General features: G+C 59.7%; 60 protein-coding genes and 5 tRNA genes (1 of these 65 running past the window's edge). 62 read left to right on the top strand and 3 right to left on the bottom strand.

What is annotated here, in order from left to right; genetic code table 11:
* Positions 1–363 precede the first annotated feature (363 nt).
* From birA to bfr, 50 genes are all read left to right on the top strand, one after another.
* The gene (birA, locus tag CAG22_RS18040) at positions 364–1323 is read left to right on the top strand and encodes a bifunctional biotin--[acetyl-CoA-carboxylase] ligase/biotin operon repressor BirA (protein ID WP_085592057.1); all 960 of its coding nucleotides are present in this window, start codon (positions 364–366) and stop codon (positions 1321–1323) included.
* The gene (locus CAG22_RS18045; RefSeq protein ID WP_085705888.1) at positions 1313–2062 is read left to right on the top strand and encodes a pantothenate kinase; all 750 of its coding nucleotides are present in this window, start codon (positions 1313–1315) and stop codon (positions 2060–2062) included. The genes birA and CAG22_RS18045 overlap by 11 nt, the downstream gene beginning before the upstream one ends.
* A 7-nt stretch (positions 2063–2069) precedes the next feature.
* Positions 2070–2495 carry a hypothetical protein gene (locus CAG22_RS18050; protein ID WP_025337487.1) on the top strand — a complete coding sequence of 142 codons (426 nt, stop codon included), beginning with the start codon at positions 2070–2072 and terminating at the stop codon, positions 2493–2495.
* Between the two features lie 152 nt (positions 2496–2647).
* A tRNA-Tyr gene (locus tag CAG22_RS18055) sits at positions 2648–2731 on the top strand.
* Positions 2732–2755: 24 nt separating this feature from the next.
* Positions 2756–2829 (top strand) — tRNA-Gly (locus CAG22_RS18060).
* A gap of 29 nt (positions 2830–2858) precedes the next feature.
* Positions 2859–2934, top strand: a tRNA-Thr gene (locus CAG22_RS18065).
* 78 nt (positions 2935–3012) lie between these two features.
* The gene (gene tuf, locus CAG22_RS18070) at positions 3013–4206 is read left to right on the top strand and encodes an elongation factor Tu (protein WP_013970626.1); all 1194 of its coding nucleotides are present in this window, start codon (positions 3013–3015) and stop codon (positions 4204–4206) included.
* A gap of 54 nt (positions 4207–4260) precedes the next feature.
* Positions 4261–4336: transfer RNA gene (locus CAG22_RS18075), tRNA-Trp, on the top strand.
* Positions 4337–4380: 44 nt separating this feature from the next.
* Complete coding sequence (secE, locus tag CAG22_RS18080) at positions 4381–4749, top strand: preprotein translocase subunit SecE (protein ID WP_003257081.1); 369 nt, start codon at positions 4381–4383, stop codon at positions 4747–4749.
* A 9-nt stretch (positions 4750–4758) separates the two neighbouring features.
* Positions 4759–5292 (top strand): transcription termination/antitermination protein NusG, encoded by a 534-nt coding sequence (nusG, locus tag CAG22_RS18085; RefSeq protein ID WP_003255501.1) that lies wholly within the window; start codon positions 4759–4761, stop codon positions 5290–5292.
* A gap of 119 nt (positions 5293–5411) precedes the next feature.
* Positions 5412–5843 carry a 50S ribosomal protein L11 gene (gene rplK, locus CAG22_RS18090; protein ID WP_003255500.1) on the top strand — a complete coding sequence of 144 codons (432 nt, stop codon included), beginning with the start codon at positions 5412–5414 and terminating at the stop codon, positions 5841–5843.
* Positions 5843–6538, top strand: a complete 696-nt coding sequence (rplA, locus tag CAG22_RS18095) for a 50S ribosomal protein L1 (RefSeq protein ID WP_013970629.1) — start codon at positions 5843–5845, stop codon at positions 6536–6538. Before rplK ends, rplA begins: the two co-directional genes overlap by 1 nt.
* Positions 6539–6735: 197 nt before the next feature.
* Complete coding sequence (rplJ, locus tag CAG22_RS18100; protein ID WP_003257082.1) at positions 6736–7236, top strand: 50S ribosomal protein L10; 501 nt, start codon at positions 6736–6738, stop codon at positions 7234–7236.
* A 78-nt stretch (positions 7237–7314) separates the two neighbouring features.
* The gene (rplL, locus tag CAG22_RS18105; RefSeq protein WP_013970630.1) at positions 7315–7686 is read left to right on the top strand and encodes a 50S ribosomal protein L7/L12; all 372 of its coding nucleotides are present in this window, start codon (positions 7315–7317) and stop codon (positions 7684–7686) included.
* Positions 7687–7906: 220 nt separating this feature from the next.
* Entirely contained in the window at positions 7907–11980 is a 4074-nt protein-coding gene (rpoB, locus tag CAG22_RS18110) for a DNA-directed RNA polymerase subunit beta (RefSeq protein ID WP_013970631.1), read from the top strand.
* Between the two features lie 64 nt (positions 11981–12044).
* Positions 12045–16244 (top strand): DNA-directed RNA polymerase subunit beta', encoded by a 4200-nt coding sequence (rpoC, locus tag CAG22_RS18115; protein ID WP_075044428.1) that lies wholly within the window; start codon positions 12045–12047, stop codon positions 16242–16244.
* 211 nt (positions 16245–16455) lie between these two features.
* Positions 16456–16827, top strand: a complete 372-nt coding sequence (gene rpsL, locus CAG22_RS18120) for a 30S ribosomal protein S12 (protein WP_003255492.1) — start codon at positions 16456–16458, stop codon at positions 16825–16827.
* Positions 16828–16933: 106 nt separating this feature from the next.
* Positions 16934–17404, top strand: a complete 471-nt coding sequence (gene rpsG, locus CAG22_RS18125) for a 30S ribosomal protein S7 (RefSeq protein WP_003246741.1) — start codon at positions 16934–16936, stop codon at positions 17402–17404.
* Positions 17405–17434: 30 nt separating this feature from the next.
* Entirely contained in the window at positions 17435–19582 is a 2148-nt protein-coding gene (gene fusA / locus CAG22_RS18130; protein ID WP_025337489.1) for an elongation factor G, read from the top strand.
* A gap of 27 nt (positions 19583–19609) precedes the next feature.
* On the top strand, positions 19610–20803 hold the full coding sequence (tuf, locus tag CAG22_RS18135) for an elongation factor Tu (RefSeq protein WP_013970626.1): 1194 nt from the start codon (positions 19610–19612) through the stop codon (positions 20801–20803).
* Between the two features lie 141 nt (positions 20804–20944).
* Positions 20945–21256 carry a 30S ribosomal protein S10 gene (gene rpsJ, locus CAG22_RS18140; protein ID WP_003186070.1) on the top strand — a complete coding sequence of 104 codons (312 nt, stop codon included), beginning with the start codon at positions 20945–20947 and terminating at the stop codon, positions 21254–21256.
* An 80-nt stretch (positions 21257–21336) separates the two neighbouring features.
* The gene (gene rplC, locus CAG22_RS18145; protein ID WP_003257089.1) at positions 21337–21972 is read left to right on the top strand and encodes a 50S ribosomal protein L3; all 636 of its coding nucleotides are present in this window, start codon (positions 21337–21339) and stop codon (positions 21970–21972) included.
* Positions 21973–21984: 12 nt separating this feature from the next.
* Positions 21985–22587, top strand: coding sequence for a 50S ribosomal protein L4 (gene rplD / locus CAG22_RS18150; protein ID WP_008089819.1), 603 nt, complete (start codon positions 21985–21987; stop codon positions 22585–22587).
* Positions 22584–22883, top strand: a complete 300-nt coding sequence (rplW, locus tag CAG22_RS18155) for a 50S ribosomal protein L23 (RefSeq protein ID WP_003255484.1) — start codon at positions 22584–22586, stop codon at positions 22881–22883. The genes rplD and rplW overlap by 4 nt, the downstream gene beginning before the upstream one ends.
* Positions 22884–22897: 14 nt before the next feature.
* Positions 22898–23722: a 50S ribosomal protein L2 gene (gene rplB, locus CAG22_RS18160; protein ID WP_015268750.1), complete on the top strand. Its 825-nt coding sequence runs from the start codon at positions 22898–22900 to the stop codon at positions 23720–23722.
* Between the two features lie 16 nt (positions 23723–23738).
* The gene (gene rpsS, locus CAG22_RS18165; RefSeq protein ID WP_003255482.1) at positions 23739–24014 is read left to right on the top strand and encodes a 30S ribosomal protein S19; all 276 of its coding nucleotides are present in this window, start codon (positions 23739–23741) and stop codon (positions 24012–24014) included.
* 11 nt (positions 24015–24025) lie between these two features.
* Entirely contained in the window at positions 24026–24358 is a 333-nt protein-coding gene (gene rplV / locus CAG22_RS18170) for a 50S ribosomal protein L22 (protein ID WP_003103908.1), read from the top strand.
* Positions 24359–24371: 13 nt separating this feature from the next.
* On the top strand, positions 24372–25058 hold the full coding sequence (gene rpsC / locus CAG22_RS18175) for a 30S ribosomal protein S3 (protein ID WP_003255481.1): 687 nt from the start codon (positions 24372–24374) through the stop codon (positions 25056–25058).
* 12 nt (positions 25059–25070) lie between these two features.
* Positions 25071–25484, top strand: a complete 414-nt coding sequence (rplP, locus tag CAG22_RS18180; RefSeq protein ID WP_003255479.1) for a 50S ribosomal protein L16 — start codon at positions 25071–25073, stop codon at positions 25482–25484.
* A complete protein-coding gene (gene rpmC, locus CAG22_RS18185) occupies positions 25484–25675 on the top strand; it encodes a 50S ribosomal protein L29 (RefSeq protein ID WP_002555481.1) in 192 nt (63 codons plus the stop codon). The genes rplP and rpmC overlap by 1 nt, the downstream gene beginning before the upstream one ends.
* A 2-nt stretch (positions 25676–25677) precedes the next feature.
* The gene (gene rpsQ / locus CAG22_RS18190) at positions 25678–25944 is read left to right on the top strand and encodes a 30S ribosomal protein S17 (RefSeq protein WP_003255478.1); all 267 of its coding nucleotides are present in this window, start codon (positions 25678–25680) and stop codon (positions 25942–25944) included.
* Between the two features lie 23 nt (positions 25945–25967).
* Positions 25968–26336, top strand: coding sequence for a 50S ribosomal protein L14 (gene rplN, locus CAG22_RS18195; RefSeq protein ID WP_002555479.1), 369 nt, complete (start codon positions 25968–25970; stop codon positions 26334–26336).
* Between the two features lie 11 nt (positions 26337–26347).
* Complete coding sequence (rplX, locus tag CAG22_RS18200; protein ID WP_016715319.1) at positions 26348–26662, top strand: 50S ribosomal protein L24; 315 nt, start codon at positions 26348–26350, stop codon at positions 26660–26662.
* A gap of 20 nt (positions 26663–26682) precedes the next feature.
* Positions 26683–27222, top strand: coding sequence for a 50S ribosomal protein L5 (gene rplE, locus CAG22_RS18205; RefSeq protein ID WP_003257095.1), 540 nt, complete (start codon positions 26683–26685; stop codon positions 27220–27222).
* 13 nt (positions 27223–27235) lie between these two features.
* A complete protein-coding gene (gene rpsN / locus CAG22_RS18210) occupies positions 27236–27541 on the top strand; it encodes a 30S ribosomal protein S14 (protein WP_013970638.1) in 306 nt (101 codons plus the stop codon).
* Between the two features lie 209 nt (positions 27542–27750).
* Positions 27751–28143: a 30S ribosomal protein S8 gene (gene rpsH / locus CAG22_RS18215; RefSeq protein ID WP_009681971.1), complete on the top strand. Its 393-nt coding sequence runs from the start codon at positions 27751–27753 to the stop codon at positions 28141–28143.
* Between the two features lie 12 nt (positions 28144–28155).
* A complete protein-coding gene (rplF, locus tag CAG22_RS18220; RefSeq protein ID WP_009681972.1) occupies positions 28156–28689 on the top strand; it encodes a 50S ribosomal protein L6 in 534 nt (177 codons plus the stop codon).
* Positions 28690–28699: 10 nt separating this feature from the next.
* Positions 28700–29050 (top strand): 50S ribosomal protein L18, encoded by a 351-nt coding sequence (gene rplR, locus CAG22_RS18225; protein WP_009397496.1) that lies wholly within the window; start codon positions 28700–28702, stop codon positions 29048–29050.
* Between the two features lie 3 nt (positions 29051–29053).
* Complete coding sequence (gene rpsE / locus CAG22_RS18230; protein WP_003255465.1) at positions 29054–29554, top strand: 30S ribosomal protein S5; 501 nt, start codon at positions 29054–29056, stop codon at positions 29552–29554.
* Positions 29555–29556: 2 nt separating this feature from the next.
* Entirely contained in the window at positions 29557–29733 is a 177-nt protein-coding gene (rpmD, locus tag CAG22_RS18235) for a 50S ribosomal protein L30 (RefSeq protein WP_003255463.1), read from the top strand.
* Positions 29734–29736: 3 nt separating this feature from the next.
* Positions 29737–30171 carry a 50S ribosomal protein L15 gene (rplO, locus tag CAG22_RS18240; RefSeq protein WP_003257107.1) on the top strand — a complete coding sequence of 145 codons (435 nt, stop codon included), beginning with the start codon at positions 29737–29739 and terminating at the stop codon, positions 30169–30171.
* Positions 30172–31503, top strand: a complete 1332-nt coding sequence (secY, locus tag CAG22_RS18245) for a preprotein translocase subunit SecY (RefSeq protein ID WP_003257108.1) — start codon at positions 30172–30174, stop codon at positions 31501–31503.
* 28 nt (positions 31504–31531) lie between these two features.
* Positions 31532–31648 carry a 50S ribosomal protein L36 gene (gene rpmJ / locus CAG22_RS18250; protein WP_002555468.1) on the top strand — a complete coding sequence of 39 codons (117 nt, stop codon included), beginning with the start codon at positions 31532–31534 and terminating at the stop codon, positions 31646–31648.
* Between the two features lie 131 nt (positions 31649–31779).
* Positions 31780–32136 (top strand): 30S ribosomal protein S13, encoded by a 357-nt coding sequence (gene rpsM, locus CAG22_RS18255; RefSeq protein ID WP_003257112.1) that lies wholly within the window; start codon positions 31780–31782, stop codon positions 32134–32136.
* 18 nt (positions 32137–32154) lie between these two features.
* Positions 32155–32544 carry a 30S ribosomal protein S11 gene (rpsK, locus tag CAG22_RS18260; RefSeq protein ID WP_003255454.1) on the top strand — a complete coding sequence of 130 codons (390 nt, stop codon included), beginning with the start codon at positions 32155–32157 and terminating at the stop codon, positions 32542–32544.
* 15 nt (positions 32545–32559) lie between these two features.
* Entirely contained in the window at positions 32560–33180 is a 621-nt protein-coding gene (gene rpsD, locus CAG22_RS18265; protein ID WP_003257114.1) for a 30S ribosomal protein S4, read from the top strand.
* A gap of 22 nt (positions 33181–33202) precedes the next feature.
* Positions 33203–34204, top strand: coding sequence for a DNA-directed RNA polymerase subunit alpha (rpoA, locus tag CAG22_RS18270; protein ID WP_003255452.1), 1002 nt, complete (start codon positions 33203–33205; stop codon positions 34202–34204).
* 42 nt (positions 34205–34246) lie between these two features.
* On the top strand, positions 34247–34633 hold the full coding sequence (rplQ, locus tag CAG22_RS18275; protein ID WP_003255451.1) for a 50S ribosomal protein L17: 387 nt from the start codon (positions 34247–34249) through the stop codon (positions 34631–34633).
* A 172-nt stretch (positions 34634–34805) separates the two neighbouring features.
* Positions 34806–36245: a catalase gene (locus CAG22_RS18280; RefSeq protein ID WP_085693136.1), complete on the top strand. Its 1440-nt coding sequence runs from the start codon at positions 34806–34808 to the stop codon at positions 36243–36245.
* A 163-nt stretch (positions 36246–36408) separates the two neighbouring features.
* Positions 36409–36873 carry a bacterioferritin gene (bfr, locus tag CAG22_RS18285; protein ID WP_003257116.1) on the top strand — a complete coding sequence of 155 codons (465 nt, stop codon included), beginning with the start codon at positions 36409–36411 and terminating at the stop codon, positions 36871–36873.
* Between the two features lie 134 nt (positions 36874–37007).
* On the opposite strand, the gene uvrA is transcribed toward bfr, so the two are convergent.
* Complete coding sequence (gene uvrA / locus CAG22_RS18290) at positions 37008–39842, bottom strand: excinuclease ABC subunit UvrA (protein ID WP_075044431.1); 2835 nt, start codon at positions 39840–39842, stop codon at positions 37008–37010.
* Between the two features lie 129 nt (positions 39843–39971).
* Between uvrA and CAG22_RS18295 the strand changes: the two genes are divergently transcribed.
* The 3 genes from CAG22_RS18295 (at position 39972) to CAG22_RS18305 (ending at position 42687) form a co-directional block, all read left to right on the top strand.
* Positions 39972–41366, top strand: coding sequence for an MFS transporter (locus tag CAG22_RS18295; RefSeq protein WP_025337493.1), 1395 nt, complete (start codon positions 39972–39974; stop codon positions 41364–41366).
* Positions 41367–41375: 9 nt separating this feature from the next.
* The gene (locus tag CAG22_RS18300; protein ID WP_021783897.1) at positions 41376–41918 is read left to right on the top strand and encodes a single-stranded DNA-binding protein; all 543 of its coding nucleotides are present in this window, start codon (positions 41376–41378) and stop codon (positions 41916–41918) included.
* 310 nt (positions 41919–42228) lie between these two features.
* On the top strand, positions 42229–42687 hold the full coding sequence (locus CAG22_RS18305; protein ID WP_170929319.1) for a hypothetical protein: 459 nt from the start codon (positions 42229–42231) through the stop codon (positions 42685–42687).
* A 232-nt stretch (positions 42688–42919) separates the two neighbouring features.
* On the opposite strand, the gene CAG22_RS18310 is transcribed toward CAG22_RS18305, so the two are convergent.
* Positions 42920–44302, bottom strand: coding sequence for a PLP-dependent aminotransferase family protein (locus CAG22_RS18310; protein WP_085705889.1), 1383 nt, complete (start codon positions 44300–44302; stop codon positions 42920–42922).
* 199 nt (positions 44303–44501) lie between these two features.
* Here CAG22_RS18310 and CAG22_RS18315 point away from each other — a divergent pair, with 199 nt between their 5' ends.
* The 9 genes from CAG22_RS18315 to CAG22_RS18360 all read left to right on the top strand — a co-directional run bounded on the left by CAG22_RS18315 (position 44502) and on the right by CAG22_RS18360 (position 55540).
* The gene (locus tag CAG22_RS18315) at positions 44502–45287 is read left to right on the top strand and encodes a TSUP family transporter (RefSeq protein WP_085705890.1); all 786 of its coding nucleotides are present in this window, start codon (positions 44502–44504) and stop codon (positions 45285–45287) included.
* Between the two features lie 21 nt (positions 45288–45308).
* Positions 45309–46070 (top strand): SDR family NAD(P)-dependent oxidoreductase, encoded by a 762-nt coding sequence (locus CAG22_RS18320; RefSeq protein ID WP_085592037.1) that lies wholly within the window; start codon positions 45309–45311, stop codon positions 46068–46070.
* 265 nt (positions 46071–46335) lie between these two features.
* Complete coding sequence (gene fdnG, locus CAG22_RS18330) at positions 46336–49404, top strand: formate dehydrogenase-N subunit alpha (RefSeq protein ID WP_139833484.1); 3069 nt, start codon at positions 46336–46338, stop codon at positions 49402–49404.
* Entirely contained in the window at positions 49404–50354 is a 951-nt protein-coding gene (gene fdxH / locus CAG22_RS18335) for a formate dehydrogenase subunit beta (protein WP_085592035.1), read from the top strand. The genes fdnG and fdxH overlap by 1 nt, the downstream gene beginning before the upstream one ends.
* Positions 50351–51007, top strand: coding sequence for a formate dehydrogenase subunit gamma (locus CAG22_RS18340; RefSeq protein WP_075044437.1), 657 nt, complete (start codon positions 50351–50353; stop codon positions 51005–51007). The genes fdxH and CAG22_RS18340 overlap by 4 nt, the downstream gene beginning before the upstream one ends.
* 4 nt (positions 51008–51011) lie before the next feature.
* Entirely contained in the window at positions 51012–51932 is a 921-nt protein-coding gene (fdhE, locus tag CAG22_RS18345; protein ID WP_085705892.1) for a formate dehydrogenase accessory protein FdhE, read from the top strand.
* Between the two features lie 159 nt (positions 51933–52091).
* Positions 52092–53519, top strand: a complete 1428-nt coding sequence (gene selA / locus CAG22_RS18350; protein ID WP_085705893.1) for an L-seryl-tRNA(Sec) selenium transferase — start codon at positions 52092–52094, stop codon at positions 53517–53519.
* Entirely contained in the window at positions 53516–55438 is a 1923-nt protein-coding gene (gene selB / locus CAG22_RS18355; RefSeq protein ID WP_085705894.1) for a selenocysteine-specific translation elongation factor, read from the top strand. Before selA ends, selB begins: the two co-directional genes overlap by 4 nt.
* A gap of 6 nt (positions 55439–55444) precedes the next feature.
* Positions 55445–55540: transfer RNA gene (locus tag CAG22_RS18360), tRNA-Sec, on the top strand.
* A gap of 126 nt (positions 55541–55666) precedes the next feature.
* On the opposite strand, the gene CAG22_RS18365 is transcribed toward CAG22_RS18360, so the two are convergent.
* Positions 55667–56267, bottom strand: the 3' portion of a protein-coding gene (locus tag CAG22_RS18365; protein WP_085705895.1) for an asparaginase. The gene runs 389 nt beyond the window's last position; the window shows 601 of its 990 coding nt (coding positions 390–990); its start codon lies off the right edge, out of view; its stop codon occupies positions 55667–55669.

Raw genomic sequence — 56267 nt, forward strand, 5'->3', positions numbered from 1 at the left:
AACTCAGCAGTGAAACGATGCATCGCCGATGGTAGTGTGGGGTTTCCCCATGTGAGAGTAGGTCATCGTCAAGATTCATTTCGCAAAACCCCTATCTGCGCATGCAGGTAGGGGTTTTGTCTTTCTGGCCTAAACCCCAGACCTGCACAACCCTCCTCTGTGGGAGCGGGTTCACCCGCGAACACCGGCATAGCCGGTGCCATCCACCGCGTCGCCCGCTTCGCGGCTAAAGCCGCTCCCGCAGGTATGGCGCGGGTCCAGGGTATGCTGTGGAAGTGGCCTTCACCCCGCCGGCAGCCCTTTTCCTATGCAAGCCAACAGCCCATAGCTATCATGCCTGCCTTATTCCAAGTCGAGACTGGCATGCTGAAGTTGTTGAATCTCCTCAAGGATGGTCGGTTCCATTCCGGAGAAGCTCTGGGGTCGGCCCTCGGGGTAAGTCGCAGCGCCGTTTGGAAGCAGCTGCAGCACCTGGAGAGCGAACTGAACCTCACCATTCACAAGGTTCGTGGGCGCGGCTATCAGTTGGCGGCGCCACTGGCTTTGCTCGATGCGCAAGCGATTGCCGGGTTTGCTGAAGGCGAGCAGTGGCCCGTTTTCATCCACGAAACCATCGACTCGACAAATGCCGAAGGCCTGCGGCTCGCCGGGGAAGGGCAGACCGCTCCATTTCTGGTCCTGGCCGAGCGCCAGAGCGCCGGCCGTGGTCGTCGCGGTCGGCAGTGGGTCAGCCCGTTTGCCGAAAACCTCTATTACAGCCTGGTACTCCGTGTGGATGGCGGCATGCGCCAGCTCGAGGGCTTGAGCCTGGTGGTGGGGTTGGCGGTAATGCGTACCCTGCAGGCGTTTGGGGTTAAGGATGTGGGGCTCAAATGGCCCAACGATGTCCTCGTTCGCGGGCAGAAGATCACCGGTATCCTCCTGGAGTTGGTGGGTGACCCGGCAGATGTCTGTCATGTGGTGCTGGGTATCGGCATCAATGTGAACATGCAGGTCAACGATCAGGTCGACCAGGTGTGGACCTCGATGCGCCGCGAAGTAGGGGCGGCAGTCGACCGTAACCGGCTGGTAGCGTTGCTCAGTCAGCAATTGCAGCACGAATTGGCACGGCATCGTCGCTACGGGTTTGCCGCATTCCAGGAAGAATGGGAGCAGGCGCACCTCTGGCAGGGGCGCAATGTTTCTCTGGTTGCCGGTAGCACGCGTATTGATGGCGTGGTTCTTGGCGTCGACGGGCAGGGCGGCTTGCGCCTTGAGGTGGGCGGGGTGGAAAAGAGCTTCAGTGGTGGTGAGCTCAGTTTGAGGTTGCGTGATGATTCTTGAGCTCGATTGCGGTAACAGCTTCATCAAGTGGCGGGTAATCCACGTCGCTGATGCAGCGATTGAAAGCGGCGGTATCGTCGACTCCGATCAGGCGCTGGTGGCCGAAGTGGCTGCGCTGGCTTCGGTACGTCTGACCGGCTGCCGCATTGTAAGTGTGCGCAGTGAGGAAGAAACCGATGCGCTTTGCGCGCTGATTGCCCAGGCATTTGCCGTGCAAGCGCGCGTGGCGCACCCCGCCCAGGAAATGGCGGGTGTGCGCAATGGCTATGACGACTACCAGCGCCTGGGCATGGACCGTTGGTTGGCGGCGCTGGGAGCATTTCACCTGGCCAAGGGCGCTTGCCTGGTCATTGACCTGGGCACCGCTGCCAAAGCGGATTTCGTTGCGGCGGACGGTGAGCACCTGGGTGGCTACATCTGCCCGGGTATGCCATTGATGCGTAGCCAGTTGCGTACTCACACCCGGCGTATCCGTTATGACGATGCCTCGGCCGAGCGTGCATTGGCCAGCCTGGCGCCAGGTCGCTCGACGGTCGAGGCGGTCGAGCGCGGTTGCGTGTTGATGCTCCAGGGTTTTGCGCGTACCCAGCTCGAGCAGGCGCGTGTGTTGTGGGGGGACGATTTCACGGTGTTCCTCACAGGTGGCGATGCGCCGCTGGTTAGGGAGGCCGTGCCCCAGGCGCGTGTCGTGCCTGACCTGGTTTTCGTAGGCCTGGCTATGGCCTGCCCATTGGATTGAGGTGCCTATGCGTTGGTTGTTTCTGCTGTTACTGGTGCTCAACGTCTTCTATTACGTGTGGCACCAGCAGGAAGCCCCGCTGAAGGTCAAGGAAGTCGCGCCCCTGTCGCTGTACAAGGGGAATCAGCAAGAAATCCGCCTGTTGCGCGAAACGGGGGTGTCGGCGCCACCCAAGCGCCGGGATGAGTGCCTGGTGGTCGGTGGCGTGATGGGGCAGGGCCAGCTCGATGCACTGCGTCAGCGCCTGTTGAGCCTGGATATTGCCACGCTGCCGGTGGTGGGGCAGCTGCCAGGGGCGGATGGTCGTTGGCTCAAGGTTGCCCCGGAAAGCGAGCGTTTGCTGGACCAAACCGTGCTCGCGACTCTTTCCAACGATTTCAAAGACTTAAAACACAAAATTATTTTCTGCCAGGGTATTGCAACTGGCGAATAGCTTGATAGAATGGCGCCCGCTTCACAGGGAACACCACTCAGGTGGCAGAACTGGAAGCGGTGTCAAAGCAGCTAAGTTTCAGATTTGATTGAAAAAATTTGAAAAAACGCTTGACACTAGGACGGCAGACAAATAGAATGCCGGCCACATCTGGAGGGATTCCCGAGCGGTCAAAGGGGACGGACTGTAAATCCGTTGCGAGAGCTTCGAAGGTTCGAATCCTTCTCCCTCCACCAGTTTTAGCGAGAGCCGCAAGCTCCGCGGGTATAGTTTAGTGGTAGAACCTCAGCCTTCCAAGCTGATGATGCGGGTTCGATTCCCGCTACCCGCTCCAAGTTTGCTGGATTTTGCACAAAGTGTTTCGCTCTTGTAGCTCAGTTGGTAGAGCACACCCTTGGTAAGGGTGAGGTCAGCGGTTCAAGTCCGCTCAAGAGCTCCATATAAACAAGGCAGATATGAAAATATCTGCCTTTGTTTTATCAGCGCAAGACTATTTCTTCTGCGGAGGATTGTATCGATGGCTAAGGAAAAGTTTGATCGTTCCCTTCCCCACGTTAACGTCGGCACTATCGGCCACGTTGACCACGGTAAGACCACTCTGACCGCAGCTCTGACTCGCGTCTGCTCCGAAGTTTTCGGTTCGGCAGTCGTTGAGTTCGACAAGATCGACTCGGCTCCGGAAGAAAAAGCGCGCGGTATCACCATCAACACCGCTCACGTCGAGTACAACTCGAACATTCGTCACTACGCTCACGTTGACTGCCCAGGTCACGCTGACTACGTGAAGAACATGATCACCGGTGCTGCCCAGATGGACGGCGCGATCCTGGTTTGCTCGGCCGCCGATGGTCCGATGCCACAAACCCGTGAGCACATCCTGCTGTCCCGTCAGGTAGGCGTTCCTTACATCGTGGTCTTCCTGAACAAGGCTGACCTGGTAGACGACGCTGAGCTGCTGGAACTGGTCGAGATGGAAGTTCGCGACCTGCTGTCCACCTACGACTTCCCAGGCGACGACACCCCGATCATCATCGGTTCGGCTCGTATGGCCCTGGAAGGCAAAGACGACAACGAAATGGGTACTACCGCTGTCAAGAAGCTGGTAGAAACTCTGGATGCCTACATCCCTGAGCCAGTTCGTGCCGTTGATCAGCCGTTCCTGATGCCGATCGAAGACGTATTCTCGATCTCGGGTCGTGGTACCGTTGTTACCGGTCGTATCGAGCGTGGTATCGTCCGCGTTCAGGATCCGCTGGAAATCGTTGGTCTGCGTGATACCACCACCACCACCTGCACCGGTGTTGAGATGTTCCGCAAGCTGCTGGACGAAGGTCGTGCTGGCGAGAACTGCGGCGTTCTGCTGCGTGGTACCAAGCGTGACGACGTTGAGCGTGGCCAGGTTCTGGTCAAGCCAGGTTCGGTCAAGCCGCACACCAAGTTCACCGCAGAAGTCTATGTTCTGTCGAAGGAAGAAGGCGGTCGTCACACTCCGTTCTTCAAAGGCTACCGTCCTCAGTTCTACTTCCGTACCACTGACGTGACCGGTAACTGCGAACTGCCGGAAGGCGTTGAAATGGTAATGCCAGGTGACAACATTCAGATGACTGTCACCCTGATCAAGACCATCGCAATGGAAGACGGTCTGCGCTTCGCTATCCGTGAAGGCGGTCGTACCGTCGGCGCCGGCGTCGTAGCAAAAATTATTGAATAAGTAGTTGATTTACTTGATCAGGCCGGTATAATGGCCGGCCTGATACAGCGTTACAGGTCAGTAGCTCAATTGGCAGAGCGACGGTCTCCAAAACCGTAGGTTGGGGGTTCGATTCCCTCCTGACCTGCCATTTCACCTCGGTGTGATGGCTTTCTTCTCACAGGATCCTCCTCGATGACTCCCAAAACTGAAGCCCAAGAATCGCGTTTTGATCTGTTCAAGTGGCTGGCTGTAGTGGCTTTGGTGGTTGTCGGCGTAGTGGGTAACCAGTATTACTCCGCCTCCCCGATCCTGTATCGCGTCCTTGCACTTCTCGTCCTGGCTGCTGTCGCGGGCTTTGTAGCTCTGCAGACTGCGAAGGGCAAGTCGTTCTTTGCGCTGGCGAAGGAAGCTCGTACCGAGATTCGTAAAGTCGTGTGGCCGACCCGCCAGGAAACCACCCAGACCACGCTGATTGTCGTGGCTGTCGTGCTGGTTATGGCACTGCTGCTGTGGGGTCTTGATTCCCTGCTCGGCTGGGCGGTCTCCTTGATCGTTGGCTAAAGGTGTCCCGTGGCTAAGCGTTGGTATGTTGTGCATGCTTACTCGGGTTACGAGAAGCATGTAATGCGCTCCCTGATCGAGCGCGTCAAGCTGGCTGGCATGGAAGACGGTTTCGGCGAGATCCTGGTCCCGACCGAAGAAGTCGTCGAAATGCGCAACGGCCAGAAGCGCAAGAGTGAGCGTAAATTCTTCCCTGGCTATGTACTGGTCCAGATGGAGATGAACGAAGGGACTTGGCACTTGGTCAAGGACACCCCTCGTGTGATGGGCTTTATTGGTGGCACCGCAGACAAGCCTGCGCCGATCACCGATAAAGAAGCAGAGGCTATCCTGCGTCGCGTTGCCGACGGTAGCGACAAGCCGAAGCCGAAGACGCTGTTCGAGCCGGGTGAAGTGGTTCGAGTCATTGACGGTCCGTTCGCTGACTTCAATGGTAGTGTCGAAGAGGTTAACTACGAAAAGAGTCGCCTGCAGGTAGCGGTGCTCATTTTCGGTCGCTCTACTCCGGTGGAGCTCGAGTTCAGCCAGGTCGAAAAGGTCTAGGCGGACGAAGCATCCCATACCCCGCAGCCCTGTGTGCTGCGGGGTTTTGTCGTCACTGGGATAAAACGCAAGTCATCCGGGGAGCCAACAGGCGTTCGTACCCGATTTTGGAGTAGCTCATGGCTAAGAAGATTCAGGCTTACATCAAGCTGCAAGTTAAGGCCGGCCAGGCCAACCCAAGCCCACCCGTTGGTCCAGCACTGGGTCAACACGGTGTGAACATCATGGAATTCTGCAAGGCCTTCAACGCCCGTACCCAGGGTCAAGAAGCCGGCCTGCCGACTCCTGTGATCATCACTGTCTACAGCGACCGTAGCTTCACCTTCGAGACCAAGAGCACCCCTGCCTCGGTTCTGCTGAAGAAAGCTGCTGGCCTGACCAGTGGTTCGGCTCGCCCGAACACCGTTAAAGTCGGTACCGTTACCCGTGCTCAGCTGGAAGACATCGCCAAAGCTAAACAGGCTGATCTGACTGCCGCTGACCTGGACGCTGCTGTACGCACCATCGCTGGCTCTGCCCGCAGCATGGGCCTGAACGTGGAGGGTGTGTAATGGCTAAGCTGACCAAACGCCAAAAGGCAATCGCCGAGAAAATCGAAGCAGGCAAGGCCTACAACTTCGAAGAAGCGGCCACTCTGCTGGCTTCGCTGCCGGCTGCCAAGTTCGTAGAATCCTACGACATCGCCGTTAACCTCGGTGTTGACCCGCGTAAATCCGACCAGGTCGTACGCAGCGCTACCGTGCTGCCGCACGGCACTGGCAAGACCGTTCGCGTTGCTGTCTTCACCCAGGGTCCAGCTGCTGAAGCCGCTCTGGCTGCCGGCGCTGACCGCGTAGGCATGGACGATCTGGCTGCCGAAATGAAAGGCGGCGACCTGAACTATGACGTCGTTATCGCATCGCCTGATGCCATGCGCGTTGTAGGTCAGCTGGGTCAGGTTCTGGGTCCTCGCGGCCTGATGCCTAACCCGAAAGTTGGTACCGTGACCCCAGACGTAGCCGGCGCCGTCAAGAACGCCAAGGCTGGTCAGGTTCGCTACCGTACCGACAAGAACGGTATCATCCACACCTCCGTTGGCAAGGTCGGCTTCGAAGCCGGCAAGCTGAAGGAAAACGTTGAAGCCCTGATCGCTGATCTGAAGCGTATCAAGCCAGCTTCCTCGAAAGGTATCTACGTCAAGCGCGTTACCCTGAGCACCACCATGGGCCCAGGTCTGGTCATCGATCAGAGCTCGCTGAACGTGTAAGAACATGGTGGCGCGACCTGTCGCGCCACCAGCAAAAATTGGGGTCCCTGCCTGGCGGGGGCTATCCAAGACCGTAGGCGGCGCAAGCCTTAAAACACCAGCCCACGCAGATGGTGCTCCCGATTCGTTACCGAATCAGACACCAAAACGACATCCGGCTCCGGCCAGATGAAACGGTAAAAACCAGGAGTAAACCCGTGGCAATTAAACTCGAAGACAAGAAGGCCATCGTCGCTGAAGTCAACGAGGCTGCCAAAGTCGCTCTGTCCGCTGTCGTGGCTGATGCCCGTGGTGTGACTGTAGGCGCAATGACCGGACTCCGTAAAGAGGCCCGCGAAGCTGGCGTTTACGTACGTGTCGTACGTAACACCCTGCTGAAGCGCGCTGTTGAAGGCACCGAATTCTCGATCCTCAACGACGCGTTCAAAGGCCCGACCCTGATTGCTTTCTCCAACGAACACCCGGGCGCTGCTGCTCGTCTGTTCAAAGAGTTCGCCAAGGGTCAGGACAAGTTCGAGATCAAGGCAGCTGCGTTTGACGGCAAGTTCCTTGCCGCTAACCAGATCGACGTGCTGGCAACCCTGCCAACTCGCGACGAGGCTATCGCACAGCTGATGAGCGTAATCCAAGGTGCAACCAGCAAGCTGGCTCGTACCCTGGCAGCTCTGCGCGACCAGAAAGAAGCTGCTGCTGCCTAAGGCACGCGCAACTCTTTCAAAATCATACGTTTAATTTGATGGCTGCGTAGGCTGTCACCCCAATACAGGATTGAAGTCATGTCTCTGACTAACGAGCAAATCATCGAAGCAATCGGCCAGAAAACTGTTCTGGAAATTGTTGAACTGATCAAAGCGATGGAAGAAACCTTCGGCGTTACCGCTGCTGCCGCTGTTGCCGCTGGCCCAGCCGCTGGCGCTGCTGCCGCTGTTGAAGAACAGACCGAGTTCAACGTCGTTCTGACCGAAGCTGGCGACAAGAAAGTAAACGTGATCAAGGCCGTTCGTGAACTGACCGGTCTGGGCCTGAAAGAAGCCAAAGAGAAAGTCGACGGCGCTCCTCAGGTTATCGCTGAAGGCGTTTCGAAAGAAGCCGCTGAAGACGCGAAGAAGAAGCTGGAAGAAGCTGGCGCTAAAGTCGAGCTGAAGTAATCTCGACCTTGCGACTCCAGTCCGAGCGTTGAGCGAAGGGCTGATGGCTGGTGGCTTATGCCACCGGCCTTTTTCCGTTATTGGTGGCCGGTCAGGCCGGCCCCGATAACAAGCTGCAAGACACCCATGTGGGTGGCGCAAACCAAGGGGTTTGCACGATTTTCTGGCTGCTCCCGCCGGGAGAAGCCAAACAAGCAGGTGACCAAGCTGGGGAACGCTGATGGCTTACTCATACACTGAGAAAAAACGTATCCGCAAGGACTTTAGCAAGTTGCCGGACGTCATGGATGTGCCTTACCTCCTGGCCATCCAGCTGGATTCGTATCGCGAATTCCTGCAAGCGGGAGCATCCAAGGATCAGTTCCGCGACGTCGGCCTGCACGCGGCCTTCAAATCGGTATTCCCGATCATCAGCTACTCCGGCAATGCTGCCCTGGAGTACGTAGGCTATCGCCTGGGCGAACCCGCCTTCGATGTGAAGGAATGTGTCCTGCGTGGCGTGACCTTCGCGGTCCCACTGCGGGTCAAGGTGCGCCTGATCATCTTCGACAAGGAATCGTCGAACAAAGCGATCAAGGACATCAAAGAGCAAGAAGTCTACATGGGTGAAATCCCCCTGATGACTGAGAACGGTACCTTCGTTATCAACGGTACCGAGCGTGTGATCGTTTCCCAGCTGCACCGTTCGCCTGGTGTGTTCTTCGACCACGACCGTGGCAAGACTCACAGCTCCGGCAAGCTGCTGTACTCCGCTCGCATCATCCCTTACCGCGGCTCCTGGCTGGACTTCGAGTTCGACCCGAAGGACTGCGTGTTCGTACGTATCGACCGTCGCCGCAAACTGCCGGCCTCGGTGCTGCTGCGTGCCCTGGGTTACAGCACTGAAGAAGTGCTGAACACCTTCTACACCACCAACGTGTTCCACATTTCCGGCGAGAAACTCAGCCTGGAACTGGTACCGCAGCGTCTGCGTGGTGAGGTTGCAGTCATGGATATCCATGACGAAACCGGCAAAGTCATCGTCGAGCAGGGCCGCCGTATTACCGCGCGCCACATCAACCAGCTCGAGAAGGCCGGCGTCAAGCAGCTGGACGTTCCTATGGAATACGTCCTGGGCCGCACTACCGCCAAGGCCATCGTGCATCCGGCTACCGGCGAGATCCTGGCCGAATGCAACACCGAGATGACCACCGAACTGCTGATCAAGGTCGCCAAGGCACAGGTTGTCCGTATCGAGACCCTGTACACCAACGACATCGATTGCGGTCCGTTCATCTCCGATACCCTGAAGATCGACACCACCAGCAACCAGCTGGAAGCCCTGGTCGAGATCTACCGCATGATGCGTCCTGGCGAGCCGCCAACCAAGGATGCTGCCGAGACCCTGTTCAACAACCTGTTCTTCAGCGCCGAGCGTTACGACCTGTCCGCCGTTGGCCGCATGAAGTTCAACCGTCGTATCGGTCGTACCGAGATCGAAGGTTCGGGCGTGCTGAGCAAGGAAGATATCGTCGAGGTTCTGAAGACCCTGGTCGACATCCGTAACGGCAAAGGCATCGTCGACGACATCGACCACCTGGGTAACCGTCGCGTACGTTGCGTCGGCGAGATGGCCGAGAACCAGTTCCGCGTTGGCCTGGTGCGTGTCGAGCGCGCGGTCAAGGAACGCCTGTCGATGGCGGAAAGCGAAGGCCTGATGCCGCAAGACCTGATCAACGCCAAGCCGGTTGCGGCGGCGGTGAAAGAGTTCTTCGGTTCCAGCCAGCTGTCCCAGTTCATGGACCAGAACAACCCACTCTCCGAGATTACCCACAAGCGCCGCGTCTCCGCACTCGGCCCAGGTGGTCTGACCCGTGAGCGTGCCGGCTTCGAAGTCCGTGACGTACACCCGACCCACTACGGCCGTGTGTGCCCGATCGAGACCCCTGAAGGTCCGAACATCGGTCTGATCAACTCCCTGGCTGCCTATGCCCGCACCAACCAGTACGGTTTCCTGGAAAGCCCGTACCGTGTGGTGAAGGAAGGTGTGGTCAGCGACGACATCGTGTTCCTGTCGGCCATTGAAGAAGCGGATCACGTCATCGCCCAGGCTTCGGCCGCGATGAACGAGAAGAAGCAACTGATCGATGAGCTGGTAGCTGTTCGTCACCTGAACGAATTCACCGTCAAGGCGCCGGAAGACGTCACCCTGATGGACGTTTCACCGAAGCAGGTTGTTTCCGTCGCTGCGTCGCTGATTCCGTTCCTCGAGCACGACGACGCCAACCGTGCATTGATGGGTTCGAACATGCAGCGTCAGGCTGTACCGACCCTGCGCGCCGACAAGCCGCTGGTAGGTACCGGCATGGAGCGCAACGTTGCCCGTGACTCCGGTGTCTGCGTGGTTGCTCGCCGCGGTGGCGTGATCGACTCGGTCGACGCCAGCCGTATCGTTGTTCGCGTTGCTGACGACGAAGTTGAAACCGGCGAAGCAGGTGTGGATATCTACAACCTGACCAAGTACACCCGTTCGAACCAGAACACCTGCATCAACCAGCGTCCGCTGGTGAGCAAGGGTGACAAGGTTCAGCGTGGCGACATCATGGCCGACGGCCCGTCCACCGACATGGGTGAACTGGCACTGGGTCAGAACATGCGCATCGCGTTCATGGCGTGGAACGGCTTCAACTTCGAAGACTCCATCTGCCTGTCCGAGCGTGTGGTTCAGGAAGACCGCTTCACCACCATCCACATCCAGGAACTGACCTGTGTGGCGCGTGACACCAAGCTTGGCCCAGAGGAAATCACTGCGGACATCCCGAACGTGGGTGAAGCTGCACTGAACAAGCTGGACGAAGCCGGTATCGTCTACGTGGGTGCCGAAGTCGGCGCTGGCGACATCCTGGTCGGCAAGGTAACGCCAAAAGGCGAAACCCAGCTGACTCCGGAAGAAAAACTGCTGCGCGCAATCTTCGGTGAGAAGGCCAGCGACGTTAAGGACACCTCCCTGCGCGTGCCAACCGGCACCAAGGGTACCGTCATCGACGTACAGGTCTTCACCCGTGATGGCGTCGAGCGCGACAGCCGCGCCCTGGCCATCGAGAAGATGCAGCTGGACGAGATCCGCAAGGACCTCAACGAAGAGTTCCGCATCGTCGAAGGTGCAACCTTCGAGCGTCTGCGTTCTGCCCTGAACGGCCAGGTGGTCGACGGTGGCGCGGGCCTGAAGAAAGGCACCGTGATCACTGACGAAGTACTGGACGGTCTGGAGCACGGCCAGTGGTTCAAACTGCGCATGGCCGAAGATGCACTGAACGAGCAGCTGGAAAAGGCTCAGCAGTACATCGTCGATCGTCGCCGTCTGCTGGACGACAAGTTCGAAGACAAGAAGCGCAAGCTGCAGCAGGGTGATGACCTGGCACCGGGCGTACTAAAGATCGTCAAGGTTTACCTGGCAATCCGCCGTCGCATCCAGCCGGGTGACAAGATGGCCGGTCGTCACGGTAACAAGGGTGTCGTCTCGGTAATCATGCCGGTCGAAGACATGCCGCACGACGCCAACGGTACTCCGGTCGATGTCGTACTGAACCCGCTGGGTGTACCTTCGCGTATGAACGTCGGTCAGATCCTCGAAACCCACCTGGGCCTGGCGGCCAAAGGTCTGGGCGAGAAGATCGACCGCATGATCGAAGAGCAGCGCAAGGCCGCTGAACTGCGCGTGTTCCTGACCGAGGTCTACAACGAGATCGGCGGTCGTCAGGAAAACCTGGACGAGTTCACCGACGAAGAGATCCTGGCCCTGGCCCACAACCTGAAGAAGGGCGTGCCAATGGCTACCCCGGTCTTCGACGGTGCCAAGGAGCGCGAGATCAAGGCCATGCTGAAGCTGGCCGACCTGCCAGAGAGCGGCCAGATGGTGCTGTTCGATGGCCGTACCGGCAACAAGTTCGAGCGTCCTGTGACCGTTGGTTACATGTACATGCTCAAGCTGAACCACTTGGTGGACGACAAGATGCACGCGCGTTCCACTGGTTCCTACAGCCTGGTTACCCAGCAGCCGTTGGGTGGTAAGGCGCAGTTCGGTGGTCAGCGTTTCGGGGAGATGGAAGTGTGGGCGCTGGAAGCATACGGCGCGGCATACACCCTGCAAGAAATGCTCACAGTGAAGTCGGACGACGTGAACGGCCGTACCAAGATGTACAAGAACATCGTGGATGGCGATCACCGTATGGAGCCGGGCATGCCCGAGTCCTTCAACGTGTTGATCAAAGAGATCCGTTCGCTCGGTATCGATATCGATCTGGAAACCGAATAACACGTGACGCGAAGGGGAGTGGGGCAGGTAATGCCCGCTCCCTGCTCCGCCAGGAGGAAAGGCCTTGAAAGACCTACTGAATTTGCTGAAAAACCAGGGTCAAGTCGAAGAGTTCGACGCCATCCGCATCGGTCTGGCGTCGCCTGAAATGATCCGTTCGTGGTCGTTCGGTGAAGTTAAGAAGCCGGAAACCATCAACTACCGTACGTTCAAGCCTGAGCGTGACGGCCTGTTCTGCGCCAAGATCTTTGGCCCAGTCAAGGACTACGAGTGCCTGTGCGGCAAGTACAAGCGCCTCAAGCACCGCGGCGTGATCTGCGAGAAGTGTGGCGTTGAAGTTGCCCTGGCAAAAGTTCGTCGTGAGCGCATGGCGCACATCGAACTGGCCTCGCCGGTTGCCCACATCTGGTTCCTGAAGTCGCTGCCGTCCCGTATCGGCCTGCTGATGGACATGACCCTGCGTGACATCGAGCGCGTGCTCTACTTCGAGAGCTACGTCGTTATCGACCCGGGCATGACCACCCTGGAAAAAGGCCAGCTGCTGAACGACGAGCAGTACTTCGAAGCGCTGGAAGAGTTCGGTGATGACTTCGACGCCCGCATGGGTGCCGAGGCTGTCCGCGAGCTGCTGCACGCTATCGACCTGGAGCACGAGATTGGTCGCCTGCGCGAAGAGATTCCGCAGACCAACTCGGAAACCAAGATCAAGAAGCTGTCCAAGCGCCTGAAGCTGATGGAAGCGTTCCAGGGTTCGGGCAACCTGCCTGAGTGGATGGTCCTGACCGTCCTGCCAGTGCTGCCGCCGGACCTGCGTCCGCTGGTACCGCTGGATGGCGGCCGCTTCGCGACCTCCGACCTGAACGACCTGTATCGTCGGGTGATCAACCGTAACAACCGTCTGAAGCGCCTGCTGGATCTGTCGGCGCCGGACATCATCGTGCGCAACGAAAAGCGCATGCTGCAGGAAGCGGTCGACGCCCTGCTGGACAACGGCCGTCGCGGTCGCGCCATCACTGGCTCGAACAAGCGTCCGCTGAAGTCCCTGGCCGACATGATCAAAGGTAAGCAAGGTCGCTTCCGTCAGAACCTGCTCGGTAAGCGTGTGGACTACTCTGGCCGTTCGGTAATTACCGTAGGCCCGACCCTGCGTCTGCACCAGTGCGGTCTGCCGAAGAAGATGGCCCTCGAGCTGTTCAAGCCGTTCATTTTCGGCAAGCTGGAAATGCGTGGTCTGGCGACCACCATCAAGGCTGCCAAGAAGATGGTCGAGCGCGAGCTGCCAGAGGTGTGGGACGTGCTCGCGGAGGTGATCCGCGAACACCCCGTGCTGCTCAACCGTGCACCGACCCTGCACCGTCTGGGTATCCAGGCATTTGAACCGGTTCTGATCGAAGGTAAGGCTATCCAGCTGCACCCGCTGGTCTGTGCCGCGTACAACGCCGACTTCGACGGTGACCAGATGGCCGTTCACGTGCCGCTGACCCTGGAAGCCCAGCTCGAAGCGCGCGCGCTGATGATGTCGACCAACAACATCCTGTCGCCAGCCAACGGTGAGCCAATCATCGTTCCGTCGCAGGACGTGGTACTGGGTCTGTACTACATGACCCGTGAGGCCATCAACGCCAAGGGCGAAGGTCGCGTGTTCGCCGACCTGCAGGAAGTCGACCGCGTATTCCGCGCCGGCGAGGCTGCCCTGCACGCGAAAATCAAGGTTCGTATCAACGAAACCGTGAAAGAGCGTGACGGTTCCGTGGTCAAGAACACCCGCATCGTCGACACCACCGTCGGCCGTGCGCTGCTGTTCCAGGTTGTACCGGCAGGCCTGCCGTACGACGTGGTCAACCAGCCGATGAAGAAGAAGGCGATCTCCAAGCTGATCAACCAGTGCTACCGCGTGGTTGGTCTGAAAGAGACCGTAATCTTCGCTGACCAGCTGATGTACACCGGTTTCGCGTACTCGACCATTTCCGGCGTTTCGATCGGTGTTAACGACTTCGTTATCCCGGACGAGAAAGCTCGCATCATCGGTACCGCTACCGACGAAGTGAAGGAAATCGAGAGCCAGTACGCCTCCGGCCTGGTAACCCAGGGCGAGAAGTACAACAAGGTCATCGACTTGTGGTCGAAGGCGAACGACGAAGTGTCCAAGGCGATGATGGCCAACCTCTCGAAAGAGAAGGTCATTGACCGCGAAGGCAAGGAAGTCGAGCAAGAGTCCTTCAACTCGATGTACATGATGGCTGACTCCGGTGCGCGGGGTTCCGCAGCCCAGATCCGTCAGCTGGCCGGTATGCGTGGCCTGATGGCCAAGCCGGACGGCTCCATCATCGAGACGCCGATCACTGCGAACTTCCGTGAAGGTCTGAGCGTTCTGCAGTACTTCATTTCGACCCACGGTGCTCGTAAGGGTCTGGCGGATACCGCACTGAAGACTGCGAACTCCGGTTACCTGACTCGTCGTCTGGTAGACGTTGCCCAGGATCTGGTGGTTACCGAGATCGACTGCGGTACCGACCAGGGTCTGCTGATGACTCCGCACATCGAAGGCGGCGACGTTGTAGAGCCGCTGGGTGAGCGTGTACTGGGTCGTGTTATCGCCCGTGACGTGTTCAAGCCAGGCACCGAGGACGTCATCGTTCCGGCCGGTACCCTGGTCGACGAGAAGTGGGTCGAGTTCATCGAGCTGAACAGCATCGACGAAGTGATCGTGCGTTCGCCGATCAACTGCGAAACCCGCTACGGCATTTGCGCCAAGTGCTACGGCCGTGACCTGGCTCGCGGTCACCAGGTGAACATCGGTGAAGCTGTCGGCGTTATCGCCGCCCAGTCGATCGGTGAGCCGGGTACCCAGCTGACCATGCGTACGTTCCACATCGGTGGTGCTGCAAGCCGTACTTCGGCTGCCGACAGCGTCCAGGTGAAGAACGGCGGTATGGTGCGTCTGCACAACCTCAAGCAGGTTGAGCGTGCCGATGGCAACCTGGTTGCCGTATCGCGTTCGGGTGAGTTGGCCATCGCCGACGAATTTGGCCGTGAGCGTGAGCGTTACAAGCTGCCTTACGGTGCGGTGATTTCGGTCAAGGAAGGTGACAAGGTCGAAGCTGGCGCCATCGTCGCCAAGTGGGACCCGCACACCCACCCGATCGTTACCGAGCTGAAAGGTACCGTGACCTTCGTGGGCATGGAAGAAAACATCACCATCAAGCGTCAGACCGATGAGCTGACCGGCTTGACCAACATTGAAGTACTGGACGTCAAGGATCGCCCTGCCGCAGGCAAGGAAATCCGTCCGGCAATCAAGATGGTCGACGCCGCTGGCAAGGACCTGTACCTGCCAGGTACCGACGTACCTGCCCAGTACTTCCTGCCGGCTAACGCCCTCGTCGGCGTGGCTGACGGTGCTCAGATCGGTGTTGGTGACGTTATCGCGCGTATCCCGCAAGAAACGTCGAAGACCCGTGACATCACCGGTGGTCTGCCGCGTGTTGCCGACCTGTTCGAAGCGCGCCGTCCGAAAGAGGCCTCGATTCTGGCTGAAGTCAGCGGCACCATCGCGTTCGGCAAGGAGACCAAAGGCAAGCGTCGTCTGGTCATCACCCCGACCGACGGTAGCGATCCGTACGAAGAGCTGATTCCGAAGTGGCGCCACCTGAACGTCTTCGAAGGCGAACAGGTAAACCGCGGCGAAGTTATCTCCGACGGCCCGAGCGATCCGCACGACATCCTGCGTCTGCTGGGTGTGAGCGCGCTGGCGAAGTACATCGTCAACGAGATCCAGGACGTTTATCGTCTGCAAGGCGTTAAGATCAACGACAAGCACATCGAGACCATCCTGCGTCAGATGCTGCGCAAGGTCGAGATCTCCGAGTCGGGCGATTCCAGCTTCATCAAGGGCGACCAGATGGAACTGACCCAGGTACTGGTAGAGAACGAGCGTCTCGCCGCCGAGGACAAGTTCATCTCCAAGTTCACCCGCGTGCTGCTGGGTATCACCAAGGCCTCGCTGTCGACCGAGTCGTTCATCTCCGCGGCTTCCTTCCAGGAAACCACCCGCGTACTGACCGAAGCGGCGGTAACCGGCAAGCGCGACTACCTGCGCGGCCTGAAAGAGAACGTGGTCGTGGGTCGTCTGATCCCGGCCGGTACTGGTCTGGCCTACCACAGCGAGCGTAAGCGTCGCCGTGATGCCGACAAGCCGCTGCGTGTGAGCGCCAGTGAGGTGGAAGCCGCACTGACCGAAGCGCTGAACTCCAGCGGTAATTAAGTACAGGGCAGGGCCCCGGCAAGCCCCGAGCGATCAGCGGCGACATGAAATGTTGCCGATGATCGGGCGGGGAGGGCCGGGGCCTCGTCTTGACTGGGTGCAAGATCCTCTTTAGACTTTTGTACCCTTAAATTTGGTGAGGCTCCGTCTCGCCAATTTTTGGCTTTCTTGCAAGACAATAGAGTCGCAAGACAATCAGTGGAGCTAGTAGATGGCAACTATCAACCAGCTGGTACGTCAGCCGCGTAAGCGTTCGGTCGAGAAGTCCGACGTTCCTGCGCTGCAGAACTGCCCGCAGCGTCGTGGCGTGTGCACCCGCGTGTACACCACCACGCCGAAAAAACCTAACTCGGCACTGCGTAAAGTATGCCGTGTGCGTCTGACCAACGGTTTCGAGGTTTCCTCGTACATCGGTGGTGAAGGCCACAACCTGCAAGAGCACAGCGTCGTCCTGATCCGTGGCGGCCGTGTAAAAGACTTGCCAGGTGTTCGTTACCACACCGTTCGCGGCTCTCTGGATACTTCGGGCGTTAAAGGCCGTAACCAGGGTCGTTCGAAGTACGGTACCAAGCGTCCGAAGTAATCGGTCGTTTGCAGACATCCATTTTTTTGAGTCGATAAGAGTAAGGTCGGGCGTAGGTCGAATGACCTGGTCCCGGGCTAACCTGAAGACCGTTTGAGGGCTTATCATGCCAAGACGTCGTGTAGCAGCAAAACGTGAGATCCTTGACGATCCGAAGTACGGATCCCAGATCCTCGCCAAGTTCATGAACCACGTGATGGAAAGCGGCAAGAAGGCCGTAGCCGAGCGCATCGTTTACGGTGCCCTGGATACCGTCAAAGCACGCAAGAACAGCGACCCCCTGGAAATCTTCGAGAAAGCTCTCGACGCCATCGCTCCGCTGGTCGAAGTTAAGTCCCGCCGTGTCGGCGGTGCCACTTACCAGGTTCCGGTTGAAGTTCGTCCATCCCGTCGTAACGCTCTGGCAATGCGCTGGCTCGTAGACTACGCCCGCAAGCGCGGCGAGAAGTCGATGGCTCTGCGCCTGGCCGGCGAGCTGCTGGATGCTGCTGAAGGCAAGGGTGCTGCAGTCAAGAAGCGTGAAGACGTGCACCGTATGGCTGAGGCCAACAAAGCGTTCTCGCACTACCGCTTCTAATTCAAGCATCAATCATTTTGCGAGGGCTTTATGGCTCGTACTACAGCAATTAACCGCTACCGTAACATCGGTATCTGCGCCCACGTTGACGCGGGCAAGACTACCACTACCGAGCGGATCCTGTTCTACACAGGTCTGAGCCACAAGATGGGCGAGGTGCACGACGGCGCCGCGACCACCGACTGGATGGTGCAGGAGCAGGAGCGCGGTATCACCATTACCTCCGCTGCCGTTACCACCTTCTGGAAAGGTTCCCGTGGTCAGTACGACAACTACCGCGTAAACGTCATCGATACCCCCGGCCACGTTGACTTCACCATTGAAGTAGAGCGTTCGCTGCGTGTACTCGACGGCGCGGTCGTTGTGTTCTGCGGTACCTCCGGCGTTGAGCCGCAGTCCGAAACCGTATGGCGTCAGGCCAACAAGTACGGCGTTCCACGTGTTGTATACGTGAACAAGATGGACCGTGCTGGTGCCAACTTCCTGCGCGTTGTCGGCCAGATCAAGAACCGCCTGGGTCACACCCCGGTTCCGGTCCAGCTGGCTATCGGTGCAGAAGACGACTTCCAGGGTCAGGTCGACCTGATCAAGATGAAAGCCATCTACTGGAACGAAGACGACAAGGGCACCACCTACCGCGAGGAAGAAATTCCTGCGGATATGGTCGAGCTGGCTAACGAGTGGCGCAACAACATGGTTGAAGCCGCCGCCGAAGCCAACGAAGAGCTGATGAACAAGTACCTTGAAGAAGGTGAGCTGACCGTCGAGGAAATCAAGGCAGGCCTGCGCGCGCGCACCCTGGCCAGCGAGATCGTTCCGGCTGTCTGCGGTTCGTCGTTCAAGAACAAGGGCGTTCCCCTGGTTCTCGACGCTGTGATCGACTTCCTGCCTGCTCCGACCGAAATCCCGGCGATCAAGGGTATCCACCCTGACCTGATCGACGTGCCGAAGGACGAAGTCAAGCCAGAGCAGTTCGACGAGCGTCACGCTGACGACAACGAGCCGTTCTCGGCTCTGGCGTTCAAGATTGCCACCGACCCGTTCGTTGGTACTCTGACCTTCGTTCGCGTTTACTCGGGCTTCCTGACCTCCGGTGACTCCGTCATCAACTCGGTCAAGGGCAAGAAAGAGCGCGTTGGTCGTATGGTGCAGATGCACGCCAACCAGCGTGAAGAGATCAAAGAAGTACGTGCGGGCGACATCGCCGCTCTGATCGGCATGAAGGACGTCACCACTGGTGACACCCTGTGCAACGCCGACAAGCCGATCATCCTCGAGCGTATGGACTTCCCAGAGCCTGTGATTTCGCTCTCCGTAGAGCCGAAAACCAAGGCTGACCAGGAGAAGATGGGTATCGCACTGGGCAAGCTGGCTCAGGAAGACCCGTCGTTCCGCGTCAAGACCGACGAAGAAACTGGTCAGACCATCATCTCCGGTATGGGTGAGCTGCACCTGGACATCCTCGTTGACCGCATGAAGCGCGAGTTCAACGTCGAAGCCAACATCGGCAAGCCGCAGGTTTCGTACCGCGAGAAGATCACCAAGTCCAACGTCGAGATCGAAGGCAAATTCGTTCGTCAGTCGGGCGGTCGTGGTCAGTTCGGTCACTGCTGGATCCGTTTCTCGGAGCCGGATCAGGACGACAAGGGCAACATCACCGAAGGTCTGGTGTTTGCCAACGAAGTCGTTGGTGGTGTGATTCCTAAGGAATACATCCCTGCGATCCAGAAGGGTATCGAAGAGCAGATGAAGAACGGCGTTGTTGCCGGCTATCCTCTGATCGGCCTGAAGGCCGCGGTATTCGACGGTTCGTACCACGACGTCGACTCCAACGAAATGGCGTTCAAGATCGCTGCTTCGATGGCAACCAAGCAGCTGGCCCAGAAGGGCGGTGGCGTGGTTCTCGAGCCGATCATGAAGGTCGAAGTTGTAACCCCGGAAGACTACCTGGGTGACGTGATGGGTGACCTGAACCGTCGTCGTGGTCTGGTCCAGGGTATGGATGAGTCGGTCTCTGGCCGTGTCGTCCGCGCTGAAGTTCCGCTCGGAGAAATGTTCGGTTACGCAACCGACGTTCGTTCCATGTCTCAGGGTCGCGCAAGCTACTCCATGGAATTCTCCAAATACGCCGAAGCTCCGTCGAACATCGTCGAAGCACTCGTTAAAAAACAAGGCTAATCCCCTTTAGGCAAGAGGTTCACTGTCGTGGCTAAAGAAAAATTTGATCGTTCCCTTCCCCACGTTAACGTCGGCACCATCGGCCACGTTGACCACGGTAAGACCACTCTGACCGCAGCTCTGACTCGCGTCTGCTCCGAAGTTTTCGGTTCGGCAGTCGTTGAGTTCGACAAGATCGACTCGGCTCCGGAAGAAAAAGCGCGCGGTATCACCATCAACACCGCTCACGTCGAGTACAACTCGAACATTCGTCACTACGCTCACGTTGACTGCCCAGGTCACGCTGACTACGTGAAGAACATGATCACCGGTGCTGCCCAGATGGACGGCGCGATCCTGGTTTGCTCGGCCGCCGATGGTCCGATGCCACAAACCCGTGAGCACATCCTGCTGTCCCGTCAGGTAGGCGTTCCTTACATCGTGGTCTTCCTGAACAAGGCTGACCTGGTAGACGACGCTGAGCTGCTGGAACTGGTCGAGATGGAAGTTCGCGACCTGCTGTCCACCTACGACTTCCCAGGCGACGACACCCCGATCATCATCGGTTCGGCTCGTATGGCCCTGGAAGGCAAAGACGACAACGAAATGGGTACTACCGCTGTCAAGAAGCTGGTAGAAACTCTGGATGCCTACATCCCTGAGCCAGTTCGTGCCGTTGATCAGCCGTTCCTGATGCCGATCGAAGACGTATTCTCGATCTCGGGTCGTGGTACCGTTGTTACCGGTCGTATCGAGCGTGGTATCGTCCGCGTTCAGGATCCGCTGGAAATCGTTGGTCTGCGTGACACCACCACCACCACCTGCACCGGTGTTGAGATGTTCCGCAAGCTGCTGGACGAAGGTCGTGCTGGCGAGAACTGCGGCGTTCTGCTGCGTGGTACCAAGCGTGACGACGTTGAGCGTGGCCAGGTTCTGGTCAAGCCAGGTTCGGTCAAGCCGCACACCAAGTTCACCGCAGAAGTCTATGTTCTGTCGAAGGAAGAAGGCGGTCGTCACACTCCGTTCTTCAAAGGCTACCGTCCTCAGTTCTACTTCCGTACCACTGACGTGACCGGTAACTGCGAACTGCCGGAAGGCGTTGAAATGGTAATGCCAGGTGACAACATTCAGATGACTGTCACCCTGATCAAGACCATCGCAATGGAAGACGGTCTGCGCTTCGCTATCCGTGAAGGCGGTCGTACCGTCGGCGCCGGCGTCGTAGCCAAAATCATCGAGTAATCACTCGACCGATTGAAAAAACCCCCGCTCAGCGGGGGTTTTTTTTATTGGGTTGACACTAAATTGGGGCGTCTATAGAATCACGCCTCCTTTTAGCGGGCGTAGTGCGTCCGTTGGGAACAGCCTGGAGTCTGAAATCCAATGCAAAATCAGCAAATCCGTATCAGGTTGAAGGCTTTCGACCATCGCCTGATCGACCAATCCACCCAGGAAATCGTGGAAACCGCGAAACGTACTGGTGCACAAGTGCGTGGTCCAATTCCACTGCCTACCCGCAAAGAGCGTTTCACCGTTCTGGTCTCCCCGCACGTCAACAAAGACGCGCGTGACCAGTACGAGATTCGCACTCATAAGCGTGTTCTGGACATCGTCCAGCCAACGGATAAAACCGTTGACGCGCTGATGAAGCTTGATCTGGCGGCAGGTGTGGAAGTACAGATCAGCCTCGGCTAAGACTTCGGTCTGGTCGTGTAACGCTCTGAAATGGGCGGCCATAGCGGGTGAAAGCCCCGTACACTCATGAGGTTTACAACATGACTATTGGTGTAATCGGTCGCAAGTGCGGTATGACCCGCATTTTCACCGAAGAAGGTGTCTCCATTCCGGTCACGGTCATCGAGATCGAGCCGAATCGTGTCACCCAGTTCAAAACTGAAGAAACCGATGGCTACCGTGCAGTGCAAGTCACTGTCGGCGAGCGTCGTGCTTCGCGTGTGACTGCCGCTCAGGCAGGTCACTTCGCCAAGGCCAACGTTGCCGCTGGTCGCGGTGTCTGGGAGTTCCGTCTTGAAGAAGGCGATTTCCAGGCTGGCGATCTGATCAAAGCTGAACTCTTCACTGCAGGCCAGCTGGTAGACGTTACTGGTCAGTCCAAAGGTAAAGGCTTCGCCGGTACCATCAAGCGCTGGAACTTCCGTGGCCAGGACAACACCCACGGTAACTCCGTGTCGCACCGTGTCCCAGGTTCCATCGGCCAGTGCCAGACTCCTGGTCGTGTGTTCAAGGGCAAGAAAATGTCCGGTCACATGGGCGCCGAGCGCGTGACTGTTCAGTCCCTGGAAGTAGTTCGCGTAGACGCTGAGCGCAACCTGCTGCTGGTCAAGGGTGCCGTTCCAGGCGCTACTGGCGGCGACGTGGTTGTACGTCCAGCTGTCAAGGCTCGCGGTTAAGGGGAAACTGACATGCAACTCAATGTAAATGACGCTCAGGCGATCGAAGTTTCCGAACTGACTTTCGGTGGCGAATTCAACGAGACGCTGGTACACCAAGCAGTCGTGGCCTACATGGCCGGCGGCCGTCAGGGCACCAAGCAGCAGAAGACCCGTTCCGACGTGGCTGGTGGCGGTAAGCGCCCATGGCGTCAGAAGGGTACTGGCCGTGCTCGTGCTGGTACCACTCGTGGTCCGATCTGGCGTGGCGGTGGTGTAACCTTCGCAGCTCGCCCTCAAGATCACTCGCAGAAGCTCAACAAGAAGATGTATCGCGCAGCCCTGCGCTCCATCCTCGCTGAGCTGGTGCGTAGCGACCGTCTGGTCGTGGTTCAGGACTTCGCTGTTGAAGCACCGAAAACCAAAGATCTGCTGAACAAGCTGAACGGCATGGGTCTGAACGACGTACTGATCGTTTCCGACGCTGTTGATCAGAACCTGTACCTGGCTGCTCGCAACCTGCCGCACGTCGACGTACGTGACGTACAAGGTTCCGACCCGGTCAGTCTGATCGCATACGAGAAAGTGTTGATCACTGTCTCGGCCGTGAAGAAATTCGAGGAGCTGCTGGGATGAACCAGGAACGCGTATTCAAAGTCCTCCTTGGCCCGCACGTTTCCGAGAAGGCTACCGTTCTGGCTGAGAAAAAAGGCCAGTTCGTATTCAAGGTTGCTACCGATGCAACCAAGCTGGAAATCAAGAAAGCTGTCGAAGGCCTGTTCAACGTAAAAGTTGAAAACGTGTCGACTGTTAACGTTCTGGGTAAAACCAAGCGTACCGCACGTGGTCTGGGCAAGCGTAATGACTGGAAGAAGGCGATCGTCTCCCTTCAGCCAGGCCAAGATCTCGATTTCAGCAGCAGTGCTGAGTAAGGAAGGGGTGCATCATGGCAATCGTTAAATGCAAACCGACTTCCCCTGGCCGCCGTTTCGTGGTCAAGGTGGTCAACCAGGAGCTGCACAAAGGCGCTCCTCACGCACCGCTGATCGAGAAGAAATCGAAGTCTGGTGGTCGTAACAACAATGGCCGCATCACCACTCGTCACGTTGGTGGTGGTCATAAGCAGCATTACCGTCTGGTCGACTTCCGTCGCAACGACAAAGATGGCATCCCAGCCACTGTCGAGCGTATCGAATACGACCCGAACCGTACTGCTCACATCGCCCTGCTGTGCTACGCAGACGGTGAGCGTCGCTACATCATCGCCCCTAAAGGCGTGAGCGCTGGCGACCAGCTGATCGCAGGTGCCCTGGCCCCAATCAAGGCCGGTAACTCCCTGCAGCTGCGCAATATCCCAGTAGGTAGCACCATTCACGGCATCGAACTGAAGCCGGGTAAAGGTGCTCAGATCGCTCGTTCCGCTGGTGCTTCGGCTCAGCTGATCGCTCGTGAAGGCGTCTACGTGACTCTGCGTCTGCGTTCCGGTGAGATGCGTAAAGTACTGGCTGAGTGCCGTGCGACCCTGGGCGAAGTCTCGAACTCCGAGCACAGCCTGCGTTCGCTGGGTAAAGCTGGTGCCAAACGCTGGCGCGGCGTTCGCCCAACCGTTCGTGGTGTTGCCATGAACCCGGTTGACCACCCACATGGTGGTGGTGAAGGTCGTACCTCCGGTGGTCGTCATCCGGTATCGCCATGGGGCTTCCCAACCAAGGGTGCGAAGACCCGTGGTAATAAGCGTACCGACAACATGATCGTCCGTCGTCGCAAGTAACTAGAGGGATACGACAGTGCCACGTTCTCTGAAAAAAGGTCCTTTTATCGATCTTCACCTGCTGAAGAAGGTCGAAGTGGCGGTGGAGAAGAACGATCGCAAGCCAGTTAAAACCTGGTCGCGCCGTTCGATGATCCTGCCACAAATGGTCGGTCTGACCATCGCGGTACACAACGGTCGTCAACATGTCCCAGTTCTGGTGAACGAAGACATGGTCGGCCACAAACTGGGCGAGTTCGCCGGTACCCGCACCTATCGCGGGCACGTGGCTGACAAGAAAGCCAAGCGTTAAGGGGTAAGGAAATGGAAGTAGCCGCTAAGTTGTCGGGCGCTCGCATCTCCGCCCAGAAAGCCCGCTTGGTCGCCGACCAGATCCGCGGGAAGAAGGTGGGCGAAGCGCTCAACCTGTTGGCCTTCAGCAGCAAAAAAGCCGCTGAAATCATGAAGAAAGTCCTCGAGTCGGCCGTTGCCAACGCCGAACACAACGAAGGCGCAGACGTTGATGACCTGAAGGTCTCCACCGTCTTCGTCAACGAAGGGCGTTCGCTGAAGCGCATCATGCCACGTGCCAAAGGCCGTGCTGATCGCATCGTCAAGCGGTCTTGCCATATCACTGTCAAGGTTGCGGACAAGTAACGGAGTCGATCAGATGGGTCAGAAAGTACATCCCACTGGCATTCGCCTGGGAATCGTCAAGGAGCACACCTCCGTCTGGTACGCAGACGGTGCTACTTACGCAGATTACCTGTTGAAGGATCTGAAAACGCGTGAGTACCTCCAGGACAAACTAAAAAGCGCGTCCGTAAGCCGTATCGATATTCATCGTCCGGCTCAAACTGCACGCATCACCATCCACACCGCTCGTCCCGGTATCGTTATCGGTAAGAAAGGTGAAGATGTCGAGAAGCTGCGTCAGGACCTGACCAAGCAGATGGGTGTGCCTGTGCACATCAACATCGAAGAGATCCGCAAGCCGGAACTCGACGCTATGCTGGTTGCGCAGAGCGTAGCTCAGCAGCTGGAACGCCGCGTAATGTTCCGTCGCGCCATGAAGCGCGCCGTACAGAACGCCATGCGTATTGGTGCCAAGGGCATCAAGATCCAGGTGAGCGGTCGTCTCGGCGGTGCTGAGATTGCTCGTACCGAGTGGTATCGCGAAGGTCGTGTGCCTCTGCACACCCTGCGTGCCGATATCGACTACAACACCTACGAAGCTCACACCACTTACGGTGTGATCGGTGTGAAGGTTTGGATCTTCAAAGGCGAAGTTATTGGTGGTCGCCAAGAAGAACTGAAACCACAAGCACCAGCGCCTCGTAAAAAAGCTGCTAAGTAAGGGGTACGCCAAATGTTGCAACCAAAGCGTACAAAATTCCGCAAGCAGATGACTGGCCACAACCGTGGTCTGGCACTGCGCGGTAGCAAAGTCAGCTTCGGCGAATTCGCCCTGAAAGCTGTTGCTCGCGGTCGCCTCACCGCTCGCCAGATCGAGTCCGCACGTCGTGCGCTGACCCGTCACGTAAAACGTGGCGGTAAGATCTGGATCCGTGTGTTCCCGGACAAGCCGATCTCCAAGAAGCCTCTCGAGGTTCGTATGGGTAAAGGTAAGGGTTCCGTGGAATACTGGGTTGCCCAGATTCAGCCAGGCAAAGTCCTGTATGAAATCGAGGGTGTTTCTGAAGAGCTGGCGCGCGAAGCTTTCGCCCTGGCTGCTGCAAAGCTGCCTCTCGCCACCTCCTTTGTTAAGCGGACGGTGATGTGATGAAAGCGAATGAACTTCGTGAAAAATCGGCACAGCAACTGAATGAGCAACTGCTCGGCTTGCTGCGCGACCAGTTCAATCTGCGTATGCAGAAAGCAACTGGCCAGTTGGGGCAGTCGCACCTGCTCTCGCAAGTTAAGCGTGACATCGCTCGCGTGAAAACTGTGCTCAACCAGCAGGCAGGTAAGTGATCATGGCTGAAGCTGAAAAAACCGTCCGTACGCTGACTGGCCGTGTCGTCAGCGACAAAATGGACAAGACCATCACCGTTCTGATCGAGCGTCGCGTAAAGCACCCGATCTACGGTAAATACGTTAAGCGTTCGACTAAGCTGCACGCGCACGACGAAGCCAACCAGTGCAAGATCGGCGACAAGGTTTCCATCCGTGAAACCCGTCCGCTGGCCAAGACCAAGTCCTGGGCACTGGTTGAAGTCCTCGAACGCGCTGTTGAAGTCTAAGGGCTAGGGGTCGGAGAAATTTTATGATTCAGACTCAATCCATGCTCGATGTGGCCGATAACAGCGGCGCTCGTCGCGTCATGTGCATCAAGGTGCTCGGCGGTTCGCACCGCCGTTACGCCGGCATCGGTGACATCATCAAGGTAACCGTCAAGGAAGCAATTCCGCGCGGTAAGGTCAAGAAAGGCCAAGTGATGACCGCTGTTGTAGTGCGCACCCGTCACGGTGTTCGTCGCGCTGACGGTTCCATCATTCGTTTCGACGGCAACGCTGCTGTTCTGCTGAACAACAAGCAAGAGCCGATCGGCACTCGCATCTTCGGGCCAGTGACCCGTGAACTTCGTACTGAGAAGTTCATGAAGATCGTCTCGCTCGCCCCTGAAGTGCTGTAAGGAGATCCGACATGCAAAAGATTCGTCGTGACGACGAGATCATCGTGATCGCCGGCAAAGACAAAGGTAAGCGCGGTAAGGTGCTGAAGGTTCTGGCTGATGACCGTCTGGTCGTTGGTGGTGTGAACCTGGTCAAGCGTCATACCAAGCCTAACCCGATGGCGGGCGTACAGGGCGGTATCGTCGAAAAAGAAGCGCCTCTGCACGCTTCCAACGTTGCCATCTTCAACGGCGAAACCAACAAGGCTGACCGCGTTGGTTTCAAAGTAGAAGACGGTAAAAAAATTCGTGTCTTCAAGTCGACCCAAAAAGCGGTTGATGCTTGAACACTGCTAGGTAGAAGACCATGGCACGACTGAAAGAGATTTACCGGAACGAAATCGCTCCTAAGCTTAAGGAAGAACTTAAGCTGTCGAACGTGATGGAAGTTCCGCGCGTTACCAAGATCACCCTGAACATGGGTCTGGGCGAAGCGATCGGCGACAAGAAAGTCATCGAGCACGCTGTTGCCGACCTGGAAAAGATCACCGGTCAAAAGCCGGTCGTGACTTTCGCTCGTAAATCCATCGCGGGCTTCAAAGTCCGTGAAGGCTGGCCGATCGGTGTCAAGGTGACCCTGCGTCGCGACAAGATGTACGAATTCCTGGACCGCCTGCTGGCGATCTCCCTGCCTCGGGTTCGCGACTTCCGCGGCCTGAATGCCAAGTCCTTCGATGGCCGTGGTAACTACAGCATGGGCGTGAAAGAGCAGATCATCTTCCCGGAAATCGACTACGACAAGATCGATGCTCTGCGCGGTTTGGACATCACCCTGACCACCACTGCTCGTTCGGACGACGAAGGCCGCGCTCTGCTGCGTGCTTTCAAGTTCCCGTTCCGCAACTGATTGGAGTAGGAAAATGGCCAAGAAGAGCATGAAAAACCGCGAGCTGAAGCGTCAGCTCACGGTAGCCAAGTACGCCAAAAAGCGTGCCGAGCTGAAAGCGACCATCGTCAACCTGAACGCCTCTCCTGAAGAGCGTTTCGCTGCCGTTGTCGCCCTGCAGAAGCAGCCACGTGATGCCTCCGCTTCGCGTCTGCGCAACCGTTGCCGCCTGACCGGTCGTCCTCACGGTGTATACCGTAAGTTCGGCCTGGGCCGTAACATGCTGCGTCAAGCTGCAATGCGCGGTGACGTACCAGGTCTGGTCAAGGCCTCCTGGTAATCGCTGCAGGCTGGATCCCGGCGGAAGGGGAGCAATCTTCCGACCGCCGGTGACCTCGCCAACAAACAAGCCCCTATATGGGGCTTGTTTCGTTTCTACCTTGTGTCTAGAATGACCGGCTCACCTGAGCCTGGGTTTTTTGCCCTGTCCGCTCGGGTGGTTGTGATAGCCGCAAGGCTAATAATTCTTGTATCAGGAGCATCTAGCCCATGAGTATGCAGGACCCGTTAGCGGACATGCTAACTCGCATCCGTAATGCCCAGATGGCTGAAAAGTCCGTCGTAAGCATGCCTTCCTCCACCCTGAAGGTCGCGGTTGCCAAAGTTCTGAAAGACGAAGGTTACATCGCCGGCTACCAGGTAACTGGTGAGGCCAAGCCTTCCCTGTCGATCGAACTGAAGTACTTCGAAGGCCGTCCGGTCATCGAGGAACTGAAGCGCTCCAGCCGTCCAGGCCTGCGCCAGTACAAGTCCGTCGCAGAGCTGCCGAAAGTACGTGGCGGTCTGGGCGTGTCTATCGTCTCCACCAACAAAGGTGTGATGACTGATCGCGCTGCACGCGCTGCCGGTGTCGGCGGCGAAGTTCTGTGCACAGTGTTCTAAGGGGAGATAGGCATGTCTCGCGTCGCTAAGAACCCCGTTAAGCTGCCAGCAGGCGTCGAAGTCAAATTCGCCGGCCAGCAGCTTTCGGTGAAGGGTGCCAAAGGCACTCTCGAACTGAACGTTCACTCGTCTGTTGAAGTTACCGAAGAGTCTGGCGAGCTGCGTTTCGTCGCTCGCAACGGTGACCAGCAAGCTCGCGCCATGGCCGGTACCACCCGCGCTCTGGTGAACAACATGGTCCAGGGCGTAAGCCAAGGCTTCGAGCGCAAGCTCCAGCTGGTCGGTGTTGGTTACAAGGCACAGGCCAAGGGCACCGTCCTGAACCTGGCCCTGGGCTTCTCGCACCCAGTGGACTACGAACTGCCAGCCGGTATCACCGCTGAAACCCCAAGCCAGACCGACATCCTGATCAAGGGTATCGACAAGCAGCTGGTGGGTCAGGTGGCCGCTGAAATCCGCGACTTCCGTCCGCCAGAGCCTTACAAAGGCAAGGGTGTGCGTTACGCGGACGAAGTAGTCCGTCGTAAAGAAGCCAAGAAGAAGTAGGGCCTAGCAAATGACCGACAAAAAAGTTACTCGACTGCGTCGCGCTCGCAAAGCACGTCTCAAGATGCACGAACTCGAAGTCGTGCGCCTGTGCGTGTTCCGCTCCTCGCAGCACATCTACGCCCAGGTCATTTCGGCCGACGGCAGCAAGGTTCTGGCAAGCGCCTCGACCTTGGACAAAGAACTGCGTGATGGCGCCACTGGCAACATCGACGCGGCCACTAAGGTTGGCAAGCTGGTAGCTGAGCGTGCGAAAGCCGCCGGTGTATCTCAAGTTGCCTTTGACCGTTCCGGCTTCAAGTACCATGGCCGCGTCAAAGCGCTGGCTGATGCTGCTCGTGAAGGCGGGCTGGAGTTCTAAGTTATGGCAAATAACGATCAAAAGCGCGACGAAGGCTACATCGAGAAGCTGGTTCAAGTTAACCGCGTTGCCAAAACCGTAAAAGGCGGCCGTATCTTCACCTTCACCGCGCTGACCGTGGTAGGTGATGGTAAAGGTCGTGTTGGCTTCGGCCGTGGCAAGTCGCGCGAAGTACCTGCCGCGATCCAGAAAGCCATGGAAGCTGCTCGCCGCAACATGATCCAGGTTGACCTGAAGGGCACCACCCTGCAGTACGCCACCAAGGCTGCCCACGGCGCCTCGAAGGTTTACATGCAGCCTGCCTCGGAAGGTACCGGTATCATCGCCGGTGGCGCAATGCGTGCTGTCCTGGAAGTTGCTGGTGTTCAGAACGTTCTGGCCAAGTGCTACGGTTCGACCAACCCAGTGAACGTGGTTTACGCCACCTTCAAGGGTCTGAAAGCCATGCAATCTCCTGAATCCATTGCTGCCAAGCGCGGCAAGAGCGTCGAGGAGATCTTCTGATCATGGCAACCGTAAAAGTAACGCTGATCAAGAGCGTCTCGGGCCGTCTGCCTAACCACAAGCTGTGCGTTAAGGGCCTGGGTCTGCGTCGCATCGGTCACACTGTAGAAGTCCAGGATACTCCCGAAAACCGCGGGATGATCAACAAGGCTTACTACATGCTGAAGGTCGAGGGTTAATCGATGAAACTCAATGATCTGAGTCCAGCGCCGGGTTCCCGTCGCGAGAAGCATCGTCCAGGTCGTGGTATCGGTAGCGGTCTGGGTAAGACCGGCGGCCGTGGCCACAAAGGTCAGACTTCCCGTTCGGGTGGTTCGATCGCTCCTGGCTTCGAAGGCGGTCAACAGCCGCTGCACCGTCGTCTGCCGAAGTTCGGCTTCGTTTCCCTGAAAGCCATGGACCGCGCCGAAGTGCGTCTGTCCGAGCTGGCCAAGGTGGAAGGCGACGTGATCTCCGTGCAATCCCTGAAGGATGCCAACGTGATCGGCCAGAACGTACAGCGCGTGAAAATCATGCTGTCTGGCGAAGTCACTCGCGCAGTCACCATCAAGGGTATCGCAGCCACCAAGGGTGCGCGTGCGGCTATCGAAGCAGCTGGCGGCAAGTTCGAGGAATAAATGGCTAAGCAAGGTGCTCTCTCTTCGCTCGGTAAGGGCGGGATGTCGGAACTCTGGGCTCGTCTGCGCTTTCTGTTCATGGCGATCATCGTCTATCGGATAGGTGCGCATATCCCGGTTCCTGGCATCAATCCAGACCGTCTGGCGGATCTGTTTCGGCAGAATGAGGGGACCATTCTTAGCTTGTTCAACATGTTTTCCGGTGGCGCGCTCGAGCGCATGAGCATCTTTGCACTGGGGATCATGCCGTACATCTCGGCATCGATCATCATGCAACTGATGACGGCGGTCAGCCCGCAACTGGAGCAGTTGAAGAAGGAAGGTGAAGCTGGCCGTCGCAAGATCAGCCAGTACACCCGCTACGGCACCGTTATCCTGGCACTGGTTCAAGCCATTGGCATGTCCATTGGCCTGGCCAACCAGGGCGTGGCGTTTTCTGTAGGCCTGGGCTTCCATGTCGTCGCCGTCTCCACCTTCGTGGCGGGCGCGATGTTCATGATGTGGCTGGGCGAGCAGATCACCGAGCGCGGTGTGGGCAACGGTATCTCGATGTTGATCTTCGCGGGTATCGTTGCCGGTCTTCCGAGAGCAATCGGGCAGTCTTTCGAGTCTGCACGCACAGGCGATATCAACATTTTCGCCCTGGTCGCTATCGGTTTGCTGGCAGTAGCGATTATCGGCTTCGTGGTGTTCATTGAGCGTGGTCAGCGTCGTATCGCCGTTCACTACGCCAAGCGTCAGCAGGGCCGCAAGGTCTTCGCTGCGCAGACCAGCCACTTGCCGCTGAAGGTGAACATGGCGGGGGTTATCCCGGCCATTTTCGCGAGCAGCATTCTGCTGTTCCCGGCTTCGCTGGGTGCCTGGTTCGGTCAGTCCGAAGGTATGGGCTGGCTGCAGGACATCTCGCAGTCGATCGCTCCTGGTCAGCCGTTGAACATTCTGCTGTTTAGTGCAGGGATCATTTTCTTCTGCTTCTTCTACACAGCGCTGATGTTCAACCCGAAAGACGTAGCGGAAAACCTGAAGAAGTCCGGTGCCTTTATTCCGGGTATCCGTCCTGGTGAGCAGTCGGCACGCTACATTGATGGCGTTCTGACCCGTCTGACCATGTTCGGTGCTCTTTACATGATGGCCGTCTGCCTTCTGCCCCAGTTCCTGGTGGTGGCAGCAAATGTGCCGTTCTACCTTGGCGGGACCTCGTTGCTGATTGTGGTAGTGGTTGTGATGGACTTCATGTCCCAAGTACAATCGCACCTCGTTTCGCACCAGTACGAATCCCTGATGAAGAAAGCCAACCTGAAAGGCTACGGTGGCAGCGGTCTGCTGCGCTGATACGCCCCTAAGGTTCGAGGAGTCGGTAATGAAAGTTCGTGCATCGGTGAAAAAGCTGTGCCGTAACTGCAAGATCATCCGTCGCGAAGGCGTCGTACGAGTGATCTGCAGCGCGGAACCGCGTCACAAACAGCGCCAAGGCTGAGTGTGATCTGCGCTTCAAACCCAGCAGCTAGTGTGCTGCTGGGTTGATTATTCGTTTCTACAGCGATATTATCTCGCGCCCTATTTCTTGGCTTCCGGGGCGTAGGTAGCTGTCAATTGGAGTCCCACTGAATGGCCCGTATTGCAGGCGTCAACATTCCAGATAACAAGCATGCTGTTATCTCGCTGACCTACATCTATGGTGTCGGTCGCACTACTGCACAGAAGATCTGTGCAGACGCTGGTGTAAACCCAGCCGCTAAGATCAAGGATCTGAGCGACGAGCAAATCGAAACCCTGCGTGGCGAAGTCGCGAAGTTCACCACCGAAGGTGACCTGCGTCGTGACATCAACATGAAGATCAAGCGCTTGATGGACCTGGGTTGCTACCGCGGCCTGCGTCATCGTAAAGGTCTGCCGGTTCGCGGTCAGCGCACCAAGACCAACGCACGCACCCGTAAGGGCCCGCGTAAGCCGATCCGCAAGTAATCGCCCAGGAATATAGACATGGCAAAACCTGCTGCTCGTCCTCGTAAGAAAGTCAAAAAGACAGTGGTTGATGGCATCGCCCACATCCATGCCTCTTTCAACAACACCATCGTGACCATCACCGACCGTCAGGGCAACGCTTTGTCCTGGGCGACCTCCGGTGGTTCGGGTTTCCGTGGTTCGCGCAAATCCACCCCGTTCGCAGCCCAGATCGCTGCTGAGCGTGCTGGTCAAGCTGCGCTGGAATACGGTCTGAAGAACCTCGACGTAAACGTCAAGGGTCCAGGTCCAGGTCGTGAGTCCGCCGTTCGTGCACTGAACAGCTGCGGCTACAAGATCGCCAGCATCACCGACGTGACGCCAATCCCGCACAACGGGTGCCGTCCGCCGAAGAAGCGTCGCGTGTAATCAGGAGACAGATAAATGGCACGTTACATTGGTCCAAAATGCAAACTGTCTCGTCGTGAAGGCACTGACCTGTTCCTGAAGAGCGGCGTTCGCGCTCTGGAATCGAAGTGCAACATCGAAGCAGCCCCAGGTATCCACGGCCAGCGCCGTGGCCGTCAGTCCGACTACGGTACCCAGCTGCGCGAGAAGCAAAAAGTTCGTCGTATCTACGGTGTTCTGGAGCGTCAGTTCCGCGGTTACTACCAGGCTGCAGCCTCGAAAAAAGGCGCAACCGGTGAGAACCTGCTGCAACTGCTCGAGTGCCGTCTGGATAACGTCGTCTACCGTATGGGCTTCGGCTCGACTCGTTCCGAGTCCCGTCAGCTGGTTTCGCACAAAGCGATCAGCGTCAACGGTAAGACTGTAAACATTCCATCCTACCAAGTTCGTCCGGGTGACGTGGTCGCGGTTCGCGAGAAGTCGCTGAACCAGCTGCGCATTGTTCAAGCCCTTGAACTGTGCGCCCAGCGTGGCCGCGTTGAGTGGGTTGACGTGGATGCTGCTAAAAAGTCGGGCGTTTTCAAGAACGTTCCTGCTCGCAGCGACCTGTCTGCCGACATCAACGAGAACCTGATTGTCGAGCTCTACTCCAAGTAAGGGCTAGAAAATAGGTGCATCCATGCAGATTTCGGTAAATGAGTTCCTGACTCCCCGCCACATTGATGTGCAGGTAGTCAGTCCGACCCGCGCCAAGATTACGCTCGAGCCTCTCGAGCGTGGTTTCGGCCATACCCTGGGCAACGCGCTGCGCCGCATCCTGTTGTCCTCCATGCCTGGCTGTGCAGTAGTCGAGGCCGAGATCGACGGCGTACTCCACGAGTACTCCGCGATCGAAGGTGTTCAGGAAGACGTCATTGAAATCCTGTTGAACCTGAAAGGCCTGGCTATCAAACTGCACGGTCGTGACGAAGTTACGCTGACCTTGTCGAAAAAGGGTTCGGGGGTGGTTACCGCTGCCGATATTCAGCTGGATCACGATGTCGAGATCGTCAACCCCGATCACGTAATCGCGAACCTGGCGTCGAACGGCGCCCTGAACATGAAGCTCACTGTAGCTCGTGGTCGTGGTTACGAGCCGGCCGACTCCCGTCAAACCGACGAAGACGAAAGCCGTAGCATTGGCCGTCTGCAGTTGGACGCTTCGTTCAGCCCGGTGCGTCGTATCGCCTATGTGGTCGAGAACGCCCGTGTTGAACAGCGTACCAACCTGGACAAGCTGGTCATTGATCTGGAAACCAACGGCACCCTGGACCCTGAAGAGGCTATCCGCCGCGCTGCGACCATCCTGCAACAGCAGTTGGCCGCGTTCGTCGACCTCAAAGGTGACAGCGAGCCTGTCGTAGTCGAGCAGGAAGACGAGATCGATCCGATCCTGCTGCGTCCGGTTGACGACCTGGAACTGACTGTACGTTCGGCCAACTGCCTCAAGGCGGAGAACATCTACTACATCGGCGACCTGATTCAGCGTACCGAAGTAGAGCTGTTGAAGACTCCTAACCTGGGCAAGAAGTCCCTGACTGAAATCAAGGACGTCCTGGCCTCTCGTGGTCTGTCTCTCGGCATGCGCCTCGACAACTGGCCGCCTGCAAGTCTTAAGAAAGACGACAAGGCGACCGCCTGATCGTCGTAATCACCGAACGTAGTGTTTGGTAAGGAATGAATCATGCGTCATCGTAAAAGTGGACGTCACCTGAGCCGTACCAGCTCTCACCGCAAGGCTATGTTCCAGAACATGGCAGTGTCGCTGATCGAGCACGAGCTGATCAAAACCACCCTGCCGAAAGCCAAGGAACTGCGCCGCGTTGCCGAGCCGCTGATCACCCTGGCCAAGGAAGACAGCGTAGCTAACCGCCGTCTGGCCTTCGATCGTACCCGTTCGAAGTCCGCTGTTGGCAAGCTGTTCAACGACCTGGGCAAGCGTTACGCCACCCGTCAGGGCGGCTACCTGCGCATCCTGAAGTGCGGTTTCCGCGCTGGCGACAACGCTCCTATGGCGTACGTCGAGCTGGTTGATCGTCCGGTCGGCGGTGCTGTAGAAGCTGCTGAGTAAGACGTTCTGTCTGCTACAAAGAACCGGGCCTAGTGCCCGGTTTTTTGTTTCAAGATGTATTGTTTATTTCTATTGATGCAAGTCATGTAATGCATTTGTTCTTGTAACCTTGCTCGTCAATACTCTCTCCAGAGCCGATTAGCCGGCGCTTGAAGACCGATAAGGAGAGCCCATGAGCAAGATTCTCACCACCGCCAGCGGTGCACCTGTAGCAGACAACCAGAATTCCCGTTCCGCCGGCCCGCGCGGCCCGCTGCTGCTCGACGACTTCCACCTGATCGAGAAGCTCGCCCACTTCAACCGCGAGAACATTCCTGAGCGCCGCGTACACGCAAAAGGCTCGGGCGCCTACGGCACCTTTACCGTCACCCGCGATATCACCGATTACACCAGTGCCAAGTTGTTTGAACAGGTTGGCAAGCAGACCGAAACCTTCCTGCGCTTCTCCACCGTTGGTGGTGAGCGTGGCTCCGCTGATACCGAGCGCGATCCCCGTGGTTTTGCCGTCAAGTTCTACACCGAGGAAGGCAACTGGGACATCGTCGGCAACAACACGCCGGTGTTCTTCATCCGCGATCCACTGAAGTTTCCGGACTTTATCCACACCCAGAAGCGTCACCCACAATCCAACTTGAAGAACGCTCAGATGATGTGGGACTTCTGGTCGCACTCTCCCGAGGCACTGCATCAGGTCACCATTCTGTTCTCCGATCGTGGCATTCCGGACGGCTACCGCCACATGCACGGCTTCGGTAGCCATACCTACAGCCTGATCAATACCAAGGGTGAGCGCACCTGGGTCAAATGGCACTTCAAGACCCAGCAAGGCATCAAGAACCTCGCACCGGCAGATGCCGCGCGCCTGGCAGGTACTGACCCGGACTACGCCCAGCGCGACCTGTTCGAAGCCATCGAGCGGGGCGATTACCCACGCTGGACCGTGTGCATCCAGGTGATGAGCGAAGCCGATGCTGCCAGCCGCGACGAAAACCCCTTCGACGTGACCAAGACCTGGTCGCAGAAGGACTACCCGCTGATTGAAGTGGGCGTGCTGGAGCTCAACCGTAACCCGCTCAACTACTTTGCCGAGGTCGAGCAGGCTGCGTTTGGCCCAAGCAACATGGTACCGGGTGTTGGCCTGTCGCCGGACCGCATGCTGCAAGGGCGGGTATTCGCCTACGCCGACGCGCATCGCTACCGGGTGGGTACCAACCACCAGCAGCTGCCGGTGAATGCACCACGCTGCCCGGTCAACAGCTACCAGCGTGATGGTTCCATGGCCGCTGGCAGTTACGGCAGCGCGCCGAACTATGAGCCCAACAGCTACAGCGATGCACCGAAGCAGTCGCCACGCCACGCCGAGCCTGCACTGGCCCTGAATGGTTCCGCAGACCGTTACGACCACCGCGAAGACACCGACTACTACAGCCACGCCGGCGCGCTGTTCCGCCTGATGAACGATGAGCAGAAAGCCCTGCTGATAAACAACATTGCCGGCACCATGGCAGGCGTCAGCGAAGACGTGATCCAGCGTCAGTTGCAATACTTCTTCAAGGCCGATCCTGCCTATGGCGAAGGGGTTGCCAAGGCCTTGGGCATCAATCTCGCCTAAGTCGAAGTGATAAGAAGAACCGCCCTCATTTGGGCGGTTTTTCAATGAATATCACTACTGTTTAACCGATTTTTTGCTTCTAATTGCGCGGTTTTCAGTGACCGCAGGCAAAAGCTGGTTCACACTATGTGGCATAGACGTTTTCACATGGAGAAGCAGGGCGATGCAAGGTCACCCGGACGTAATCAACTACCTCGTTACGCTGCTGAAGGGCGAACTGGCGGCGCGTGACCAGTACTTCATTCACTCGCGTATGTACGAAGACTGGGGCCTGTCCAAGCTCTACGAGCGCATCAACCACGAAATGGAAGAAGAGACGCAGCACGCAGATGCCCTGATGCGTCGCATCCTCATGCTCGAAGGCACCCCTGACATGCGCGCGGACGACCTGGAAGTGGGCAGCACCGTGCCGGAAATGATCGAGGCTGACCTCAAGCTCGAGTACAAGGTACGCGGCGCGCTGTGCAAAGGCATCGAGCTGTGCGAGCTGCATAAGGACTACATCAGCCGCGACATCCTGCGCGCTCAGTTGGCTGATACCGAAGAAGATCACACCTACTGGCTGGAGAAGCAGCAGGGGCTGATCAAGGCCATTGGCCTGGAGAATTACCTGCAGTCGCAGATGTAAAAGCCTGGGCTGCTTTGCAGCCCTATCGCGACACAAGGCCGCTCCTACATTTGAACGCGTCAATCCAGAGATTACGCGATCGCCTGTAGGAGCGGCCTTGTGTCGCGAAAGGAGCGCAAAGCGCCCCCAGGGCCTTACGCCCGATCCCGCTCCAGCAACGGTTTCAGGTAGTGCCCGGTATACGACTGTTTCATCGTACTCAGTTCTTCTGGCGTACCGCAGGCAATGATCTGCCCACCTTTCGAGCCACCCTCCGGCCCCAGATCCACCAGCCAGTCCGCGGTCTTGATCACATCCAGGTTGTGCTCGATCACCACCACGGTATTGCCGTGGTCGCGCAGGCGATGCAGCACGTCCAGCAACTGCTGGATATCGGCAAAGTGCAGGCCCGTGGTTGGCTCATCGAGGATGTACAGGGTCTTGCCGGTGTCACGCTTGGACAGTTCGCGCGATAGCTTGACTCGCTGGGCCTCACCACCCGACAGGGTTGTCGCCGACTGCCCCAGCTTGATGTACGACAGCCCCACATCCATCAACGTCTGCAGCTTGCGCGCCAGCGCCGGCACTGCGTCGAAGAACTCGCGGGCATCCTCGATGGTCATCTCCAGCACCTCGTGGATGTTCTTGCCCTTGTACTTGATCTCCAGGGTTTCACGGTTGTAGCGCTTGCTCTTGCACACGTCGCACGGCACGTAGATGTCCGGCAGGAAGTGCATCTCCACCTTGATCAGGCCATCGCCCTGGCAGGCCTCGCAACGGCCCCCCTTGACGTTGAACGAGAAACGCCCCGGACCATAGCCGCGCGAACGCGATTCCGGCACACCGGAGAACAGCTCGCGGATCGGCGTGAAGATGCCGGTGTAGGTCGCCGGGTTAGAGCGAGGGGTGCGGCCGATCGGGCTCTGGTCGATATCCACCACCTTGTCCAGGTGCTGCAGGCCATCCATGCTGGCATGCGGCGCCGCTTCCAGGCTGCTTGCGCCATTCAGGGCGGTGGCGGCCAGTGGGAACAGGGTGTTGTTGATCAGCGTCGACTTGCCCGAGCCGGACACCCCGGTCACGCAGGTCAGCAGGCCGATCGGGACTTCCAGGTCGACGTTTTGCAGGTTGTTGCCACGCGCGCCCTTGAGCTTGAGTTGCAGCTTCTTGTTGCGCGGCGTGCGCTTGGCCGGCACGACGATCTTCTTGCGCCCGGACAGGTACTTGCCGGTCAGCGAGTCGGGGTGGGCCATGACCTCCTGCGGCGAGCCCTCGGCGACGATCTGCCCACCGTGCACGCCGGCTCCCGGGCCGATGTCCACCACGTAGTCGGCCAGGCGGATGGCGTCCTCGTCGTGTTCCACCACGATCACCGTGTTGCCCAGGTCGCGCAGGTGGTTGAGGGTGGCCAGCAGGCGGTCATTGTCACGCTGATGAAGGCCGATGGACGGCTCATCGAGGATGTACATCACTCCCACCAGGCCAGCGCCGATCTGGCTGGCCAGGCGGATACGCTGCGCTTCGCCACCGGACAGGGTATCGGCGCTGCGGTCCAGGGTGAGATAGTCGAGACCGACGTTGACCAGGAACTGCAGGCGCTCGCAGATTTCCTTGAGGATCTTCGCCGCAATCTCGCCACGGCGACCGGTCAGGGTCAGCTCGCCGAAATAGTTGCTGGCTTCACCGATCGGCAGATTGGTCACCGCCGGCAGGGTTTTTTCGCCCACCCACACGTGCCGTGCCTCACGGCGCAGGCGGGTGCCGCGGCAATCCGGGCAGGGCTGGGTGCCGAGGAACTTGGCCAGTTCTTCGCGCACGGTGGCCGACTCGGTCTCGCGGTAGCGACGCTCCAGGTTCGGCACGATGCCTTCGAACGGGTGCGAGCGCTTGACGATGTCGCCACGGTCGTTGAGGTACTTGAAGTCGACGCTCTGCTTGCCGCTGCCCTGAAGGATCACCTTCTGGTGCTCGGCCGAAAGCTGGCCGAATGGTTCCTCCAGGCTGAAGCCGTAATGCGCGGCCAGCGAGCCGAGCATCTGGAAGTAGTACACGTTGCGCCGGTCCCAGCCGCGGATTGCGCCTTCGGCCAAGGTGAGCTCGGCATTGACCAGGCGCTTGGTGTCGAAGAACTGCTTCACCCCCAGGCCATCGCAGGTCGGGCAGGCGCCGGCGGGGTTGTTGAAGGAGAACAGCTTCGGCTCCAGCTCGCTGATGGCATGACCACAGACCGGGCAGGCGAAACGCGCGGAGAAGATCGTCTCTTCGCCTTGTTCGTCATCCATCGGTGCCACCAGGGCGATGCCGTCGGCCAGCTTTAGCGCGGTCTCGAACGACTCGGCCAGGCGTTGTTGCAGGTCGGCGCGGACCTTGAAACGGTCCACCACCACATCGATGCTGTGTTTTTTCTGCTTGTCCAGCTTGGGCAGTTCGTCGAGTTCGTAGAGCTTGCCGTTTACCCGGGCGCGCACAAAGCCCTGGGCGCGCAGCTCGTCGAACACTGCCAGGTGCTCGCCCTTGCGCTCGCGCACCACCGGCGCCAGCAGCATCAGCTTGCTGCCTTCCGGGCGCTCCAGCACCAGGTCGACCATCTGGCTGATCGTTTGCGCCTCCAGCGGGATATCGTGATCCGGGCAGCGTGGGGTGCCGACGCGGGCGTACAGCAGGCGCAGATAGTCGTAGATTTCGGTGATGGTGCCGACCGTGGAGCGGGGGTTGTGCGAGGTCGACTTCTGCTCGATGGAAATGGCTGGCGACAGGCCCTCGATGGTATCGACGTCGGGCTTTTCCATCATCGACAGGAACTGCCGGGCGTAGGCCGACAGCGATTCCACATAGCGGCGCTGGCCTTCGGCGTACAGGGTGTCGAACGCCAGGGACGACTTGCCGGAACCGGACAGGCCGGTGATCACGATCAGCTTGTCCCGGGGCAGGGTCAGGTCGATGTTCTTCAGGTTGTGGGTACGTGCCCCACGAATCAGGATCTTGTCCACTGCGGCCTCGCTCGGCGGGCATAAACAAGGAAGTATACGGCGCGCTGCCAGTACGCGGCAAAGCGTCGCGTAGATGCCGTCAAGCTGTCGGACTGATAGAATCGCCGCCGGTTCACACGAGATTAATCCATGCACGACACCCACAACGAGCGCATGAGTGGCAGCGAAACCCGCGCCGCTGGCGGCCTGGCCCTGGTCTTTGCCTTTCGTATGCTGGGCATGTTCATGGTCTTGCCGGTGCTGGCCACCTACGGGATGGACCTGGCCGGTGCCACGCCTGCGCTGATCGGCCTGGCCATTGGTGCCTATGGCCTGACGCAGGCCGTATTGCAGATCCCGTTCGGGATGATTTCCGATCGCATCGGCCGCCGGCCGGTGATTTACCTGGGGTTGGTCATCTTTGCCCTGGGTAGTGTATTGGCGGCCCAGGCCGACTCCATCTGGGGAGTGATCGCCGGGCGTATCCTGCAGGGCGCCGGGGCGATTTCCGCTGCGGTCATGGCGCTGCTGTCCGACCTCACGCGCGAGCAGCACAGGACCAAGGCCATGGCCATGATCGGCATGAGCATCGGCCTGTCGTTTGCTGTCGCCATGGTCGTTGGCCCATTGCTGACTCGTGCCTTTGGCTTGTCAGGATTGTTCCTCGCCACGGCAGGACTTGCCTTGGTAGGCATCCTGCTGATCGCCTTTGTGGTGCCCAATACCCACAGCATCCTGCAGCACCGTGAGTCGGGTGTGGCGCGCCAGGCCATCGGCCCGACCCTGCGCCATCCGGACCTTCTGCGCCTGGATGTGGGCATCTTCATTCTCCACGCCATCCTCATGGCCAGCTTCGTCGCATTGCCACTGGCCTTTGTCGAGCGCGGCGGCCTGCCGAAGGAGCAGCACTGGTGGGTGTACCTGACCGCGTTGTTCATCTCATTTTTTGCAATGGTCCCGTTCATCATCTATGGCGAAAAAAAGCGCAAGATGAAACGCGTGCTGGCCGGGGCGGTCAGTGTGTTGCTGCTGGTGGAGGTGTTCTTCTGGCAGTGGGCTGACGGTTTGCGCGGACTGGTGATCGGCACCGTGGTATTCTTTACTGCATTCAACCTGCTGGAGGCATCGCTGCCTTCGCTGGTGAGCAAGGTGTCGCCTGCAGGTGGCAAGGGGACGGCAATGGGGGTCTACTCCACCAGCCAGTTCCTCGGCGCTGCCCTGGGAGGAATCCTCGGTGGCTGGTTGTTCCAGCACGGCGGGCTGAACATGGTGTTCCTCGGTTGTGCGGTACTGTGTGCCATCTGGTTGGTCGTCGCCTTGCGCATGAACGAGCCGCCCTATGTGACCAGCCTGCGCATGCCGCTGACGCCAGAGGCAGTCCGGGAAGCCGGCCTGACCGAGCGCCTGATGGCTGTGCCAGGTGTGACCGACGCCGTCGTGGTGGCGGAAGAAGCCGCCATCTATATCAAACTGGATACGAAAATTTTGGACCGTACGACCCTCGAGCGCCTGGTGAACCCGGCCTCTTCGGCGTGCGAAGCCTAGGAGAACGTTATGGCCCGTGGGGTTAACAAAGTCATTCTGGTCGGCACCTGTGGCCAGGATCCCGAAGTCCGCTACCTGCCCAACGGTAACGCCGTGACCAACCTGAGCCTGGCTACCAGCGAGCAGTGGACCGACAAGCAGTCGGGCCAGAAGGTCGAGCGTACCGAGTGGCACCGTGTGTCGCTGTTCGGCAAGGTTGCCGAAATCGCCGGCGAATACCTGCGCAAGGGTTCGCAGTGCTACATCGAAGGCAAGCTGCAGACCCGCGAGTGGGAAAAAGACGGCATCAAGCGCTACACCACCGAGATCATCGTCGACATCAACGGCACCATGCAGCTGCTCGGCGGTCGTCCGCAGGGCCAGCAGCAGGGCGGTGACCCGTACAACCAGGGTGGCGGCAACTACGGTGGCGGCCAGCAGCAGTACAACCAGGCCCCGCCACGTCAACAGGCCCAGCGCCCGCAACAGGCCCCTCAGCGCCCGGCACCGCAGCAGCCAGCCCCGCAGCCGGCGGCTGACTTCGACAGCTTCGATGACGATATTCCGTTCTGATCAAAGCCGTTAAGCAGCTGGCAAAAAACCAAAAACCCAAGGCAGATGTCTTGGGTTTTTTTATGAGCAAACAGTGGTAGTGCTGTGCGGGCTTTCCTATAAAAAGAAAGCGGCGAGAATAGGGCGCCAGCTTCGCGATATCGCGGGAATCTCGGCAGCCCATTGAGTAGGAAAAATGCCATAAGATAATGCAAAATTTATATGGTTATAGGAAACGCTGACCGTAAATGTCAGAGACTTCTGAAGTTCTAGTGGGGCGCACTTTTTCCTACCCTGATCGCTTAGTATTCACTTTTTAAAGGAGTGGATCATGAAAAGTGCTGAGAAGGAATGCCTGTTAGGTCAAATAAACCTGAAATCAGACGCGCGAAACTACGATGTCTCTGGTTTTTCCGAGATGTATGCAGCTCATCTTGAGGGGCCTGCTGGGGACGCTGCGTTTTACGGTCGAGTACTAATAGGCATTGGTTTCGCAATTTCCGCACTGGGCCTTGGCATCTTCCTGTTTGGTCCTGAGGTTATTTATTATGACCGGTTTTCAGGCCCCACTCTGATTCAACACATACAAGCGAACTCCGGCCTCGTTGCAATGGCCGGCGGGTTGATAATGGCGTGGGGCGGGAAGCGGCGGGATGACGGCATTGTTTATCGGGAGGATTTTCTCCTGTCCCATTACAAGTTTGTAACGGAAGATGGGCAAGATGTTAGTGGTCAGGTTTCTGTCCGATACCTGGAAGGAGATAATTTCAGTGTATTCATCGACTTGTAGTCGAGCGAGTATGTTCGAGCCTTGTTAGAGTCATATTCGTCATTGATTCAAGTTATGCCTCTTACTTGACAGTCTGCCCTCAGATCTTTTGGCTGGTGCCGTTCTACTGTACCGGTTTGGTTGACGGCTACAAATCAAGCCATGTGACACCGAGTGCCGTTTGGAGTGGCCTCGCGTCGCGAAACGGGCGCATAGTGCGCCAATGGCACGACTACACCAATACCAGTCCAGTTCAATAAAACAACCGCGGCTCCGGCGAGTCCAGCAAGCTGACCAGCTTGGTCAGGGCAAAGCCCAGTTCCTGGCGGCTGGGGGCCATCAGGGCGATGCGCACGCCGCAGTTGGCGTGGCTGCGTTCTGGCAGGAACTGGCTGCCACTGACTACCGTGACGCCGTTGTTACGCGCCAGGTTGGCGAATTCGTCGCTGGTCCACGGCTCGGGCAACTCCAGCCAGATGTGGAAGCTGTTGGGCTGGCTGCGGATCTTGTACTTGCCAAGGATCTCCCGGGCCATTTGCTGGCGCGCGGCCGCCTCCTCCTGTTGTTCCCGCACCAGCTGGTCGGCCATGCCGCTGTTGATCAGGTTGCTGGCCAGTTGCGCCATCAACGGTGATGGCATCCAGACGCTGCTGCGTACCATCGACGAAAGCCGCGAGAGGGTTTGCGGTGGGGCATACAGGTAACCGATGCGCAGTGCCGGCAGCACACATTTGGACAGGCTGGTGAGGTACACCGAGCGTTCGGGCGCATACGCCGCCAGTGGCTGGTAATCCGGTGCGGGTTCAAGGAAGCCGTAGATATCGTCATCGACGATGAACAGGTCGAACTCGCGGGCGATCTCTGCAATGGCCTGGCGCCGTGCGTGGGGCATGATCGAGTTGGTGGGGTTCTGGTGGGTGGTGACACACACCAACAGGGAAGGGCGATGCTCCAGGCAGGCCGCGCGCAATGCCTCGGGAATCAGGCCATGCTCGTCCATGGCCACGCCACGCAGGCGTCGGCCCATGCTGTGGGCCAGGGAGATGATGCCTGGGTAGCAGAACGACTCGCACAGCACCACATCGTCGCTCTTCGACAGGCTGCTGATGGCCACCAATAGTCCATGCTGGGCGCCAGAGGTCAGTACAACCTGTTGCCAGCGCGCATCAGGCAGCCAGCGCCGAATCCAGGCTGCACCTGCTTGTTTGTGGGAGGTGTGACCACCTTCTGTCACATAGTCGAGTACCTGTCCCAGGTCCGCAGAGGTGGCCAGCTCGCTGATCGCCGCACCCAGCCACTCACTCATGTGGGCGTCGTTGGGTTTGATGATCGAGAGATCGATCTGGCTGCTTTCGCCAGTAACTGGTGTGGGCACCGACGGGGCGGATAACCGCTGTCGCAACTGCCTGACAAATGTGCCACGGCCCACCTCTCCAACCACCAGGCCGCGCTTGGCCGCTTCGTCGTAGGCTCTTCCAACGGTGCCGGGGGTTACATTCAGTGCCTCGGCAAGGTCTTTGAGGGTGGGCAAACGATCGCCAGCTGCAAGCCGACCACTTTCGATGTCCTGTTCAAGAGCATTAGCGATCATCAGGTAAACCGGCTGGGTTTGATCGCCGTATTGAGGGACCCACATGGAAATGGCACCAGATTCTGCAATTGCGCGCAGCCTAACATGAAAGCCAAGATGCGGGTAATGATGGTAACTCTCGTATTTGAGTCGATTGAATTTGATATTGCATCGATGCAATTCATGTAATTACAATCATCGAGCTGATTGGGACATGCACACTTGCGTTGTGCTTGGCAGGACACTCCACTGGATGGACTTCGCTATGGAAATTCTGGGCGCTTTCTGGGCGGAACACTGGTTGCTGGCGGTGCTCATGCTTGGCGCTATCGCTTTCGTTGCCGGCTTCGTAGACAGCATTGCCGGTGGCGGCGGGTTGTTCCTGGTGCCGGGCTTTCTGCTGGTCGGCATGCCACCGCAGGTTGCCCTCGGCCAGGAAAAACTGGTCAGTACCCTTGGCACACTGGCAGCCATCCGCAACTTCCTGGCCAACAGCAAGATGGTCTGGAAGGTGGCGCTGGTCGGCGTGCCATTCTCGCTGCTCGGTGCCTACCTGGGGGCGCACCTGATCGTGTCGATCTCCCAGGAAACCGTAGGCAAGATCATCCTGGCGCTGATCCCCTTCGGCATCCTCATCTTCCTCACCCCCAAGGACCGCCCGGTCGAGGAACGCGAACTGTCATCGCGCATGCTGTTCACCGTGGTCCCGCTGACCTGCCTGGCCATCGGTTTCTATGACGGCTTCTTCGGCCCCGGTACCGGCAGCATGTTCATCATTGCTTTCCATTACCTGCTGCGCATGGACCTGGTCTCCAGCTCGGCCAACTCCAAAACCTTCAACTTCGCGTCCAACATCGGCGCCCTGGTGGCCTTCGTCATTGCCGGCAAGGTCGTCTACCTGCTGGCGTTGCCGCTGGTGGCCTGCAACATCCTCGGTAACCACCTGGGCAGCGCGCTGGCCCTGCGCAAGGGCAACGAAGTGGTGCGCAAGGCGCTGGTGTTTTCGATGCTCTGCCTGTTCACCAGCCTAGGCGTGAAGTACCTGGCCTGACCCTTCCATAGGAGACAACTGATGAAAACCGCATTCGTAACCGGCGCCTCCTCGGGCTTTGGCCGCGCCATCTGCCGTACCTTGATCGGCAAAGGCTACCGCGTGATCGGTGGCGCCCGGCGCATGGACAAGCTGCAAGCGCTGGAGGCCGAGCTGGGCGTCAATTTCATTCCGCTGGCGCTGGACGTCACCGACCCGGTGTCGCTCGAGACGGCGGTCGAGCAGATTCGTGATGCTTCGCTGCAGATCGACTTGCTGGTCAACAATGCCGGGCTGGCGCTGGGCGTGGACCGTGCCCAGGCCAGCAGCGCGGAAAACTGGCAGCGGATGATCGACACCAACATCACCGGCCTGGCCATGGTCACCCACAAGATCCTGCCGCAGATGGTGGAAGCCGACAGCGGCATGATCATCAACATCGGCTCGATCGCCGGCACCTACCCCTACCCGGGCGGTAATGTGTATGGCGCCAGCAAGGCCTTTGTCCGCCAGTTCAGCCTCAACCTGCGCGCCGACCTGGCGGGCACCCGCGTGCGAGTAAGCAACATCGAGCCAGGGCTGTGCTCGGGGACCGATTTCTCGGTGGTGCGCCTGAACGGCAACCTGGATGCCGTGCAGGCGCTGTATCGGGATGTGGAGGCCATCCTGCCCGAGGACATCGCGGCCACGGTGGCCTGGATTGCCGAGCAGCCGGCGCATGTGAACATCAATACCATCGAGATCATGCCGGTGGCCCAGAGCAGTGCGGCGCTGAACGTGGTGCGCAACCTGCCGGCTTGCTGATCGGCCGGTGGTGGATGGCACCGGCGTTGCCGGGTTTGCGGGCACGCCCGCACCCACAGGAATAGCGCCCTGCTTCGGGCATGTGCAGTACCTGTGGGTTTACCCGCGAATCTGGCAACACAGCGCCTTCAGCTGACCCATGTCATCGCACCTTCTCGATTCTTGGCTAGTCTTAACTGTTGGCGGCCATCAATTGGCCGCCACCGTGACTACCAAGAGGCGCCGGCCATGTTCCGTGCGTCCACCACCTGATCAGGAGTGCACGATGGACCTGAACCGTCGGCAGTTCTTCAAGGTCGCCGCCGTCGGCCTTGGAGGCTCGAGCCTTGCGGCGTTGGGCATGGCCCCGACACCAGCATTCGCCGAGCAGGTGCGTCACTTCAAGCTGGCGCATACCAAAGAAACCCGTAACACCTGCCCCTACTGCTCGGTCGGCTGCGGCCTGATCATGTACAGCCAGGGCGATGCGGGCAAGAACGTCAAACAGAACATCATCCATATCGAAGGTGACGCCGACCACCCGGTCAACCGCGGCACCCTCTGCCCGAAAGGCGCTGGCCTGCTGGACTTCATCCACAGCCCGAGCCGCCTGCAGTACCCCGAGGTACGCAAGCCTGGCAGCAAGGAGTGGGTGCGGGTCAGCTGGGACGAGGCGCTCGATCGCGTCGCCGACCTGATGAAGCAGGACCGCGACGCCAACTTCATCGAAAAGAACGCCCAGGGGCAAACGGTCAACCGCTGGCTCACCACCGGTTTTCTCGCTGCTTCCGCCGCCTCCAGCGAGGCTGGCTACCTGACCCACAAGGTCGTCCGCGCAACAGGCATGCTGGGGTTCGATAACCAGGCTCGTGTCTGACATGGCCCGACGGTGGCAAGTCTTGCCCCGACGTACGGCCGTGGCGCCATGACCAACCACTGGTCCGATATCGCCAACGCGAATCTGGTCCTGGTGATGGGTGGCAACGCAGCAGAAGCGCATCCGTGCGGCTTCAAGTGGGTGACCGAAGCCAAGGCGCACAACAAGGCGCGGCTGATCGTGGTCGACCCGCGGTTTACCCGTACCGCTTCGGTGGCGGACTACTACGCACCGATCCGTACCGGTACCGACATCGCCTTCATGGGCGGGCTGATCAATTACCTGCTGAGCAACGACAAGATCCAGCACGAGTACGTGCGCAACTACACCGACGTGTCGTTCATCGTCAAAGAGAACTATGGCTTCGAGGATGGCCTGTTCAGCGGCTACGACGAGGCCAAGCGCGTGTATGCCGACAAGTCCGGCTGGGGTTACGAGCTGGGTGAGGACGGTTTTGCCAAGGTCGACCCGACACTGCAGCACCCGCGCTGCGTGTTCCAGCTGATGAAGCAGCACTACAGCCGCTATACCCCGGAACTGGCGAGCATGACCTGTGGCATGCCGCAGGACGCCATGTTGAAGATCTGGGAAGAGATCGCTACCTGCTCGGTACCGGGCAAGACCATGACGATCCTCTATGCGCTTGGCTGGACGCAGCACTCGATCGGCGCACAGATCATCCGCAGTGCGGCCATGGTGCAGTTGCTGCTGGGTAACGTCGGCATGCCGGGTGGCGGGGTCAACGCCTTGCGCGGGCACTCCAACATCCAGGGCCTGACCGACCTCGGCCTGCTGTCCAACTCGTTGCCGGGTTACCTGACCCTGGCCGGCGATGCCGAGCAGGACTATGCCGCCTATATCGACAAGCGCGCCTCCAAGCCACTGCGCCCTGGCCAACTGTCGTACTGGCAGAACTACGGCAAGTTCCATGTCAGCCTGATGAAGGCCTGGTACGGCGCCAACGCCACCGCGCAAAACAACTGGGGCTACGACTGGCTGCCCAAGCTCGACGTGCCGGCCTACGACGTGCTGCGCATGTTCGAGATGATGGGCCAGGGCAAGGTCAACGGCTACATGTGCCAGGGCTTCAACCCGATTGCCGCGCTGCCGGACAAGAACCGCGTCACCGCGGCCTTGGGCAAGCTCAAGTGGCTGGTGATCATGGACCCGCTGGCCACCGAGACCTCGGAGTTCTGGCGCAACGCCGGGCCGTTCAATGATGTAGACACGGCCAACATCCAGACCGAAGTGATCCGCCTGCCCACCACCTGCTTCGCCGAGGAAGACGGCTCGCTGGTCAACAGCAGCCGCTGGCTGCAGTGGCACTGGAAGGGCGCCGACGGCCCGGGCGAGACCCGCACCGACGTTCACATCATGAGCGAGCTGTTCCTGCGCCTGCGTCAACGCTACCAGGCCGAGGGCGGCGCCTACCCTGATGCGCTGATGAACATCAACTGGCCATACAAGGTCCCTGAAGAGCCATCCCCGGAGGAACTGGCCAAGGAAATGAACGGCTGGGCGGTGGCCGACGTCACTGACCCGACTGGCGCAGTGCTCAAGGCCGGCCAGCAACTGGCGGGCTTTGGCCAGCTCAAGGACGACGGCAGCACCGCGTCCGGCTGCTGGATCTTTGCCGGCAGCTGGACCGAGCAGGGTAACCAGATGGCTCGCCGTGACAACAGCGACCCGTACGGCATGCACCAGGTGCAGAACTGGGCCTGGGCCTGGCCGGCCAACCGCCGCATCCTCTACAACCGTGCCTCCAGCGACCCGCAAGGCAAGCCGTGGGACCCGGAGAAGAAGCGCCTGGTGTGGTGGAACGGCAAGGCCTGGACCGGCACCGACGTGCCCGACTTCAAGGTCGACTCGCCGCCCGAGGCGGGGATGAACCCGTTCATCATGAACCCCGAAGGCGTGGCGCGGTTCTTCGCCATCGACAAGATGGCCGAAGGCCCGTTCCCCGAGCACTACGAACCGTTCGAAACGCCGATTGGCATCAACCCGCTGCACCCGCAGAACAAGAAGGCCACCAGCAACCCGGCCGGGCGGGTCTTCGACTCGGTGTGGGACAGCCTCGGCAAGCACGACGAGTTCCCGTACGCGGCGACCACGTACCGGCTGACCGAGCACTTCCACTTCTGGAGCAAGCATTGCCGGCTCAACGCCATTGCCCAGCCCGAGCAGTTCGTCGAAATCGGCGAGGTGCTGGCCAGCGAGAAAGGTATCAAGGCCGGTGACCGGGTGCGGGTGTCGAGCAAGCGCGGGCACATCGAGGCGGTGGCAGTGGTGACCAAGCGGATTCGCCCGCTCAAGGTCAACAACCAGACCGTGCACCAGATCGGCATCCCGCTGCACTGGGGCTTCACCGGGGCTACGCGGCATGGCTACCTGACCAACACCCTGGTGCCTTTCCTGGGTGACGGCAATACCCAGACGCCAGAGTCCAAGTCGTTCCTCGTCAAAGTGGAGAAACTCTGATGGCCAGCCAAGACATCATCGCCCGCTCGGCCACCACCACCGTACCGCCTTCGGTACGCCAGCAGCAGGAAGTAGCCAAGCTGATCGACACCACCAAGTGCATCGGCTGCAAGGCCTGCCAGGTGGCGTGTTCGGAGTGGAACGAACTGCGTGACGAGGTCGGCCACAACCACGGCACCTACGACAACCCCCAGGACCTCACCGCCGAGACCTGGACCCTGATGCGCTTCACCGAGCACGAGCGCGACGATGGCAACCTGGAGTGGCTGATTCGCAAGGACGGCTGCATGCACTGCGCCGAGCCAGGTTGCCTGAAGGCCTGCCCGAGCCCGGGGGCGATCATCAAGCACGCCAACGGCATCGTCGACTTCAACCAGGACCACTGCATCGGTTGCGGCTACTGCATCACCGGTTGCCCGTTCAACATCCCGCGCATCTCGCAGAAGGACCACAAGGCGTACAAGTGCACCCTGTGTTCCGACCGCGTGACCGTGGGCCTGGAGCCGGCCTGCGTGAAAACCTGCCCGACCGGGGCCATCGTGTTCGGCACCAAGGACGAGATGAAGGTGCATGCCGCCGAGCGCATCGTCGACCTCCAGTCGCGGGGTTACGACAAGGCCGGGCTGTACGACCCGGACGGCGTCGGCGGCACTCACGTGATGTATGTGCTGCACCATGCCGACACGCCGAAGCTGTACGCCGGCCTGCCGGACCAGCCGGTGATCAGCCCGCTGGTGGGGTTGTGGAAGGGCTTCACCAAGCCGCTGGCGCTGCTGGCCATGGGCGCGGCGGTGCTGGCCGGGTTCTTCCACTATGTGCGGGTCGGGCCACAGCGGGTGGAGGAGGACGAACACCCGGCACCTGCGGATGAAAGCGTGCACCAGGTGGACCCGTCGGTCCATGTCTATGATCCGACCAAGCCCGGCGGGCAAGGGGAGCAGCGACCATGAACGACAACAAACCCATCCTGCGCTACAACGCCAACGAGCGCAGCAACCACTGGGTCGTCGCGATCCTGTTCGTCCTGGCTGGCCTGTCGGGGCTGGCGCTGTTCCATCCGGCGCTGTTCTGGCTCAGCAACCTGTTCGGCGGTGGGCCGTGGACACGCATCCTGCACCCCTTCATCGGGGTGGCGATGTTCGTGTTCTTCCTCGGCCTGGTGCTGCGTTTCTGGCGGGCCAACTTCATCACTGCCAACGACCGCCTGTGGCTGCGCCGCGTGGACCGGGTGATGCTCAACAAGGAGGAGGGTGTGCCACCGATCGGCAAGTACAACGCCGGGCAGAAGCTGTTGTTCTGGACTCTGCTGGTGTGCATGCTGGTGCTGCTGGTCAGCGGCGTGGTGATCTGGCGCGCATACTTCAGCCATTTGTTCGGCATCGAGGTCATTCGCCTGTCCGCGCTGCTCCACGCCCTGGCGGCGTTCGTGCTGATCCTCAGCATCATCGTGCACATCTACGCCGGCATCTGGATCAAGGGCTCGATCGGCGCCATGCTGCATGGCTGGGTCAGCCGCGCCTGGGCGCGCAAGCACCATGAATTGTGGTACCGCGAAGTGACCGGTGACAAGACGCCGGGCAATCACGGACGAAAAGAAGGATGAGCGCTTGAGCACGATACTCGAACCCGGGCAGATCGAAGCGTCGGCAGTGATGCCGCCGTTTCTGCACCTGCCCCCCGCCAACCTGTTCGAACTGCGCGCCGCGCGCCTGGAGCAGCTGGCCGAGGGCAATGCCCTTGGCGAATACCTGAAGCTGGTGGCTCGTTTGTGCCGTATCCAGCAGCAGCTTGTGGATAACCCGCCCGCTGGCATGCCGGTGGCCGAGGAGCGTCAGCGCCTGTGCATAAGTCATGGTTTGCCGCCACTGGCGGCGGACAGCCTGGTGCGTGAAGGGCCGTGGCTGGTCTGGTTGCAGGCCTTGCTTGAGCACCTCGACGCGGACACCAGCGGTCCGTTGGGGGAGGCGCTGCAAGCCCTGCGCAGCAGTGACGACCCTCAACGCAAGGGTTGGGGCATCGCCTTGCTCGCCGGCCAGTACGACGCAGTGCCCGCAGCACTGGTGCCGTTCATTGGGGCGGCCTTGCAGGGGGCCTGGTCCAGCTGGTTGCTGGCGCTGCCCGCGCCAGAGCTCAAGCCCGCCGGCAGCCTGGCCCAGTGCCCGGCCTGCGGTTCGCCGGCGATGGCCGGGGTGGTGCGCAACCGCGGCAAGCACAATGGCCTGCGCTACCTGGCTTGTTCGCTGTGTGCCTGCGAATGGCATGTGGTGCGGGTCAAATGCGTGTACTGCGAGTCGAGCAAGGACCTGCGCTATACCAGCCTTGACGATGACCGCCATGCGCCGGGCAAGGCGCCGCTACGGGCAGAGTGCTGCCCGGAGTGCGAGAGCTACCTGAAGCAGAACTACCTGGAAAACGATGCGGCGGCCGAGCCGCTGGCCGATGACCTGGCCAGCCTGGCACTGGACATTCGCCTGGACGAGGAGGGCTTCCATCGGTTGGCACCGAACCTGATGCTCGCACCCGGGTAATGGAGAGTGTCTACACTGTAAGACCGAGTCGCCTTCTTCGCGGGTAAACCCGCTCCCACAGGGCCCGGGCAGCTTTTGAGGCTTGCGCGGCCCTTGTAGGAGCGGGTTTACCCGCGAAGAGGCCAGTACAGACAACGGATCAGTCCAAGGTAGTACCGCATGTCCTCCAGCCTAGCCAGCGACACCCCACGCCTGCCCTCCATCGACACCCTTTTGCGCCACTCAGCCTGCTTCCCGCTGATCGACCGCCACGGTCGCGACGCGGTCCTCGCCACCCTGCGGCAACTGCTCGACGACCTGCGCGACCCCGCCCGCACCGGCCAGCTCAGCGCTGCCGAACTGGTCGCTGAAGTCCTGCTGGGCCGCACTGGCGAACGTTTGGCCACCCAGCAACGCAGCCAGGTCCGCCGTGTGTTCAACCTCACCGGCACCGTGTTGCACACCAACCTCGGCCGCGCCTTGTTGCCAGAGGAGGCCATCGAGGCCATGCAGACCGCCGCCCGCTACCCGCTCAACCTGGAATTCGACCTGGCCACCGGCAAGCGCGGCGACCGTGACGACCTGGTCGAAGGCCTGATCCGCGAGCTGACCGGCGCCGAAGCCGTCACCGTGGTCAACAACAACGCCGCCGCCGTGCTGCTGGCGCTCAACAGCCTGGGCGCGCGCAAGGAGGGGATCATCTCCCGCGGTGAACTGATCGAGATCGGCGGTGCCTTCCGCATCCCCGACATCATGGCTCGCGCCGGCGTGAAGCTGCACGAAGTCGGCACCACCAACCGCACCCACGCCCGTGACTACGAGGCCGCCATCAGCCCACGTACCGGCCTGCTGATGCGGGTGCATTGCAGCAACTACAGCATCCAGGGCTTCACTACCCAGGTGCCCACCGGCGAGCTGGCGCGCATCGCCCACCAACATGAATTGCCTCTACTTGAAGACCTTGGCAGCGGCAGCCTGCTTGACCTTACCCGCTGGGGCCTGCCCGCCGAGCCGACCGTGCGCCAGGCTCTGGCAGATGGCGCCGATATCGTCACCTTCAGCGGCGACAAACTGCTGGGCGGGCCGCAAGCCGGAATCATCGTCGGGCGCAAGGAGCTGATCGCCAGGATCAAGAAGAACCCGCTCAAGCGCGCGCTGCGGGTCGACAAGATCACCCTGGCCGCACTCGAAGCGGTGCTGGCGCTGTACCGCAACCCCGACCGCCTGGCCGAGCGCCTGCCCAGTCTGCGCCTGCTGACCCGCAGCCAGGTAGAAATCCAGTCCCAGGCCGAGCGCCTGGCGCCAGAGCTCAAGGCCCGCCTCGGCGAACAATGGGCGGTCAGCGTGGAACCGGCGCTGGGTATGATCGGCAGTGGCAGCCAACCGGTGGCCCGCCTGCCGAGCGCGGCGTTGTGCCTGCGCCCGCAGGTATCGAAGAAGCTGCGCGGGCGCAGCCTGCATGTGCTGGAGCGGGCCTTGCGTGACTTGCCGGTGCCGGTGCTCGGCCGTATCGCTGATGACGCATTGTGGCTGGACCTGCGCCAGCTGGATGACGAAGCCCAGTGGCTGGCGCAGTTGCCCGCCCTGCAATTGGGGCCGGTACAGTGATCGTTGGTACCGCCGGCCACATCGACCATGGCAAGACCGCACTGCTCCAGGCCCTGACCGGCCAGGCCGGTGACCATCGCCAGGAGGAGCGCGCCCGTGGCATGACCATCGACCTTGGCTACCGCTATGCGGCGTTGACCGAGGGGGCAGCGCTGACCGGCTTCATCGATGTACCGGGCCATGAGCGCTTTATCCATAACATGCTGGCCGGCGCCCACGGCATCGACCTGGTGCTGTTGGTGGTGGCGGCCGACGACGGGGTGATGCCACAAACCCGAGAGCACCTGGCGATCATCGAGCTGCTGGGCATCCCTCAGGCCCTGGTGGCGATCAGCAAATGTGACCGGGTAGAGCCGGCCCGTCTGGTCGAAGTGCAGGCACAGGTCAGCGAGCTTCTGGCGCCGGGCCCATATGCTGGTGCACGGCAGTTTCCGTTGTCGAGTGTGACCGGCGAAGGTATCGATGCCCTGCGCCAGGCCGTGCTTGCCGCGCAACAGCGCGTGCGCCAGCGCAGCGTGCGTGGTGGTTTCCGTCTGGCTGTCGACCGCGCCTTCGCCGTTACCGGTGCGGGTGTGGTGGTCACGGGCACGGCGCTGGCTGGGCGGGTCAGTGCCGGCGACACCTTGTTGCTGGGCAAGGCCGGCAAACCGGTGCGGGTGCGTGGCCTGCATGCGCAGAACCAGGCCGCGCTGGTGGCCGAGGCGGGCCAGCGGGTGGCACTGAACATCGCTGCCGAACGGCTGGCGGTGGAGCAGGTGCGCCGAGGTGACTGGCTGGTGCCAGAGTGGCTGCACGCCCCCAGCGTGCGGGTGGATATCGAGCTGAACCTGTTGCCGGGCGAGACCCGTACCTTCGAACATTTCAGCGCTGTGCACGTGCACCTCGGCACCCAGGACGTAACCGCCCGGGTGGCCTTGCTCGAAGGTGAAACCCTGGCGGCGGGCCAGCGCATGTTCGCCCAGTTGCTGCTCAACGCGCCGCTGCAGGCGGTACACGGCGACCGTCTGGTACTGCGCGACCAGCGTGCCCAGCGCACCCTGGGGGGCGGCAAGGTGCTCGACCCGTTCGCGCCAAGCCGTCAGCGTCGCAGCGATGAGCGCCTGCGCCAATTGCAGGTGCTGCGTGATGCCCAGGACCTGGAGCAGGCCTTGCCGGCACTGCTTGCCAGCGCACCAGGGGGTATCGACCCACAGCGTCTGGAGCGGCAGTTCAATCGCCTGCGCGAAACCTGGCAGGTGCCGGAAGACGTGCTGGTGGTGGCCACGCGGCAGGGCCAACTGCTGTTTGCCAGTGCCCGGTGGCAGGCGCTCAAGCGCCAGGTGCTGGAGCAGCTGGCGCGGTTCCATGAACAGGAGCCCGACCAGCTCGGCCCGGACCGCGACCGCCTGCGCCGCTTTGCTGCCTTGCCGCTGGAGCGGCCCGCTTTTGTCAGCCTGCTGGATGAGTTGCTCGAGGACGGCGCCATCGCCAGCAGCGGGCCTTGGTTGCATCTGCCCGATCACAAGGTGCAGCTGAGTGAAGCCGACAGTGCGTTATGGGCGAGTCTGCAACCGAAGTTGCTGGCGGGGCAATACGATCCGCCCTGGGTCAGGACGCTGGCGAGCGAGGAAAATTGTGCCGAAGCCGATGTGCGCCTGTTGCTGCGCAAGCTGGCCCGGTTGGGCATGGTGCACCAGGTGGTGCGCGACCTGTTCTACCCCGAGGCGACGCTACAGCGCATGGCAGAGCTGCTGCTGGGGCAGGCCAGTGAAACGCCGATAGTGCAGGTTGCCGCGTTTCGCGATATGTTGGGCATCGGTCGCAAGCGCAGTGTGCAGATTCTGGAGTACTTCGACCGCATCGGCCTGACCCGGAGGGTGGCCGATCAGCGTCACATTCGCGCCGACAGCGCCCTGGCCCAGCAGCAGGCCAGGCACTGAGTTCAAGGAAGGCAATCGCGCCCGGTGGCGCGGCCGGGCTTCAAACCCGGTTGGGGACGGCAGCCGTTCCCGGGCAGGTTCGACTCCCGCTGCCTTCCGCCATTTTCTTTTGCCTGTCAGGGCCCTATCGCCGGCAAGCCAGCTCCCACAGGTACTCCACAGGCCTCAGGCCTTGTGTTATCCCTGTGGGAGCTGGCTTGCCGGCGATAGGGCCAGACCAGGCAACACTCAGGCCCGTTCCCCACACAGATCCAGGGCAAACCACCGCTCCGCCGTGTCGACATCCAGCCCGGCCCCCAGCAACGCAACCATCTTGGCCAGCGCCGCCTCCCGGGTCATGCCACCGCCACTGACCAGCCCGGCCCCGCGCAAGCGGTTACCCGCCGCATAGGTGTCGAACACCACCGACCCCTCTGGGCACTGGCTGATAGCCGCCAGCATCACGCCCCGCTGGCGTGCCGCGCTCAGCACATCCAGCAACGCCTGGTCATCCGACGGCCCGGTACCGCTGCCGTAGCACTCCAGCAGCAACCCCTGCACGCCGCTGCCCAGCAGTGCCTGCAAGTGCCCGGCCTGCAGGCCCGGGAACACCGGCACTACCGCCAGGTTGACCGGCTGGCGCGGGTGCTTGTAGCCAAGTTCGGCTGGGATCGCCGTGGCGCGCTCACTGTCACGATGACGCGGCAGCGCGGCAAAGGCATCGAACGCCTCGCTGCGCAGCTTCGACGCCCGGCAGCCATGCAGCAGCTGCCCATGGAAGTACAGCTGCACGCCATCTTCCAGCCCCTGTTCGAACTGGCGCAGTGCGCCGCACAGGTTGTCCCAGGCG

The organism is Pseudomonas sp. B8(2017), assembly GCF_002113575.1.
Classification (GTDB): domain Bacteria; phylum Pseudomonadota; class Gammaproteobacteria; order Pseudomonadales; family Pseudomonadaceae; genus Aquipseudomonas; species Aquipseudomonas putida_Z.

Bases quoted from the DNA above. Each gene is read 5' to 3' on its own strand.
- birA (WP_085592057.1), top strand. From the start codon at position 364: ATGCTGAAGTTGTTGAATCTCCTCAAGGATGGTCGGTTCCATTCCGGA.
- CAG22_RS18045 (WP_085705888.1), top strand. From the start codon at position 1,313: ATGATTCTTGAGCTCGATTGCGGTAACAGCTTCATCAAGTGGCGGGTA.
- CAG22_RS18050 (WP_025337487.1), top strand. From the start codon at position 2,070: ATGCGTTGGTTGTTTCTGCTGTTACTGGTGCTCAACGTCTTCTATTAC.
- tuf (WP_013970626.1), top strand. From the start codon at position 3,013: ATGGCTAAGGAAAAGTTTGATCGTTCCCTTCCCCACGTTAACGTCGGC.
- secE (WP_003257081.1), top strand. From the start codon at position 4,381: ATGACTCCCAAAACTGAAGCCCAAGAATCGCGTTTTGATCTGTTCAAG.
- rplK (WP_003255500.1), top strand. From the start codon at position 5,412: ATGGCTAAGAAGATTCAGGCTTACATCAAGCTGCAAGTTAAGGCCGGC.
- rplA (WP_013970629.1), top strand. From the start codon at position 5,843: ATGGCTAAGCTGACCAAACGCCAAAAGGCAATCGCCGAGAAAATCGAA.
- rplL (WP_013970630.1), top strand. From the start codon at position 7,315: ATGTCTCTGACTAACGAGCAAATCATCGAAGCAATCGGCCAGAAAACT.
- rpoB (WP_013970631.1), top strand. From the start codon at position 7,907: ATGGCTTACTCATACACTGAGAAAAAACGTATCCGCAAGGACTTTAGC.
- rpsL (WP_003255492.1), top strand. From the start codon at position 16,456: ATGGCAACTATCAACCAGCTGGTACGTCAGCCGCGTAAGCGTTCGGTC.
- rpsG (WP_003246741.1), top strand. From the start codon at position 16,934: ATGCCAAGACGTCGTGTAGCAGCAAAACGTGAGATCCTTGACGATCCG.
- fusA (WP_025337489.1), top strand. From the start codon at position 17,435: ATGGCTCGTACTACAGCAATTAACCGCTACCGTAACATCGGTATCTGC.
- rpsJ (WP_003186070.1), top strand. From the start codon at position 20,945: ATGCAAAATCAGCAAATCCGTATCAGGTTGAAGGCTTTCGACCATCGC.
- rplC (WP_003257089.1), top strand. From the start codon at position 21,337: ATGACTATTGGTGTAATCGGTCGCAAGTGCGGTATGACCCGCATTTTC.
- rplD (WP_008089819.1), top strand. From the start codon at position 21,985: ATGCAACTCAATGTAAATGACGCTCAGGCGATCGAAGTTTCCGAACTG.
- rplW (WP_003255484.1), top strand. From the start codon at position 22,584: ATGAACCAGGAACGCGTATTCAAAGTCCTCCTTGGCCCGCACGTTTCC.
- rplB (WP_015268750.1), top strand. From the start codon at position 22,898: ATGGCAATCGTTAAATGCAAACCGACTTCCCCTGGCCGCCGTTTCGTG.
- rplV (WP_003103908.1), top strand. From the start codon at position 24,026: ATGGAAGTAGCCGCTAAGTTGTCGGGCGCTCGCATCTCCGCCCAGAAA.
- rpsC (WP_003255481.1), top strand. From the start codon at position 24,372: ATGGGTCAGAAAGTACATCCCACTGGCATTCGCCTGGGAATCGTCAAG.
- rplP (WP_003255479.1), top strand. From the start codon at position 25,071: ATGTTGCAACCAAAGCGTACAAAATTCCGCAAGCAGATGACTGGCCAC.
- rpmC (WP_002555481.1), top strand. From the start codon at position 25,484: ATGAAAGCGAATGAACTTCGTGAAAAATCGGCACAGCAACTGAATGAG.
- rpsQ (WP_003255478.1), top strand. From the start codon at position 25,678: ATGGCTGAAGCTGAAAAAACCGTCCGTACGCTGACTGGCCGTGTCGTC.
- rplN (WP_002555479.1), top strand. From the start codon at position 25,968: ATGATTCAGACTCAATCCATGCTCGATGTGGCCGATAACAGCGGCGCT.
- rplX (WP_016715319.1), top strand. From the start codon at position 26,348: ATGCAAAAGATTCGTCGTGACGACGAGATCATCGTGATCGCCGGCAAA.
- rplE (WP_003257095.1), top strand. From the start codon at position 26,683: ATGGCACGACTGAAAGAGATTTACCGGAACGAAATCGCTCCTAAGCTT.
- rpsN (WP_013970638.1), top strand. From the start codon at position 27,236: ATGGCCAAGAAGAGCATGAAAAACCGCGAGCTGAAGCGTCAGCTCACG.
- rpsH (WP_009681971.1), top strand. From the start codon at position 27,751: ATGAGTATGCAGGACCCGTTAGCGGACATGCTAACTCGCATCCGTAAT.
- rplF (WP_009681972.1), top strand. From the start codon at position 28,156: ATGTCTCGCGTCGCTAAGAACCCCGTTAAGCTGCCAGCAGGCGTCGAA.
- rplR (WP_009397496.1), top strand. From the start codon at position 28,700: ATGACCGACAAAAAAGTTACTCGACTGCGTCGCGCTCGCAAAGCACGT.
- rpsE (WP_003255465.1), top strand. From the start codon at position 29,054: ATGGCAAATAACGATCAAAAGCGCGACGAAGGCTACATCGAGAAGCTG.
- rpmD (WP_003255463.1), top strand. From the start codon at position 29,557: ATGGCAACCGTAAAAGTAACGCTGATCAAGAGCGTCTCGGGCCGTCTG.
- rplO (WP_003257107.1), top strand. From the start codon at position 29,737: ATGAAACTCAATGATCTGAGTCCAGCGCCGGGTTCCCGTCGCGAGAAG.
- secY (WP_003257108.1), top strand. From the start codon at position 30,172: ATGGCTAAGCAAGGTGCTCTCTCTTCGCTCGGTAAGGGCGGGATGTCG.
- rpmJ (WP_002555468.1), top strand. From the start codon at position 31,532: ATGAAAGTTCGTGCATCGGTGAAAAAGCTGTGCCGTAACTGCAAGATC.
- rpsM (WP_003257112.1), top strand. From the start codon at position 31,780: ATGGCCCGTATTGCAGGCGTCAACATTCCAGATAACAAGCATGCTGTT.
- rpsK (WP_003255454.1), top strand. From the start codon at position 32,155: ATGGCAAAACCTGCTGCTCGTCCTCGTAAGAAAGTCAAAAAGACAGTG.
- rpsD (WP_003257114.1), top strand. From the start codon at position 32,560: ATGGCACGTTACATTGGTCCAAAATGCAAACTGTCTCGTCGTGAAGGC.
- rpoA (WP_003255452.1), top strand. From the start codon at position 33,203: ATGCAGATTTCGGTAAATGAGTTCCTGACTCCCCGCCACATTGATGTG.
- rplQ (WP_003255451.1), top strand. From the start codon at position 34,247: ATGCGTCATCGTAAAAGTGGACGTCACCTGAGCCGTACCAGCTCTCAC.
- CAG22_RS18280 (WP_085693136.1), top strand. From the start codon at position 34,806: ATGAGCAAGATTCTCACCACCGCCAGCGGTGCACCTGTAGCAGACAAC.
- bfr (WP_003257116.1), top strand. From the start codon at position 36,409: ATGCAAGGTCACCCGGACGTAATCAACTACCTCGTTACGCTGCTGAAG.
- CAG22_RS18295 (WP_025337493.1), top strand. From the start codon at position 39,972: ATGCACGACACCCACAACGAGCGCATGAGTGGCAGCGAAACCCGCGCC.
- CAG22_RS18300 (WP_021783897.1), top strand. From the start codon at position 41,376: ATGGCCCGTGGGGTTAACAAAGTCATTCTGGTCGGCACCTGTGGCCAG.
- CAG22_RS18305 (WP_170929319.1), top strand. From the start codon at position 42,229: ATGAAAAGTGCTGAGAAGGAATGCCTGTTAGGTCAAATAAACCTGAAA.
- CAG22_RS18310 (WP_085705889.1), bottom strand. From the start codon at position 44,302: ATGTGGGTCCCTCAATACGGCGATCAAACCCAGCCGGTTTACCTGATG.
- CAG22_RS18315 (WP_085705890.1), top strand. From the start codon at position 44,502: ATGGAAATTCTGGGCGCTTTCTGGGCGGAACACTGGTTGCTGGCGGTG.
- CAG22_RS18320 (WP_085592037.1), top strand. From the start codon at position 45,309: ATGAAAACCGCATTCGTAACCGGCGCCTCCTCGGGCTTTGGCCGCGCC.
- fdxH (WP_085592035.1), top strand. From the start codon at position 49,404: ATGGCCAGCCAAGACATCATCGCCCGCTCGGCCACCACCACCGTACCG.
- CAG22_RS18340 (WP_075044437.1), top strand. From the start codon at position 50,351: ATGAACGACAACAAACCCATCCTGCGCTACAACGCCAACGAGCGCAGC.
- selA (WP_085705893.1), top strand. From the start codon at position 52,092: ATGTCCTCCAGCCTAGCCAGCGACACCCCACGCCTGCCCTCCATCGAC.